We start from the raw sequence: 57,671 nt of genomic DNA, 5'->3' as shown, positions 1-57,671 counted from the left end.
ATCGGTTTCCCCTGTTCTACTCTTCCCTACCAAAAAGGTAGAGATGCTTTTTACGGCGAGAGCCAGAAGGATTAGGAAAAATCTATCTGGGGTCTACACCGTCTACGTAGGTAAAATTAAGGCCTAAGCCGCCTACGGTCTTGGACGGAAGCCCAATTTATCGCTTTGCCAGAGGCGCACCGAAATTATGGACTTCAACCCGAATTCTTTATTTTGCTAATTAATAAATTAATCAACAAAATGGCGCGAAATTATAGTACAAATTTCGTGCCATGTAAACACTAAATTAAGCAACTACTGTGTTTAAAGTAGCTTGGTCAACAGAAACACCTGCGCCCATTGTTGTAGAGATAGTTACTTTTTTCAAGTAAACACCTTTAGCTTGAGAAGGTTTAGCCTTCTTAAGTGCAACAATTAGAGCTTCAAGGTTTTGTTGAAGTTGCTCAGCTGTGAAATCAACCTTACCAATAGTAGTATGGATGATGCCGTTTTTGTCATTGCGGTAACGCACTTGACCAGCTTTAGCATTTTTAACTGCTTCTGCAACGTTAGGTGTTACAGTACCAGTTTTAGGGTTTGGCATTAGACCACGTGGACCTAAGATTTGACCTAGTTGACCAACAACACGCATAGCGTCTGGAGATGCAACAACAACGTCAAAATCCATCTCGCCTTTTTTAACTAGCTCAGCAAGATCTTCCATACCTACTAATTCAGCACCGGCTTCTTTCGCAGCTTCTGCGTTAGCGCCTTGTGTGAATACTGCAACGCGAACGTCACGACCAGTACCGTTAGGTAGTACAGTTGCACCACGAACGTTTTGGTCAGATTTACGAGCATCGATACCAAGGTTAACAGCAACGTCAACACTTTCTACGAATTTAGCTGTCGCTAACTCTTTTAAAAGAGCAACTGCTTCATTGATTTCGTAATCTTTAGTTACTTCCACTTTTTCGCGGATAGTACGCATACGTTTAGTTAATTTAGCCATTTCTTAGTCCTCTACGTTCAAGCCCATCGCACGCGCAGAACCTGCGATAGTGCGAACCGCTGCGTCCATATCGGCAGCTGTAAGGTCAGTTCGTTTTGTCTCAACAATCTCTTCAAGTTGAGCACGAGTTACTGTGCCTACTTTATCAGTGTTAGGACGGCCTGAGCCTGACTTGATACCAGCAGCTTTCTTAAGTAAGTAAGCAGCAGGTGGCGTTTTCATGTCGAACGTAAATGAACGGTCACCGTAAACAGAGATCACTACAGGAACTGGAGCGCCTTTTTCGATAGACTCTGTACGTGCGTTAAACGCTTTACAGAATTCCATGATGTTTACACCGTGTTGACCTAGTGCAGGACCTACTGGAGGACTAGGATTAGCCATACCAGCGGCAACTTGTAGCTTGATTAGAGCTTCAACTTTTTTAGCCATTATAAATACCTCATTTGGTGGGTCTTAGCCTTGTGCGCGCGAGGACGCGTACTCTAACGGCTTCCCAGTTTAAAAATTGGTTTCGTACTTTTTGTACTGTAAAAATAAATTTTTACCTTTATACAAAAAGGCCGCTGATTATAAGATAATCAGCGGCCTTTTTCAAGCTTCGTGCCAAAATTTAAAATTTCAGCATTGAAGCTTTTTTAATCAATTACTTATCTTGCTCAACTTGACCAAATTCAAGCTCAACTGGCGTAGAACGACCAAAAATAAGTACAGATACTTTTACGCGGCTTTTTTCGTAGTCAACTTCTTCAACTACACCACTGAAGTCTGCAAATGGACCGTCAGTTACGCGTACTACTTCACCTGGTTCGAATAATGTAGCAGGCTTAGGTGCTTCAGCATTTTCTTGTAAACGGTTAAGAATACGATCAGCTTCTTTAGAGCTAATTGGCGCTGGACGGTCAGATGTACCGCCAATGAAGCCCATTACACGCTCTGTGCTATTTACTAAGTGCCAGCTAGCGTCATTCATATCCATTTGTACTAGTACGTAGCCTGGAAAGAATTTACGCTCAGATTTACGCTTTTGACCTGCGCGCATCTCAACCACTTCTTCAGTTGGTACTAATATTTCACCAAAGCTCTCTTCAAGACCTTCGATTTTAATGTGTTCAGTTAACGTTTGAGCTACACGCTTTTCATAACCAGAAAATGCTTGTACTACGTACCAACGTAATTTAATTTCTTTGTTCTCATCCGACATGGGATCAGATCTCCAATCCAGTTAAAAAGCCAACAGCGCGGAATAAAATGCCATCTAATCCCCAAAGGATAAGTGCCATAATCACGGTTGCAACCATTACAATTAATGTCGTGTGGGTAGTTTCTTGACGCGTAGGCCAAATAACTTTGCGTACTTCAATTCGAGCTTCTTTAGCGAAAGCAAGAAAGGTACGTCCCTTAAAAGTTTGTGAGGCAATGGCTAATCCGGCCGCTATTGCAACAACAACGCCGATAGCACGTAGTAATACAGACTGATCTGCATACATATGATTACCAACAACTGCGCCTGCAAGTAGCGCGATTGCTACTAACCACTTCACTGACTCCATCCCGCTTGATGGTGTTTCTACATTCGTGCTCATAATATTATTACCTTAACTACAGACACAACAACCCTACACAATGGCAGGGTTAATCCATTAAAATCTAAACTTAAAAACAGACTTATTTAAACCGATTTTTAACCCCAGACTTACTCATATTAATGAGTAAATTGGCAGGGGCGGAGAGATTCGAACTCCCAACCGTCGGTTTTGGAGACCGCTGTTCTACCAATTGGAACTACGCCCCTGCAAAGTGGATGCCTATTATACTTACGCAAATCATTTACACAAGCCTAAAAGATACCCGTAATGCAAAATCTCTATAAACAATTAAGTACTTAATATTAAAAAGGCTTAATTCGCCCCTTTAACAAGTGGCACGCCATTATTACCCACAGGAATATAAACCGTTGTATGGTTTGGCGACTCGGCCATTTTTATTTGCGCATTTATGGCTTCATGTTGTAAATAATTAGCTGTAAGCGTGGCGTTAATAATTTTTTGTGCCTGCGCTATGCCTTTTGCTTCTTCAACACGTATTTCTGCATCTTTACGCGCAATTTCTTTTTGTGTTTCTTTTTCAGCAAGTAACTGCTGCGCAGCTAGTTTTTTCTCTACCGCATTAGCAACAATATCGGGGTAGTTAATATTACCTACAACCACATTGGCAAGCTTAAAGGGGGTGGTTGATAAATAGTTTTGCAAACGTTGGGTGACCTCTTGGGCTATTTTTTCGCGGTTTGTTTTAAGTTCACCACTGTCGTATTTCTGCACAGTATCTCTTACGTAAGTTCTGAACGTTTCACGCACAAAACGTTTGTACCAGTTCTCTGCTCCGTATTGTTCAACAACGGTTTGCACTGAACCACTTTGAATGGCAATCACAGCATGAAAATCAAATTTTATGTTTAAATCATCATTAGCTAATATTCTAAATGTTTCGGTATACGTATTGGGCCGCATATCTATGTTTACCACTTCATTACGCAGTAACGACATACCATAATTAGCAGGCCCTATCATGGTGCCTTGGTAACCACCTTCACCAAATACTCGTGGTTTTTCGTAAACATAGCCCTCTTCACCTGCCGGAGTACTTGGGTTAGTGCACGCGGTTAATCCAAACCCAATTACGCCAACAACAAAAGCACCTTTAACTAAATTATTAACCAAACTTTGCATCCCTGAATTTCTTGCTCTCATTATTTGTCCTTTATTTCTCTAATACTTTATATACATCGCTTAATAGGCTTGAAGCACCAAACCTAAATGTGGTGGCTTGTAGGTAGTCATCGCTCATTATTGAACGGGCTAGTGCTAAATATTCACTGGCATCAGCCACCGTTTTAACACCGCCGGCAGCTTTAAAACCAACACGTTTACCTGAATTTTTAATGGTTGTTAACATTACCTTAGTTGACTCAATCGTCGCATTTATAGCGACTTTGCCTGTACTCGTTTTTACAAAATCAGCGCCGCCTTTAATAGCCAGTTCGGTCGCTTGAGCAATCAACGACTCTGTTTTTAGCTCGCCGCTTTCTATAATTACTTTTAGCTGAGCTTGAGTGCCGCACGCTTTTTTACTTTCACTTACGTACTTAAGCGTGGCTTGCGTGTCACCTGCTGCTAGTTTTTTATAAGGAATAACGAGGTCTATTTCATCTGCGCCGCGTTCAATGGCTATGAGAGTTTCGTTAATTACATCGCTTAACGGGGCATCACCTGTTGGAAAGTTAGTCACCGTTGCTACTTTAATGTGGCTAAGCTCTCGTGCAGCAAGCGCTATTTTTGCATCGTCTACAAAATCACTATACACACACACCGCAGCTGGCGTGCCTAGTGCAGGCCTAATACTATTGATCAGAGCTTGAATGTCTTTTGTAGTGTCGCTTGTGTTTAAGCTAGTTAAATCCATAAGCTCTACTGCGAGTAATGCGTCTTGTTGTTTTGTCATACGGACTCCCTTGCCCTGCTTGGGTAAAATTAATATGCCTCATATTAACAAATTAAAAAAAACTCGCTATAGCTCATAACCAAACACTCTAAGCTTATTATTTTACTTGTAACTAGCCGCAATCCCTTGTTAACTCAGTCTTAGGCTTAAAACTGCCACCCAATATAACTTTTGGTTATATCAACTTGGTTTTAATTATTTTTTACTTACACATAGCCGCTATATTCTGCGCAACAGATTAAAGTGTTTTATAAAATTGTTTAGGGGTGTTACCAACGTGCAATATTTACCTATCTTTACCAAACTCGACAACAAACCTGTATTGGTTGTTGGCGGTGGAGAGGTCGCATTACGCAAGTGTCGCGCGTTTTTAAAAGCCCGTGCAGCAGTAACCTTAGTGGCACCTTGGTTTTGTGACGAATTAAAAGAACACGCACAACACAACGAAGTGACCCTAATAGACGCTTACTTTGACGAGTCACATCTAGACGGAAAAATGCTAGTTATTGCAGCAACCGATCGAGACGAAGTTAACAACACGGTGTTTGAGCTTGCCAATGCTCGCAATGTGTTTGTAAACGTGGTTGATGATCAACCTAAATGTACGTTTATATTTCCTTCTATTGTTGACCGTAACCCTATTACAATTGCTATTTCGAGTGCGGGAACAGCCCCTGTACTTGCGCGCCGTCTACGCGAAAAGTTAGAGACATTAATACCACAACACATTGGCCCACTTGCTACATTGGTGGGTGGCTTTAGAGATAAAGTAAAACAGCGCTTTAAGCACTTTTCTGACCGCCGCCAATTTTGGGAAGGCGTGTTCGACTCATCAGTTGTAAGTAAAGTACAAACCGGCGACACCCAAGGTGCTGAGCAACAACTTGAACAAATGCTAGACGCTAAAGCCGAGCCCGAGGGCGAAGTTTATGTGGTAGGGGCAGGTCCTGGCGACCCAGAACTTTTAACACTTAAAGCACTACAACTTATGCAACAGGCTGATGTTGTTGTTTATGACTTTTTAGTGTCTGACGAAATTATGGAGCTTGTTCGTCGTGATGCAGACCTAATTTGTGTTGGTAAACGCTTAGGCGACCATAGTGTTGTTCAAGAAGACACTAACCAAATGTTGGTTGACCTAGCTAAGCAAGGTAAAAAAGTATGCCGAATTAAAGGCGGTGACCCCTTTATTTATGGCCGAGGCGGTGAAGAAGTACAAGTATTGGCTGCCAACAAGGTAAATTACCAAATAGTACCGGGTATTACAGCTGCCGCAGGGTGTAGTGCGTATGCAGGTATTCCGCTTACGCATCGCGATCATGCCCAAGCTATTCAGTTTGTAACAGGGCATTGTAAAAAAGACGGCCAAGAACTTGATTGGCAATCACTGGCTAAACCAAACCAAACACTTGCTATATACATGGGCGTAATTAAGTCACCGCACATTCAAGCAGAACTATTACAGCATGGCCGTAAAAACGACACGCCAGTTGCCGTGATCGAAAATGGCACGCGCAAAAATCAACGTGTAGTAACAGGCCAATTAGGCGAGCTTGCCGATTTAATTGAACGCAACAGCATTGTATCGCCAGCATTACTTATTATTGGTGAAGTAGCCGCCCTACACTCGCAGCTTGCGTGGTTTGGGCAAAACAACCAAACAAGTAGCTATGCGCAACCGTTAACCGATATAGCACATTAGTAACCAAATTTAATTTTATAACTTTTAATCATTTTAGTAGGACGACTAACAATGGCTTTAACTCATCTTCAGCAACTTGAAGCTGAAAGTATCAAAATCATGCGCGAAGTCGCCGCTGAGTTTGAGAACCCAGTAATGCTTTACTCAATTGGTAAAGACTCGTCGGTACTTCTGCACTTAGCGCGTAAAGCGTTTTACCCTGCAAAAATTCCGTTTCCGTTATTACACGTAGACACCGACTGGAAGTTTCGTGAAATGATTGAATTTCGCGACCGCATAGCAAAAGAGTACGACTTTGACCTACTGGTACACAAAAACCCAGAAGGCTTAGCAATGGGCGTTGGCCCCTTTACGCATGGCTCGGGTAAGCATACCGATATAATGAAAACCCAAGGGTTAAAGCAAGCTCTTAACAAATACGGTTTTGATGCAGCCTTTGGTGGCGCTCGCCGCGACGAAGAAAAATCACGTGCAAAAGAACGTGTGTACTCGTTCCGCGACAAACACCATCGTTGGGATCCAAAAAACCAACGTCCAGAGCTTTGGAATACTTATAACAGCCAAGTAAACCCAGGCGAAAGCATTCGTGTATTCCCGTTATCTAACTGGACTGAGCTTGATATTTGGCAATACATTTATCAAGAAAACATCGAAATGGTTCCACTTTACCTAGCTAAAGAGCGCCCTGTAGTTGAACGTGACGGCACACTTATCATGGTTGATGACGAACGTATGCCACTTGAGGAAGGCGAAGTACCACAAATGAAATCGGTCCGTTTTCGTACATTAGGCTGTTACCCACTAACCGGCGCCGTTGAATCTACAGCCAGTACACTAACCGAAATTATTGAAGAAATGCTGCTATCTACATCATCAGAACGCGAAGGCCGCGTTATTGACCATGACTCAGCAGGCTCAATGGAGAAGAAAAAACGTGAGGGGTATTTCTAATGTCTAGCCAAAATAACGATACATTTAACGAAGTAAAAGAAATAGGCATAGACGCCTACCTAGCACGCCAACAAGACAAAAGCTTATTACGTATGCTTACCTGTGGCAGCGTAGACGATGGTAAATCAACACTGATTGGCCGCCTATTACACGACAGCCACCAAATTTATGAACATCAGCTAGCAGCGCTTCACAAAGACAACGAAAAAGTAGGTAATGCAGGCGAAGATCTTGACCTTGCATTACTAGTAGATGGCCTACAAGCTGAACGCGAACAAGGTATTACCATTGACGTAGCGTACCGATACTTTTCAACAGCTAAGCGTAAATTTATTATTGCCGACACACCAGGGCACGAGCAATATACACGCAACATGGTAACGGGTGCATCAACAAGCGATGTCGCCATTATTTTGGTTGATGCGCGTTACGGCGTGCAAGTACAAACTAAACGCCATAGCTTTATTTGTGACTCGCTAGGTATTAAACAGTTTGTTGTAGCCATTAATAAAATGGATATTGTTGATTTTGACGAAACCGTTTATGAAAAAATCAAAGCCGATTACCTTAAATTTGCTGAGCAACTAAATGTAACAAACATCAAGTTTGTGCCTATGTCGGCGCTTAAAGGCGACAACGTAGTAACGCGCTCTGCACATACACCGTATTACACCGACAAACCACTGCTTGAGCTTTTAGAAGACTCGCCAGCAGCTGAAACCGATACCGGTTTTGAAGCACGTTTACCCGTGCAATATGTAATACGCCCTAACTTAAACTTTCGTGGTTTTCAGGGCACATTAGCATCGGGCAAGCTACAAGTAGGCGACGCTGTAAAAGTATTACCGTCGGGTAAAACATCAAGCATTAAAGAAATTGTCACTTTTAATGGCAACCTAGACACAGCAGAAGCAGGCCAAGCAATTACTATTACGCTAAACAGTGAAATAGACATTAGCCGCGGCGACGTAATCGTACCGGCAAGTTCAACTGCGGCAGTTACTAATCAGCTTCAGGCTAAAATTGTATGGATGCACGAATCGCCATTAGTGCTAGGTAAAAACTACAACCTAAAACTGGGCAGCAAAAACACATCGGCTGTGGTTAAAAAGATTGACCACACTATTGATGTAAACACGCTTGAACACGGCTCTGCCGATTCATTACAGCTAAACGAAATTGCTATTGTAACGCTTGAACTAACCGAAACTATTTTGGCCGACGAGTACCACAATAACCACGAAACAGGCTCTTTCATTCTAATTGACCGTTTATCTAACTTAACGGTAGCAGCCGGTATGATTGAACACGTACTACAAAGCGAGAAAAGCAAAAGCGATTTCAGTGAGTTTGAAGTTGAGTTTAATAGCTTAGTACGCAAGCACTTCCCGCATTGGCAAGCGCTTGATATTTCGAAACTGTAAGTTTATTAATGTCTGTTAGGAATAATAAAGCATGGTAGAGCAGCTAGTTTTAACAGGCATAATGCTTACCTTAGTCGGGTGCCTTTTTGGCACCCGCATTAATCCAGCATGGTTATTTGTAAGCGCTATTGGCACCAGCTACTTAGCCGGGCTAATTGACCTTGAAAACATGCTAGTTAACTACGCCAATCCGTCACTTATTACCTTAGTACTCCTCGTATTAGTGTCGATTGCAATCGAAAAAACCACGTTAATTCAAAAGCTATCCATGTCGTTATCTAAAGGTAGCTTAGTTAAGTCGGTAACAAAGCTGGGGATTTCTACTGCATTTTTATCGTCGTTTACTAATAATACGGCGGTGGTTGCCTCACTCATTACCGCAATAAAAGATAACCCAAACCATTCACCCTCAAAGCTATTATTACCGCTGTCGTACACTGCTATTTTAGGTGGCACCATTACACTCATAGGTACTTCAACAAACCTCATTGTTAACGGCTTTGCGGTCGATGCAGGTATGCAGCCACTGGGCTTTTTCGACTTTACCTTAGTGGGTTTAGGCGCGCTTAGCGTTGGCCTTATTACTATTTTGGTAATGCTTAAATACTTGCCTGACAACGGCAAAAGCGATCAAGAAGTTGTTCCTTTTTACCTTGAAGGTAAAGTACAAACAGGCTCAAAATTAATAGGTCGCACAGTAGAAGAAAACGGCCTACGCGATTTAAAAGACTTGTTCCTAGCTGAAATAATTCGTAATAACGAACGCATATGCGCAGTAACGCCTCAGCAAATTATTCAACAAAACGACATTTTATTATTTGTAGGCGACATTAAATCAGTCCCCCTGTTAACCCGCTTTGATGGTTTAAAAGTAGTACACGATAACCACGAAAAAGACATAGAACACTTAGTTGAAGTGGTCGTAAGTCAGTCGTCTAAATTTATAGGCAAAACCGTAAAAGAAATACGTTTTCGCGAGCAGTTTCACGCTGCTGTTATTGCTATTCGCCGTGGGCACGACCGCCTTCAAGGCGGCCTTGGCCAAGTACAATTACAAGCGGGCGATTCACTTATTTTGGCACCCGGCAAAAACTTTTACAGCCTACCTAATTTAAAGCGTGAGTTTGTATATATTTCAGGCCTTGATTTACAAACCCACCTTGCGCCCAAACAATCTAATATTGTATTACTCAGCTTTGCGGGTGTATTGGGTTTAAGTATTTTTGGGGTAGTGCCGTTAGTAAAAGGCTTATTGGTATTACTTATTGGCTTAATGCTCAGCGGCACCATAAAGCTAAACGAAATAAAACGCCGATTTCCGCTTGAGTTACTTGTTGTAGTAGGTAGCGCTATTGGGCTTGCAAAATTAATGATAGGCACGGGGCTTGCTGGGCAAATATCAAGTGCGCTATTTATGGTGCTTGGCGACTTTGGCCCTTACGGCGCATTTATAGCCATATTTTTAATGACCGTACTATTTACCGAACTTATTACAAATAATGCGGCAGCGGCACTTTCGTTTCCGGTTGCTTACTCATTAGCTGTTGGCTTTAATGTAGACCCGCTACCCTTTATTATGGCGGTTGCTTTTGGCGCATCGGCAAGTTTTATATCGCCATTTGGGTATCAAACAAATTTAATGGTGTATAGCGCGGGTAATTATCGCTTAAAAGATTACATTGTTATGGGCTTGCCCCTTTCTATTATTTATTCAATCACGGTATTAACCCTGATCCCGCTGGTATTTCCTTTTTAATACTGGCGCAAACAGCATAAGAGACACATCACTATGGATGAAAATATAATTTGGCATAACTACGCAACGACTAAAGCACAACGTAGTGAGCAAAAAAAACATAAGCCGGCTATTTTATGGTTTACCGGTTTTTCAGGCTCCGGTAAAAGCACCGTAGCCAACGCACTCGAAGCGGCACTTAATCAGCAAGGTGTACACACTTACCTGCTTGATGGCGACAACGTACGCCACGGTTTATGTAAAGACCTAGGCTTTAGCGATGAAGACCGCATAGAAAACATTCGCCGTGTAGGCGAAACCGCAAAACTAATGACCGACGCAGGCTTGTTAGTACTTACTGCGTTTATATCTCCCTTTAGAGCTGAACGCAACATGGTGCGCAATTTAGTAGACGACGGAGAGTTTATTGAAGTATTTATAGATACTCCGCTTGATGTATGCGAAAGCCGCGATCCAAAAGGGCTATACAAAAAAGCACGCGCAGGAGAGATAAAACACTTTACTGGCATCGACTCAAACTACGAAGTACCCACAAAGCCTGAAATAATTTTAGATACAAGTAAAAACACCCTAGACCAATCGGTTGCCCAACTGATAACGTATCTAAAACAAACGCATATAATAGGTTAACCCCAATGAACCAAACCGAACTGCTAGAAGAAACCCTCATCCTTGCCCGCACCGCAGGCAAAGCCATTATGGGGATTTACGAAAAGGACTTTAACGTTGAATACAAAGCCGATGAAAGCCCAGTAACCGACGCCGACTTAGCAGCTCATAAGGTCATTGTAGCGGGGCTACTTCAGCTTACGCCCGACATCCCCATCCTTAGCGAAGAAAACGCCGACATAAGCTGGGCTATCCGCCAAACGTGGAAAAGCTACTGGTTAGTCGATCCAATCGACGGTACCAAAGAGTTCATTAAAAAGAACGGCGAATTTACCGTAAACATTGCCCTAATAGAAAACGGAAAACCGGTACTCGCGGTTGTTGATGCCCCTGCACTTGGCGTATCGTACCTAGCAAGCGACGCCATTGGCGCGTTTAAAGACACGGGCGATGAGCGTATAGAACTTAAAGTAACCACTAAGCCTAACAAAGGGTTAATACGTGTTGTAGGCAGCCGCTCGCACCCATCACCCGATTTAGCTGAATTTGTAAAACGCTTTGACGATGTAGAAATGGTCTCAAAAGGCAGCTCACTAAAACTGTGTTTAGTGGCTGAGGGCAGCGCCGATATTTACCCGCGTTTAGGCCCAACCTGTGAATGGGATACCGGCGCAGGCCATGCAATCGCCGAAATAGCCGGTGCAAAAGTCACTAAGCTTGATGGCAGCCCGCTTATTTATAACACCAAAGATGAGTACTTAAATCCGTATTTTGTAGTGAGTGCGATAGAAGAATAAAAGTTAAGAGCTATCAGTTGTCAGCAAGATAAGTGATAGCTTTTTCTATAAGAGTTGCTCAGTGAGCATAAAGTAAAATACCTAGTAACGCTTAAGCTATTTATTATGTAAAAGCTAACTTAATAAGCGCACTAAAGCACAGCATAGTTATCAACAAACCAAGCGATAAAATAACCTTTTCCTTCAGGGTTTGCTCAGGCTTTTGGGCAAATACAAAAACAGTTCGGTAAAGTGTACTAGGCACTATTAAAACCAAGCCAATAAACGCAGGGAACATACACAATATGAAGCTATATGCAAAACCTGAATTTTCCATTTGGCCGAACATAGCGCTAAACCCAAACCAAATAATAGCAACTGCAAAAAACGCAACGCCTACTGAAATTGATAAAATTGCCATATATTGATCTCCCAAACATAAAGGCTATGGGTAAATATATTTTTTTTAAGAAATAAAGAAAGTAAAATAGCTACACGCACCGATAGCTATAATCAGCATAAAAAGCCGCTTTACTAAATTACCTTCAGTAGGAGGTATTTCCTCACCGGTATATGGTGCATAAAGACTCCTTTTTAAAATAAATGCATATATATATCTATAACAAAAAGAAAATACAAACACGCAGAACAACAGCTTTTTTAATGACTCAAAACCTATAAAAAAAGCGGCTCCAAACACAAACCATATTATGCCGAAAAATATAACAATCACCTTCTTTTTATCCATGCGAACTCTCTTTACTGCCTTTGTTTTTATTTAAGTTCTGTACTTATAAACTTTAAATGCGTTTTAGTTAACTGATTTGGCGCTATTGTAGCCGGTGAAAATATAAGTAACGTTTTAGTCTTTATTAAATTGCAGTCTTAACGCTGGAATTCGTAGTCGGTAACCCTAACTTTTTGGCTATCGCCGCAAATTGAGCTTTTGTGTATGGCCCATAAACAAACTCATTGTGCTCAGCAAACTTGTTATCTTTGGTTTTATCAATATAGTAAAAAGCACAAATTTTATGCGGACAAGCATAAACCGAAATATATTGTTCGTTAGACTTAATATTTATTGGTTCATTGAGTCGCCCAATATATGTGCCCTGACCAAGGCTATAACCTAACCTTTTGGTACCGTCGATGTAATACACTTTATAAGGTTGCTCCTCCCAAACTGGAGAACACCCATTAAGAAGTAATAATATTAAAACTAAACATGTTCTCACACATTTCCCTGCATTCTTGTAACTTGCTCAAATTACACCCTTATAGTTAACATGAGTGCGTTCTTATTTTTGGAACATCTATTAGTAACAAACTGTGTAAGTGATTGCCAATTATAAAATTATATTTAATCTAGGTATTTTACTATGTGTAAAAGGGTGTGGCGTGAAACAAGGCAGTGCTTTTAACTTAAGGAGAGAGACAAAAGAATGACCGCTTCCAATCAACAAGTAATGGTTGTTATAAATTTTTGAGACTTGCCATTAATTGAACGCTTTTTAAAAGCGATATCCCTTAACGATTTTGCTGGGCGATAAAAGCAAGCGAGTGCTGGTTGAATAAGTCTGGGCGTTCCACATTACAAACATGGCCGCAATGGTGAATAGTTTGCAGTACGCTATTTTTATGGCGTTTAACCATTTCTTTAACAGGGCCAAGGAACATATGATCTTCTTTACCCATAATGTAAAGAATGGGAATATCGATGTCTTTTTCTTTGAAATACTGCATTAAGGGGTTTACATCCATGGCTAATTTAAACCATTTTATAAACTCCTTTTGGCACAAACGTTTTGCTTCACGAACAAACAAAAGCCGAGATTCTTTATGGCGCTTTTTGGGCATCATAATAAAAGCAAATAAACGGTATAGCCACATATACGGCAAGAAGTGCTTAAACGTATTACCTAAATAAACCAAGGTATTGCTGCGAGTATTAAAGCGGGTTACCGCGCCACCTAGCACCATGCTAGAAACATATTGCGGCGCAATTTCTGCAATATTGCGAATGAGTATTGTGCCCAATGAAATACCAACAAAGTGTGCGCTGGTGATATTGTTATGGTCTAACACATCAATAATATCTTTAGAGACGTTATTAAACGAATAATTATTATCAACAAAATTTTGTACTAAGTTATTTGATTTACCGTGACCACGAAGATCTAGCAACAATACATTGTATTCTTTTTTATAAGCTTTGAGCTGACGAAACCAAATTGCCGAACTTCCCCCAGCGCCATGGACAAATACAACCCATGTTTGACTGGTTTCGTGCGGAAAAATAGTATGAAAAAGAATGTCTGTGCTCATTGCTGTTAGCGGCCTATTTACTTCATTTGGCATATTCAATTGTAAGAAGTATAACGGAGTTTAATAAAAATCTCTCATTAAGTTCAGAACAATAGCGCCTACTTAACAACTTTTCGGAACATGTTTTAATTTTTAAATAAAAACAAATAAGAACAACCTTTACCAATACTCAACGTATTTGAGGCGCTTGCCCATGAAAATTTAAGTACAGCTTTTTTAATTTATCGGGAACAAGTGGCCAACCCATTTCAATTCCGATGGGAGTCGCTTTCCAAAACAAGTGCTCAACATAATAGGTATCTATGTATTCAAACTCGGCAGGGCTTGCAGTCTCAAGTTTTAGATTCATATATGACAAATACTTTAGGGCGTCGGCGTTTTTATTTTCGCTGAATGCAAACGTTGTTAAATTTGCGAACTCTTCCATACGAAAAGCGAATTCACATTCTTCGTGTTTATCCATTAGCGGTATGACATCTGGAAACTTAGATTGTATATCCTCAATAAATTGTCTTATTTCTTGGTCTGCCATATATTGCCTGTTAATACGTAGTCATTCACATGCCGGTGTAAAACTATAGACTTATTGTTTATCCTAATTCTAAATAAAAATAAAATCCGAGCTTATTATTTTACTTTTCTACTTCCTCTGCCCTTAAAGAATAAAACTGCTTCAAGTGCAAAAATACAGGCCATACCAATGGCTAATACTTTACCAATGTAAACAAACCCAGGAGCACCACAGGAGCCTGAATAAGGTGATACACCTGCTATTTCCAGCATATACAGATACATTGGAAAATACCCAAAAATAACCTGCAACAAAATTGGAATCCAAATTTTTTGTATATTATATGAAGCCCTAATAAATAAAGCTGCAGTCATTAGAACACCAGCATAAATTAAGTAATTAATTAATTGAGTTTCATGTTGTTCTGTTAAACCTTCTGGTTGAACAAAACAAGCGAAGGAATTAAAAGAGGTTATTAAACATATTAATACAATAATAATTTTCAAATTTGATTCCAACTTAAGTCTAGCCAACCAGTTAGTGAAGCACCGCATTGATGATTGTTGCCTATAAACATTATAAAACCTCTAAATAAATTGCACAGCTGCCCTTCATGTATGCACAAAAGTGAGTTAATTTATTAAGTTGTTAGGTTTATGCCTTATCGCAAAAAGAAAGTACAATTTCGTTGTGCCCACTCGATTTAAGCTTTTTTAGTTGGTCCCTAGCATTCGGTGCTAAATTTGAATATTCAAAATTTAGATAATCAAAAACCTCACACTCTGTCCAAGGACCAAGTGACGCTTTGAAGTCACAAAAATCATTTTGTATTTCCCTGAATGATTTATATTCGACCTTCGTTAATATTACTGCTGTTTCAGTAAAAACTATATGAATTAACACGATGAAAAACCTGACAATTTAACAAAAGAACAATTTCACCATTTTTGTATGAAACATCCTTATTTTATGAACGCCTATTAATAACAAACCGTGTAAGTGTTTGCCAATTATAAATATTATATTTTAGCGAGTTACTTTACTGTGTAGAGAATAGTAAAGCGTGTCATTACTACATTTTTAAACACCTTGTGATGGCTTTGTTTACTTTTACACCGCTGTTTCGTATTCATGACACTTGGGGACTATTTTAACGCAGTTAATTGCGGCTCTAAGGCGCTAAAAACATGAAAAAGTGGGTCAAAAACTATATCCTTCGGCGCGGTTATTATTATAAATAATGGACGGCACACACACATGACAACACCTTTAGATGCAACGCATTCAAATGCATCAACACACACGCATTCAAGTGCAAATTCAAACGCAAAATCTAAATGGAACCTGCACGATACGCAGTGGACCTTAAGCCTTTTTGGTACCGCCGTTGGTGCGGGTATTTTATTTTTACCTATTAACATTGGTATTGGCGGTTTTTGGCCGCTGATTATTATGGCGTGTTTAGCGTTTCCGATGACCTTTTTAGCCCACCGTGGTTTAGCACGCTTTGTATTATCGTCTAAAAATAAGCATGCCGATTTTACCGATGTAGTTGAAGAACACTTTGGCGTTAATGCTGGGCGATTAATTTCGTTGTTGTACTTTTTATCTATATTCCCTATTTTGCTTATTTACGGTGTGGGCTTAACCAACACGGTAGACAGCTTTATGGTAAACCAGCTGGGTATGGAGTCGCCGCCTCGCGTAGTGCTTTCGGGTGTTTTGGTAGCCGGTATGATAAGCCTAATGATGGGTGGCGAGCGCCTAATGCTGCGCGCGTTTTCTATTTTGGTGTATCCGCTTGTGGGTATTTTGTTTTTTTTATCCTTGTATTTAATCCCTAGCTGGCAAATGCCCAACATGAGCCTACCTGAAGTGGGCAGCTTTGGTAAAACGCTGTGGTTATCTATTCCTATTATTGTGTTTTCGTTTAGCCATGCAGCGGCTATTTCAAGCTTTGTGCATGTACAACGCGAACACTATGACGACCTTGCTACACGCAAATCAGAAGCCATTTTAAAGCGCACAAGCTTACTGTTAATTGTGTTTGTATTGCTGTTTGTATTTTCGTGCGTGCTGTCGCTTACAGGTGAGCAGATGGCACAAGCAAAAGCCGATAATGTCTCGGTTTTATCGTACCTTGCTAACATTACCCATAACTCGTTTATTGCGACGCTTGGACCTTTAGTTGCCTTTATTGCCATTACGTCGTCGTTTTTAGGTCACTTTTTAGGAGCCCGCGAAAGCTTTACAGGTTTGGTGACTAAGCAAACACAGCTTGGTGCTAAAACGGTAGATAAAATTGGCGTAGTTATTATGTTTTTTGCAATTTGGTTTTGTGCAGTTAAAAACCCAAGCATACTCGATATGATGGATCAGCTGTCGGGCCCTATTATTGCAATGATATTATTTATCATGCCTATGATTGCAGTTTATAAAGTACCGGCTCTGCATAAGTATCGTAACCGTTTAAGTACTTTGTTTGTGTTAGCGGTAGGTGCGCTTGCGGTATTTGCACTTATTTACAGCATGATTAAATAATATCCCTATTCATGCTAAAGCCCAGCGAGTTAGCTGGGCTTTTTTGTGTGCTGTTTATCTCAAAATGTTTTTTTATGGCTGCCATTAAGGCATGTTATAAATTAACTAGCCTAAAAATAAAACAATTATGCACCTTACAAAACAACTCCTACTTTGCGTAAGCTTACTTACTACGCTTGTTTTAAGTCCCTTAGCTAAAGCCGATGGCGTGCCTGCTATTTTATCGATGAAAGAACGCGCTGCGTTTATAGATAATATAACCGAGCTTAGGGTAAACACATTAATGCCCAGCTTAATGAAGCAACACAACATTGATATGTGGCTGCTTATTAGCCGCGAATACAACGAAGATCCCATATTAAAAACAATGCTGCCAGCAACCTGGTTATCGGCAAGGCGTACCACCATTTTGCTCTTTGCCTTAAATGAACAAGGCAATGTGGATGCTTACGCTATTGCGCCCTATAAAATAGGTAACGTATTTACAAAAGGCTGGGACAAAAAGGCGCAGCCAAACCAGTGGCAAGCACTGAACGATATTATTGAACGCTACAACCCAGATAACATTGCACTCAATACGTCTACCGATTGGGGTCATGCCGACGGCTTAGTGCTAGGCGATTACAATACCTTAATGGCCAACTTACCTAGCGCTTATAAAAATAAAATAATATCGGCCGAGCCGCTGGCAGTTGCCTGGTTAGAACAGCGTATTCCCCAAGAAATAGACATGTATAAACACATTGTTGCTATTGCGCACGCTATTATTGCCGAGGGTTTTTCAAGCAAAGTAATAACGGTGGGCAAAACAACCAGCGACGATTTAGTGTGGTGGTTTAGAGAGCGCGTAAAAGAGCTAAAACTGCAAACATGGTTTCACCCAAGTATTGCAATACAACGCGCCGACAGCCAATCGTTCGATCACGAAGACAGCTTTACGAATGGTTACGCCGATAACGTTATTCAAGCGGGTGACTTACTGCATGTCGATTTTGGTATTACGTACTTACGCTTAAATACAGACACCCAACAACATGCCTATGTTTTAAAGCCTGGCGAAACCAATGCGCCCGCTTACCTTGTTGATGCGCTTAAAAAAGGTAATAAACTACAAGACATTTTTACCGCTGAATTTAGCGAAGGTAAAACGGGTAATCAGGTATTAAAAGCCGCTCGCGAAAAAGCCATTGCTCAAGGTTTAAAACCCACTATTTATACGCACCCGCTTGGCTATCATGGTCATGCTGCGGGTACCACACTGGGTATGTGGGATTCACAACAGGGTGTACCCGGCGATGGCGACTACCCACTGCATTTAAATACCGCTTACTCTATTGAGCTTAACAATGCGGTGTTTATAAAACCATGGAATAAAGAAATACGCATAATGCTAGAAGAAGACGCTATTTTTGATAAAACCGGCGTGTGGTACTTAAACGGCCGACAAACCGAGTTGTTACTTGTTAAATAACCTAAACTCTGATGTAAGTGATTTATAGGTATATTTATTAACGCATACAAAAACGGCGCTCAATGAGCGCCGTTTTTATTTAACTAACGTGATTATTATTCTGTTTCTGGCAGGTTACGACCATAGAATATTTCTTGCATTTCACGGTTTAGCTTAGAGCGAATTTCTTCTTCTTCATCATCCGATAAATCAGTTGTAGAAAGACCAAACAAGTATGTGTTCAGGTCGGTTTCTTTTAACATCATTTTGGTATGGAACAGGTTTTCTTGATACACGTTTACGTCCATCATTTGGTACGCTTCTTTGGTATCGTCTGTCATGAAGTTTTGAATTGAGTTAATAGCGTGGTCAATATAATGCTTAACGCCGTTTACGTCGCGAGTAAAACCACGTACACGGTAGTCAATTGTTACCACGTCAGACTCTAAACTATGAATTAAAAAGTTTAATGCTTTAAGCGGCGAAATAATACCACACGTAGATACTTCAATATCAGCACGGAATGTACAAATACCATCATCAGGGTGAGCTTCTGGGTATGTGTGTACACAAATATGGCTTTTATCTAGGTGCGCAACCACTGAGTCAGGTAGTGGGCCTGGTGCTTCGTCAGCATCGTAATTTTGCTGCTCTTCTACTGGCTCTTCCGAAACCAAAATAGTTACACTGGCGCCCTGTGGTTCATAATCTTGGCGTGCAACATTTAAAATATTGGCACCAATAATATCAACAACTTCACCTAAAATGTCGGTTAGTCTATCTGCACTGTACTGCTCATCGATATATTCAATATATTCTTTACGTTGTTGCTCGGTTTTTGCGTAGCAAATATCGTAAATACTAAAGCTTAAACTTTTGGTTAAATTGTTAAAGCCATGAAGTTTAAGTTTATCGAAGGGTTTGTTCATAATAAACCAACCTATAAATTAGTGAAATCTGCACCTGCAGAATGAAAAGTTCGCGGATTTTATACGAATTTTCCTTATGGAAAAAGCGTTATTTTACCTGTTCTTGCACAACTTCATGGCTATGAGTAATTTCTACTGTTTTATCAAGCATTAATGCTACTGAGCAATACTTTTCAGCAGACAAAGAAACAGCGCGTGCAAGGTGCTTTTCAGACACATTTTTGCCTGTAACAACAAAATGTAAATTGATTTTAGTAAATACGCGAGGAGCAGTTTCGGCGCGTTCGGCACTTAATTGTACTTGAACGTCTGAAAAGTCTTGTTTGGCTTTTTTTAAAATACCCACAACATCAACCGATGAACAACAGCCAACCGACATCAATACCATTTCCATTGGGCTAGGTGCAGCACTGTCGCTACCGGTATCAAATACAACGTTGTGATTAGAATTAGAACGACCTACGAATGTGTCGCCATCAACCCATTTTACATTTGCTTGCATGTTTTTATCTCAAAAATATTTTTCTTGATTGTAAGCAAGTTGGCCGCAGTTGCAAACGAAATGCGATACGCGGCGCTATAAATTGGGGATTAATACTGCTGCGAAACAGCGCTGTCGAAGAGGTTTTTAATTAAGCTTGCAAATTCGTCAATAAACTCATGTTGTTCAACCGTAACTGGCTGTGACGTAATGCTGCTAAGCACCTCTTGTAAGTCGTAAACAATGCCATCAACCTCACGCACAATTAAGCTGCGTTGCTCTGTGTTAAGGTTTGTGTGCTGTTCACAAATTAGCATGACGTTTTCGGCAATAACATCTTCTATGAGTTCCATTACCGTTGGAGCGCCTGGTTTTATCACACCTGGCTTCTCAAACAATGCTAAATTTTGAGTTAGATACATGATTAAATCATCGTACCCTTGCCTATCTAAAACCATGATATTTACCACCTAATAATATTACTTACGCTGATTTAAGCAGAAAGCGCGGTTGATTGCTAGCTTTGTGATTTAAGCATACAAAAAAAGCAGCCGAAGCTGCTTTTATACTAATTAAGTATTATTAACTTAATCTATTTTTAAGCCTGGGCTTAATGTTGCTGGCATGGCTACTTTTTCAAGCTCTACTGAAGCTACAGGGTATGCACAGTAGTCAGCTGCGTAGTACGCGCTTGCTCTGTGATTGCCTGATGCGCCAATACCACCAAATGGTGCAGCGCTAGATGCCCCCGTAATTGGGCGGTTCCAATTAACAATTCCGGCACGAATACGACGTAAAAAGTGGTCGTAATCGGCTTCATTATCGCTAAGTAAACCGGCAGATAAACCAAAGCTTGTGTCGTTTGCTTTATCAATTGCGCTGTCAAAGTCGTCAAAGCGGAACACTTTTAAAAGTGGGCCAAAATGCTCTTCGTCTGGGAAGTCGCCAATTGCTGAACATTCAATAATACCTGGTGTTACAAAGCCTGTATTTGCTGTGTGCTCTAGTTCTACAAGGACCTTACCGCCAAGCTCAACAAGCTCGCTTTGTGCTTTAACCATACCTGCTGCTGCCGCTGATGAGATCATAGAGCCCATAAATGGCTGATCTTCATCGTCGTAGTTGCCTACTTTAATGGCTTTAGTTGCAGTAATTAGGCGCTCTAATATTGCATCGCCTTTACTACCTGTTGGTAAAAATAACTTACGAGCACAGGTACAACGCTGACCGCTAGAGATAAATGCTGATTGCACAATATCGTGTACAACGGCTTTAGTATCTTCAACGTCAGTAATAATAAGCGGATTATTACCGCCCATTTCGAGAGCTAAAATTTTACCCGGCTGGCCTGCAAACTGTTCATGTAAAATATGACCTGTGCGCGATGAACCAGTAAAGAACAAGCCATCAATGCCTTTATGAGCAGCAAGGGCTTTACCCGTTTCAACTTCACCTTGAACAAGGTTAATAACGCCTGCTGGTAAACCCGCTTTTTCCCACAATTTAAGGGTAAGCTCAGCCACTTTTGGTGTTAGTTCAGACGGTTTAAATACAACCGTATTACCCGCTAGTAATGCTGGCACAATATGGCCGTTTGGTAAGTGGCCCGGAAAATTATACGGGCCAAATACTGCTACAACACCGTGTGGCTTGTGGCGAATCATCGCGCGGCCCAATGGCATTGCATTTTCAACATCGCCCGTGCGCTCTAAAAATGCTTTTTCTGAAATGGCAATTTTACCAACCATCGCACCCGCTTCAGTGCGTGTTTCCCATAGTGGCTTACCTGTTTCTTGTGCAATAGTGATTGCAAGCTCTTCACTGTTTTCTTTTAATTGTGCTGCGAATGCTTTTACTATTTCTAAACGCTCAGTAAAGCTTTTATCAGCCCATGCGTAAAACGCTTCACGCGCAGCGCCAACAGCTGCATCAACTTGCTCTGCAGTGGCTGATGATGCTTGCCAAATAACATCGTTATTTGCTGGGTTTACTGAATTAAATTCTGAGCCTTGGCCTTGTGACCATTGACCATTAATAAATTGTGCAGGATGAGTCATATACTTTCTCCTAAATTAAACTGGGGTTGCGCTAACAGTATCGCCCGTTTGTAATTGCAGGGCGTCGGCTACTTGCTGTGATAACACAACGGTTTTAGCGCGTTCGTCGAAACTCATTGATGCAACGGTCGCTCTAAAGTTTTCGAGCTTGTCGTTTGCTAATAACACCATGGTGTCGCCCGTTTGCTCACCAATCTCAACAATAAAGTCGTGTGAGTTACGTACTGTAGCAATATTATCTACTTTTGCTTCAACTGTTGGACCTGCGTCAAAAATATCAACGTAGCCGTTAAACGTGAAGCCTTCGCTTTTTAATAATTCAATCGCTGGACGAGTATTGTTGTGAACTTGACCGATTACCGCTTGCGCATCTTTACTCAATAAATTGACGTAAATTGGGTATTTAGGCATCAGTTCAGCAATAAATACTTTTTGGCCAATACCAGTTAAGTAATCTGCTGTTGGGAAGTCCATTGAGAAAAAGTGTTCTTCTAACCACTTCCAAAACGGGCTATTGCCGTTTTCATCAGACACACCGCGCATTTCTGCAATAACGGTTTCTGCAAAGCGTGCTTGGTGTTGTTTAATAAACATAAAGCGTGCTTTAGACAGCAGTTTGCCGTTACAGTTTTTGCGATAGCCGTCTTTCAAAAACAAGGTGCACAGCTCTGTTGCGCCAGTGTAGTCGTTACATAGCGTTAAAATATCAACCGCTTTGTAAACATCTAGTGTGCGCGAAGAGTGAATCACTTTACTTAAATGGTAATGATAAAACGCATCATCTAGGCCCACAGCTGCTTCTATAGCCGAGGTACCTACTACTTCACCTGTTTCGCTATCTTCAAGAACAAACAAGTAGCCTTCGTCACCGGGTTGTGACGTTTGTTTAGCAAATGAGCTTACTGAATGGTCAATCTTCTTTTGTAATAGCTCTTCGTTTAAAGGCAAAGATGTAAAACCATGGCCCGATTCGTGGGCGATTGTCAGTAATGCTGAATAATCATTTTGCTGGATTGGGCGAAGGATCATCATGAGTCCGCTTGCTCCCTTATAAATAACGGTAAATAAAATTCGTAGGGCAAACAATGTTTGCCCTCGGTAGATTGGCTAAAACAGTTTATGCGTTTACTACGCTTGCAACTGCTTTTTCAAAACGTGCCATACCTTCGCGAATATCCGCTTCTGGGATAACAAGAGACGGTGTAAAACGAACAACGTCAGCACCTGCCACTAATGACATTAGACCTTGTTCAGTACCGGCTACTAAAAATTCTTTAGCGCGGCCTTTGTATTGCTCATTCACAACAGCACCAATTAACAAACCTTTACCGCGAATTTCGCTAAATACGTTGTATTTTTCGTTTACCGCTGCAAGAAGTTCGTTAAATAAAGCTGCTTTTTCTTTTACGCCGGCAAGTACGTCGGGTGTGTTAACAGTATCAAATGCGGCTTCGGCAACAGCACATGCAAGCGGGTTACCGCCGTAAGTAGAACCATGAGTACCTACTTTTAGATGCTGTGCAATATCTGTTGTAGTCAACATTGCGCCAATTGGGAAACCGCCGCCTAATGCTTTTGCTGAAGTTAAAATATCAGGTACTACATTTAAACCTTGGTATGCGTACAAGTCACCTGTACGGCCAACACCTGTTTGCACTTCATCAAAAATAAGTAGCGCATTGTGTTTAGTACATAAATCGCGAACTTGCTGAGCAAACTCGTCAGTTGGTGAAACAATACCGCCCTCGCCTTGCAGTGGTTCCATCATTACGGCACATGTTTGGTCGCTAATTAGCGCTTCAAATGCGGCTAGATCGTTGTAATCACAATGTACGATGTCACCCGGCTTAGGACCAAAACCATCTGAGTATGCCGCTTGGCCACCAACAGTTACAGTAAAGAATGTGCGACCGTGGAAACCTTTGTTGAATGCGATGATTTGTGATTTTTCTGGGCCAAACTTATCAAGTGCAAAACGACGCGCTAATTTAAGTGCGGCTTCGTTTGCTTCTGCGCCAGAGTTAGCAAAGTAAACTTTTTCACCAAAAGTGGCATCAACCATTTTTTTAGCTAGGCGAAGCGCCGGCTCATTAGTCATAACATTTGATAAATGCCAAATTTTTTCGCCCTGTTCTTTTAATGCACCTACTAAAGCAGGGTGACAGTGGCCAAGACAGTTAACAGCAATACCACCAGCAAAGTCGATAAACTCTTTGCCTTGTTGATCCCATACGCGAGAGCCTTCGCCTCGAACAGGAATTACGCTTGAAGGTGCGTAGTTAGGAACCATTACGTGATCAAATAATTCGCGATTGACTGTCATTTTATTTCCTCTTAATTGTGATCTACACAAAGCATAAATAAGTGTTTGATTAAAAATATTAACCAAGCTTTTAAGTACGTTCAGGTGTCTGTTGGGTACAAAAAATTGCTTTGTGGTTCAATTTTCAGACGCCCATTATTTCAGAATTAGTGGTAGCTGTCTCGTTAAAAACTTTCATGTAACCCTTGAAAATAAAGGGCTTAAGATATTATTTCATAGATAGTGAATAACTATTTGCATACCTAAACACACTTATTTTTTATCAACTAACCGCATCAGTAGTGACCTGCATAGGCTTTTACCACTAAATAACTTTACGGATGAATCAGTAGGAATGAATGAATAGTCGTAAAAAAATTAACAAAAAATTTAATTTTTTAGTCAATTTGAATAGCAAGATTGGTAAAATTGCTTGTTTGAAGGGTTTTTAGTTCCGTTTTAGTGAACTGAAAATACGAAAACCACGCTGCGGTTTCGTCGGGCTCAATTAGTTGGTGTTCTTTTAAAATTAAGTACTGGGAGTAACACCGCGCTTTTAACATGACCTGCGTTAACGGTAAGGCACTATCGCCTTTATTTACGCCATTTTGTAGCTGTTCCATCACGCCTTTAAATGGCAAATATTTAAAGGCCATTTTGTCGATGACTCGCGCACTGACCTGAATTGACTTATTGCACAGCAGTGTAGTTAAAAATAAAGGGTCGGGCTTTAGCTCTAATAATGCGGTGTGGAGGTCTTTTTGGTTTTCTTGACGTGCTATTTGTACTTTTCGTTGCCAAACCTGCTCAAAGGTTTTTAAGTACAAACGTACTAACGTAATACGCCCTACATCTAATAACATACCCAAGGTAAATGCGTGTATCTCGTTTACGTCGTTTATTTCTGCAATTTTTTGCGCGGCAATGGCGTTGGCCATTGCGCTGTCTCTTAGCCTACGTTTTAGTAACGAAAAAGGCTCGGTACTATGGGGCATCCAATGGCGAACTGCAAATGTGGGAATCACTAACTGTAAGTTATCAAGCCCTATGTAACGCAGAGCAAGTGCGGGGCTGTCTACTTTTACCGCAGTATTTTTTTTACTACGCTGGTTTCGGTAATAAGGGAGGTTAACCAACGTGACCAATTCGCGCCCTAGCCAGCTTAAATCGTTTACTAACGGCTCTAAACGGCCAACTGAGGCCGACTTTACAGCTAATATATCTAAAATAGTGGCAACGCTGTCTTCAATCCCTATTGTTGTTTGAATCACTGCGTCCATATCTTCGAGCTGTTTAAATATAGCTGTTTCAATTACTTTATGAAGCTGTTCGCTGGCTTGTGCACGGTACTTATGATGAGCGGTACTTGTTTGCTTACGCTTTTGTTGCGCTGACACTTCAACCTGCAACAAGGTACGCTGCTTCATAGGCTCGCCGTAATCAATATCTAAGGTATGAATAAACCCAATTTGCTGATGCGCAAAACTATGACCCAACAGCAAATCGTGTGCCCGTTGATCAAGTATTTTTGCTGTACGCTGTTGTTGTGCAAGTTCAGTCATAGTGCTCGTTAAATAGTAAGTATTGAATACGTTCAGTGTTATTAGACTAGAAGCGAGTTAAAAAGTTATCAAGCAGCGTTAATCCCTGCTCGGTTAAAATAGCTTCCGGGTGAAACTGCACCCCTTCAATTGCTAACTCTTTGTGCTGCATGCCCATTATTTCGTCAAACTCACCTTGCGGTGTTTGTGTCCACGCTGTTATTTCAAGTTCGTTGGGCAACGACTGCGCTTTAACCACCAGCGAGTGGTAACGACAAACCGTTAACGGATTAGCTAATCCTTTAAAAACACCTTTATTGATGTGTGTTATGGGAGATGTTTTACCATGCATTACTTTTTTAGCGCGCACTACATCCCCGCCTAAAGCTTGGGCAATCGTTTGATGTCCCAAGCAAATCCCTAATATAGGAAATTGGCCTTTTAAGTGTTCAACTACACTTAACGATATACCAGCTTCATTCGGTGAGCAAGGACCCGGAGAGATAACTATATGCTCCGGATTAAGTTGTTTAATTTGCGCAATGCTCAACTCGTCATTACGTTTTACTAATACGTCTTGATCCAATCGCTGAAAGTACTGCACTAAGTTATAGGTAAACGAATCGTAGTTATCGATCATTAATAGCATGTAAATAAGTACTCAATAAAGATAGTTATCGGGAGTATTTAGGCGTGCTGCATTCTAACCCAAGCCGTTATGAGTGTCAGTGATTTGCAGCTAGATAAATAGTAATTCCCTCTTTAGCATGACGTAACACTTACTTACCCTATTAAATTTTTGGTGCGAGTGGTTGAATTCCCCTTATTTAAACCCAAGCTCATTAAGTGACAGCTTATTTTGTGTAAGCTTATTTTTTACTAAGGAGCGACTATGTTAGGCGAAGACCATTCATTAACAAACGACTTTCCTGAGCACATAAACACGATAAATACGTTGAACAAAAGTGATGCTGACTTTGCAGAAAAAGCAGAGCAGTACAATAAACTAGATAAAGAAATAAGAATATTAGAATTGGACGGTGCGCCTATTAGCGATGAGCAAATGCACCAACTAAAACACGACCGTTCTGAATTAAAAGATTCGTTGTATCAGCGTTTAATAAGCGCACAATAAATATAAAATTCCAAAAACAAAAAAGAGTTCGCCATTTTAAAGTGGTGAACTCTTTGTTTGTCTTCAATGAAACTTTATACGGTGTATAACTAGGTAATACACTCTATAACCAGCGCTCAAATTGCGTTAGCTATATTGCTAGCTGTAATAACTTTAAATCGAGTGCATCTATTAGCTGTTGATTTTTAGCGTCATTCAATGCATCTGCATGAGGGGCTGAAAAGCACTCAGCGTCATTATCAAAGTAAAGCCCTGTTGAATTACTAAACTCATCGCTTAGTGCAGCGCGGCAAAATATATCGGCACCTAACTTTAAATCGCCGCCATTAAGGCCATATGCGTCTTTAACCATTTTGCTGCCTAGTAGCGACTTAGGGTTAACCGATACCACCAATGGACCATTACCCTTAAGTTTTAAACCCATATGACGCGACCACATTGTAATTGCCAATTTGCTTTGTGCGTATGCTGCGTTATCTGACAAAAAGCTTTGCCCAATCAGTGCATCTAGGTTGACTGTTGCTTGCGCCGCTGACGACACATTTACAATTCGCCCTTGGGTATCAAAAAGCGGTAATAGTAAAGTTGTTAATAAATAAGGCGCTAATGTGTTTACTGCAAATCGTGCATCAAGACCATCTGCAGTTTCAGGGTTGTCGAGCTTAAACACACCTGCATTATTAATAAGTACATCTAGGTGTTTATGCTCGGCTGTAATTTGTTTAGCCAGATTACGCACCTGCGCCATTTCACTCAAATCGGCCACGTAAGTTTGTGTGCTTGCTTGCGGATAATCGTTACTGAGTAAAGTGTGTACTTTATTGAGCTTTTGCGCATTACGCCCGTGAAGAAGAACGGTATGACCTTGTGCTAGCAGCATTTTAGCTGTTTCAAACCCAATGCCGTCTGTTGCACCTGTGATTAAAATTTTTTTGTTCATACCTAGCTCCATGTTATGTAATACAGCACTTACACATTTAACGAATTACGATTGTGAAATAATAGCATTGCCATCTTTGAATGATAATTAGACCGTTGTTGAATCAGTTTATAGAAAATATTAATAAAGTGACGGCGATAGCAGTGAATGTTTTTTAATCATTTATTTGAATTTTGAACAATTCATAACTATTGTTTTTAAACTTCCTTAATAGTAGTATTTATCATATAAATATATTTTCGAGAAAACACATGAAAGTTTTAGTGACTGGCGGCATGGGTTACATAGGTAGCCACACATGTATTGCATTACATGAAGCAGGCATTACACCTGTAATTTACGATAACTTATCTAATGCGAGCCCTCGTGTACTTGATCAACTCGAAAAAATTACAGGTACACGTTTTGAATTTATTTTAGGTGATATTCAAGACGAGCAGCAGTTTAAACTTGCGCTTAAGCATACTCAGGCTGAGGCTGTATTTCATTTTGCAGCGTTAAAAGCAGTAGGTGAATCGACCGAGCAACCACTACGTTACTACCAAAACAATGTATCGGGCACATTAAGCATGCTACAAAACATGCAAGATGAAGGTGTTAATCATATAATTTTCAGCTCATCGGCCACTGTTTATGGCGAGCCAGACTACCTGCCTATTGATGAAAAGCACCCAATACGCGCAACCAATCCTTATGGTTGGACTAAAGTCATGGTAGAACAAGCCATGCAAGATGTATGTAATGCCAACAGCAACTTTATGGGCATAGCACTGCGTTACTTTAACCCAGTAGGCGCACACCCAAGTGGTTTATTGGGCGAAAGCCCAAATGGTATTCCAAATAATTTAATGCCATTTATTGCTCAAACTGCGGTAGGTAAACGTGAGGTCGTTAATATTTTTGGTGACGACTACGACACCGAAGATGGTACTGGCGTGCGCGATTACATTCACGTTTTAGATTTAGCTAAAGGCCATGTAGCGGCATTTATGCAACATAAATCAGACACCGCCTTTCATGCATACAACTTAGGCACAGGCCAAGGTTATTCAGTGCTTGATATGATCAACGCATTTAGCGCATCAGCAGGTAAAGCTATTCCGTATAAAAGTGCACCGCGCCGTGCAGGCGATATTGCCTGTAATTACGCTGATGCCACAAAAGCGCAAACTACCCTTAACTGGCACGCAGAACTAACACTGAGCGACATGACCACCGATACATGGCGCTGGCAAACTAATTACCCAAGTGGGTTGGAGAGTTAATATGGCTTTATTAGAAAGTACTCACAGACGTAAAAACCCGCTAACGGGGCGCTGGGTATTAGTTTCACCGCATCGTAATAACCGCCCATGGTTAGGCGCAACCGAAGCCGTTAACGAAACAGTATTGCCAAAGCATGACGAAAGCTGCCCACTTTGCCCAGGTAACACCCGTGCAAATGGCGACAGCAACCCTGATTACAAATACACCCATGTTTTTAAAAATGACTTTGGCGCACTAACGCCCAATGCCAGCGAACAATCACAAAGCGTAGAGTCAGATAGCGATTTATTTATTGCTGATGAAGCAAGCGGCGAATGCCGCGTGATTTGCTTTTCGCCAGAACATAACAAAACATTACCAGAGCTTGAGCACGATGCCCTGCATGCCGTAGTAAAAACGTGGAAAGACAACTATACCGAGCTTGCACAGCAATACGAGTGTGTTCAGGTATTTGAAAATAAAGGCGAGATCATGGGGTGCTCGCAGCCCCATCCGCATGGCCAAGTATGGGCGCATTCGCACCTATCTACCGAAATAGAAGCCGAAGATACTCAGCAGCGTGCTTATTTTGATAAACACGGCACTGCTATGCTTGCCGACTATGTAAAAAAAGAACAAGTCGATAAAACCCGTGTCGTATTTGAGAATGAACACTGGCTTGTTGTGGTGCCTTTTTGGGCAGCATGGCCGTTTGAAACACTGCTTGTAACTAAAGACAACATTCAAAACTTTAGTCAGCTTAGTGATGTACAAACCGATTCACTCGCTCAGGCATTAAAAGTATTAACCACTAAATACGACAACGTATTTAACTGCAGCTTCCCTTACTCTATGGGGTGGCATAATGCTCCAGCAAATCGTGGCTCTGATGAGCAACACTGGCGCCTACATGCACACTTTTACCCGCCACTACTTCGCTCTGCCACCGTTAAAAAACACATGGTTGGCTACGAAATGTTAGGCGAAAGTCAGCGCGATTTAAGCGCAGAAACAGCCGCGTCTATTTTAAAAGCAGCAAGCACTACACACTATAAAAATACAGCAGGACACACAGATGAAGCTTAATGAATTTCAACACCACTTTTTATCACTGTACGGTGCCCCTGCTCAGGGTATTGCAGCTGCACCAGGACGTGTAAATCTAATCGGTGAGTTTACTGACTACAACGACGGCTTTGTATTTCCGTGCTCATTAGAATTTCGTACCCAAGTGATGTTTAAAGAGCGCGACGATAATACGATTACCGTGCAGTCACTCAATTACCCAGGCGAGCAAGACAGCTTTAACGTTGACGAACCGATTAGCGAAGGTCAATCGCAATGGGGAAATTATATTCGCGCCGTTGCATTCGTATTAAAACGCGCAGGCCACACCTTACGCGGTGCTGATTTACTTATTGATAGTAACTTACCGCAAGGTAGTGGTTTATCATCATCGGCAGCATTAGAAGTGGCTGTGGGTGGTATGTTTAACCATATTGCACAGCTTGGTTTAAGCGAAGAAAAAATTGCACTACTAGGCCAAGAAGCTGAAAACGACTTTATGCATTGCCAGTGTGGCATTATGGATCAGCTCATTTCGGCAAAAGGCGAAAACGGCCACGCATTACTAATAGATTGCGAAAATTTGGCAACTAAGTCTGTGAAAGTGCCTGATGACTTAAACATTGTTATTGTAAACTCTAACTACCCACGTAAATTAGTAGACAGCGAATACAATCAACGCCGTATTGATTGCGAACAAGCGGCTGAAAAAATGGGAGTTAAAACACTTCGCCAAGCAACTATGGCTAAGCTAGATGCTGTTAAAGCACAACTTAGCAATAACGAGTACAAACGTGCGCACCATGTAATTAGCGAAAACGACCGCGTTATCGCCGCAACTACAGCATTGCAAGCCAATGATATGGAACAACTTCGTGAATTGATGGCTGCATCGCACCAATCACTTAAACACGACTTTGAAGTAACGGTACCCGCAACGGATGGCTTAGTAGAAATATGTAAAGAAGCGATGGGTGAGCGTGGCGCAGTGCGCATGACCGGTGGTGGTTTTGGGGGAGCAATAGTGTGTTTATGCCGCGATGCAGAAGTACCGCTAATTAAAGCCGCCGTTGAAAAACATTACTTTGAACGCTTTAACTTATACGCAGATATTTATGTGTGCTCAGCAGGCTCAGGGTTACAAATAACGTCTTTTTAAAAGTAGGTATTAATATGGCAAAGGTTAACTGGGGTATTATTGGGTGTGGCAATATTGCTCACACCTTTGCTAAAAGCATTGCGCATTGCGCTGATGCTCAGCTTATTGGCGCAGCCTCAACTAGTGAGCAGCGCGCAAGCGAGTTTGCCACACATTATTCAATTAAAGGCTATGAGAGCTACCAAGCCCTTATGCAATGCCCAAAAATTGATGCTATTTACATTGCAAACACTCACGACCAACACTTTCAAAGCATCGCCCAATGCTTGATGCATAATAAGCACGTACTAAGTGAAAAACCTATTACCGTTAATGCACAGCAATTAAAAAACTTAACCGCACTGGCCAAGCAAAAAAATTGTTTTTTAATGGAAGGAGTGTGGATGCGCTTTTTACCCGCCATTATAAAATTAGAGCAGCTACTAAGCAAAGCAGCTATTGGTAAAGTACATACCGTGCAGGCCAACTTTAGTTTACCCGGCACCTTTGCCAACACCCACCGCTTAATGAACCCAAATACAGCCGGTGGCGCTTTGCTTGATTTAGGGATTTACCCGCTATCGATTGCTGATGTGGTTTTTAATAAAGCCCCAGAAAAAATCAGCTCATTTGTACATAAGGCAGATACAGGTGTAGATGCGCGAAATATTACCATGCTCGATTATGGCAATGGTCAGTTCGCACAACTTAGCAGCGCACTTGAGCAAAGCGGTCCAACCGAAGCATGTATTACCGGTGAACATGGTTTTATACGCATACCTTGGTTTGTAGGTGCAAAAGGTCTTGAGCTTCATATTAATGGGCAAGCTATTCAACATTTTGACTACCCATTTAGTGATGATGAAAACTTTAAATTTGAAATTGATCACGTTACTGAGTGCATACTAAATAAACAAATACAAAGCTCTGTATTACCACTGAACACAAGCTTACGGGTTATGGCGATGATGGATACCCTAAGAGCCCAATGGCAGATTGAATATAGCGCGACTGTCGAATCTCATGACATAAATTAATAAAAATACACGCAACAAGGATACACAATGACAACGACACACCGTTTAAAAACGCTTTCAAAAGCAATGTTATTAGCCACGGCCAGTTTAACTACCGGTGCGGTATTTGCCGAATCAAATAAGCCTGAGCAACTTTATCCGCCAATAACTAGCGAAGTGCTCCCTGAATTAGCAGCTAAAGGCACCTATAAAGTAGGTGTAAAAACCCTAGACTTAGTTAATCCAGCGCAGTTTGATCCCGCAACGCAAAGCCAAAAAGATCGCCCTTTAAAAGTTGAAGTGTGGTATCCAGCAGATAGTAAAGCAAGCAAACCACTAACCAGCTACACAGACATAACACGCTCAGGCAAACAATTTACCTTACAAGCCGATGCACAGCGTGATGTTGATATAAGTAACGCCGATAACTACCCAGTTGTAGTGCTTTCGCACGGTTATACCGGCTACCGCACAATTATGTACTACCTTGGCGAGCACTTAGCCTCGCATGGCTACATAGTTGTTGCACTTGATCACACAGACTCCACAAACGCTCATGTAGATTTTAAAAACGCGCCCTTTGCGGGCTTTTTTAGCACCTTGATTAATCGCTCACGCGATCAGCAATTTGTGATTAATTACTTTAACGAGCAAAGCAACTTTGCAAGCGAGCAAGTAGATCAAACTAGCGCAGGTGTTATTGGTTACTCTATGGGTGGATTTGGTGCAGTTAATACAATTGGTGGTTGTTATGCCTTTAACGAGCAAACTACAGCCATGTTTACGGGAATGACTGACCCTGCTCAAATTAAACAAATACAGCAACTACTTAATAGCTGTGCAGGCGGGCAATATCAAAACCCGCAAGTAGACCCTCGTATAAAAACAATGGTGGCTATCGCACCTTGGGGTGGACAACATAACTTATTTGACGCTAAAGCAATGAAAAACATTAAAGTGCCTTCACTTTATATTGCAGGTGACTTAGATGATATTTCTGGTTTTGAAGGCATTAAAAATCTTTACAACCAAACTGGCAGTGCCGACAAGTACATGCTTACTTATAAAAATGCCCGCCATAATATTGCGCCGCACCCAGCCCCTGCTATTGCTCAAAGCAGTAGTGAATTAGATTTAGGTCATTACTACGAGCCATCGTGGTCATTGCGTACCATTAACGAAATAAATAAACACTTTGTACTTGCCATGATGGATTGCCATGTGAAAGACATAAGCAGCCAGTGTAAGTACTTAGATTTACCTCAAAATGGCGACCAAGCCATATTTGATGGTAAACCACTACCACAATGGTATGGCTTTGATAACCGATTCTCTTCAGGTATGGATTGGCAACAAAGTAAACCACGCGGTAAGTAATACTTAATTTAAGCGGCTATAAAACTTGATAGCCGCCTTCGCCTTAAAACCAGACTGAAATAAAAAACCTTTTATATAAATGAGTTAACACACAATATAAAAATGTTTGTTTTTTAATCGGCTATTTTAAGAAAAAACCATTGCCATTAACCTTTGTTAAAGGCAATCTAGTCATATATAAGATAAGATAAATAACACAAATATCATGTCAAAATACATACTCTCAATTGATCAAGGAACCACAAGCTCTCGGGCCATCTTGTTTACAAAAGATGCAGACGTTTTTGGGTCAGCACAACAAGAATTTTCACAGCATTTTCCAAAAAACGGTTGGGTTGAACATGACCCAAACGATATTTGGCAAACCGTGCTTAGCACAAGCCGTGAAGTGTTATCTAAAAACGACGTAAAGCCTGATGAAATTATTGCTATTGGTATCACCAACCAACGCGAAACAACCTTGGTATGGAACAAAAAAACCGGTAAGCCAGTGTATAACGCCATTGTTTGGCAAGACCGCCGTACCAGTGATTATTGCGAAAGCCTAAGCACTGACGAACTTTGCCAAACTATTAGCGACAAAACAGGCTTATTGCTCGACCCTTATTTTTCTGCCACTAAAGTACGCTGGATTTTAGACAACGTAGAGGGCGCACGTGCACAAGCCGATGCTGGCGAACTGGCCTTTGGTACCGTTGATACTTATTTATTATGGCACCTAACAGGTGGACAAGAGCATCGCACCGATGCCACTAATGCCTCGCGCACCATGTTATTTAATATTCATACACAGCAATGGGATCAAGAGTTACTCGACTTATTTGGTATTCCTGAATCTATGCTTCCACAAGTAATGGATTCAGCAGACGAGTTTGGCTCAACCAGCGAAGATATTTTTGGCGCGCCAATACGCGTATGTGGTATTGCAGGCGATCAGCAAGCTGCGCTTGTTGGTCATGCTTGCTTTGAACAAGGTATGGCTAAAAGCACCTATGGTACGGGCTGTTTTTTAATGCTGAATACGGGCGAAAAAGCCCTTACATCTGAGAACCGCTTACTGACTACGGTTGCTTATAGATTAAATGGCAAACCCACTTACGCCATTGAAGGCAGCATTTTTATGGCGGGTGCCACTATGCAGTGGATTGTTGAAGGCTTAAAACTGTTGAGTCATGCAGGCGAAAGTGAATCGCTAGTAAAAGATGTACCACTTGATCATGGGGTATTTTTAGTGCCTTCGTTTACAGGTTTAGGCGCACCCTATTGGGACCCTAACGCACGTGGTGCAATTTTAGGCTTAACCCGCGACTCTGGTATTAGCACTATTGTTGCCGCAGCTTTGCAATCGGTGGGTTATCAAACCAAAGATTTACAAAAAGCAATGGAACGTGATGGACTTCGCCCAAGTGTACTGCGCGTAGATGGCGGTATGGTTAAAAATAACTGGGTACTGACCTTTTTATCTAACATTTTAGGTGCAACCGTAGAGCGCCCAACAGTCACCGAAACCACCTCATTAGGCGTTGCTTATTTAGCCGGCTTACAAGCAGGTATTTACGAATCAACTGAGCAACTCGCTAAAATGTGGACCTGTGACCGACGTTTTGAGCCAACAATGAGTGCTGATGAACGTAATGATTTATACGCAAAATGGCAGCACTGTGTAGCGCAAGTTCGCCTATCTAGCGACGATTGCCAACAACAGTAATGTATGCAGTCGCTAATAAAATTTAGCGGCTTTTAAACCAGCTCAAACGCTATTTAAAGACGCGTTTTACGCAGTTTGATTTTAAAAAGATCAGGCTAAAAAATTTAAAATCAAAAAGCACGGTTAGCTATTGTCAAACACTGACGGTCGCTTTATGATGGCATATGTCTTATTTATATTACAAATAAAAAGGTTAGCTCACAGTGGAATTAGCAGATAACGAATACGACCTACTCGTCGTCGGTGGTGGTGTAAACGGCACTGGAATAGCAGCTGATGCAGCTGGCAGAGGTTTAAAAGTACTTTTGTGCGAACAATCGGACCTAGCTTGTGCGACATCATCAAATAGTTCTAAGTTAATCCACGGTGGTTTACGTTACCTTGAGCATTATGAATTTAGATTAGTAAAAGAAGCTTTAGCTGAACGAGAAGTGCTGCTTAAAAATGCCCCTCATATTATGTGGCCACTTACTTTTAGATTACCGCATCAGTCGCATTTACGCCCTGCATGGATGATCCGCATTGGCTTGTTTATGTACGACAACCTAGCCAAGCGCGAAACACTGGCCGGTTCTCGAGGTATAAAATTTGGCGAAAATAGCGTGCTAGAGCCGTCTATTGTGAAAGGTTTTGAATACTCAGATGGATGGGTTGATGACTCTCGTTTAGTTATTTTAAATGCCCTTTCTGCACAAGAAAAAGGCGCTACCATTGCTACACAAACCAAATGTGTAAACGCTAAACGTGAGCAAAATAAATGGCAGGTAACGCTTGAGCAACAAAATACTAAAAGTAAATACACTGTATCGGCTAAAGGCATTGTTAATGCAGCAGGTCCGTGGGTTGCAAAATTATTTGATGAAGCGCTAATTGAAAAATCACCACAAAATATTCGCCTTGTAAAAGGCAGCCACATTGTAGTGCCTCGCATTCACAATGAAAAAGAAGCCTATATTTTACAAAATAAAGATCAAAGAATTGTATTTGTTATTCCATTTGAAGATGACTATTCGTTAGTTGGCACCACCGATGTAGAGCATAACGGCGCAGCACAAGATGTTAAAATTAGTGATGAAGAAATCGATTACTTAATCGATATTACTAACAGCTACTTTAAAAACCACATTAAACGCGAAGACATAGTTCATACTTTTTCGGGTGTACGCCCGCTATTAGATGACGAATCTATTAATGCGCAAGCCGTAACACGAGACTACAAGCTAGAGCTTTCAAGTGAGAGTAAACACACTCCATTATTAAGCGTATTTGGTGGAAAAATTACCACTTACCGTAAACTGGCAGAAGCCGCTGTTGATAAGTTAGAAGACTTTTATCCGCAAATGGGTAAAGCATGGACTAAACACAGCGCATTACCTGGTGGCGACTTTGATAATGTTGAAGTACTGACTCAAGAGCTTAAATCTTTATACAACTGGCTACCAGAAGTGACGTTGAAGCGTTTTGTGCGTACGTATGGCACACGTACAAAAATTATTTTAGGTAATGCCACACAACTCAGTGATTTAGGACATGACTTTGGCCATGGCTTATTTGCTGCTGAAGTTGATTACCTACTAAAACAAGAGTGGGCTGGTAATGCTTACAACATTTTATGGCGTCGCAGTAAACTGGGTTTACGTTTTAGCGATGAGCAGATTACAGTTTTAAATAATTATATTGAAACACGCTGATTAATAAGCTGTTTCATTATCACTATTTCCCGTTTTCCCCTTTATAGTTAACAAGCTATAAAGGGGTTTTTATTATTAGCTATTCAGCCGATTGGTATAAATAGTTAAACCCACTAAGCGTTGCCGATCTAATATCAAACTCACTACACTGTACCCCTATTTTTGTAAGCGCCTTGGTAAAACACGTGTTAAGTTGCTTAGTACCAATAACCACAACCTGTGTGTTGCTAAGTAGTTGCCATTCACTTGCATAACGTGCTGCGCGTACATCACTGCCTATTAGCACGCCCGATAGGTATGCTTTAGCTTGAACTGGGGTTAGTTCTTTGGACAATTGGCGTGTTCTTACACTAAAAATGCCATGCGCTAAGTTACCGCTATCACTGCCCAAAGTTAAATCGCAGCCTTGCTCAAACGCTTGCCAATCAAATTCACCTTCAGCGCAATCATCAGGAATTAATACGCTTTGATGACATAACAGGTCGTATAACTCACCGGTCATAGCGGTTTTAAAACATATTATTTTACCATTGTTAATTAGTACCCACTTGGTATGTGTGCCAGGTAAACACAGTAAAATTTTGCCCGTTTGATACTGCTCGTTTTGTTTTAAAAAACCCAGTATTTGTAATTCTTCACCACGCATAACATCTATTAACGTGTTTTGTAACGTGCATTTTGTGCCTGGTAAGGCATTAATGGTGTGCCCTTCACATTCAAAGCTAACAGCAGCATCAAGCAAGCCTTCAGGGTTAATTGGGCACTCTAGATAAGGGGTTTCATGCCAACCAATCGTTGACGTAATTTGGCCTGCAATATAAATAGGTAGTGCACCATATTGCGCTGTCCAAGGTGTAATTGCGTGAATGAGTGTTTGTTGAAAATGTTGATTTACTTTTACAACACCAGGACCGTCACATTGATCAATTAACGTTAACTCACTGCCCTCACCTACTTTACACAAGTAAGCACGTAAATGACTTGTGCCCCAGTCAACGGCTATAAACAAAGTTGAAGTAGTCAAACTTTAAAGTCTCCCACCGTCAATTTTAATGCCTTGCCCGGTGATCATACTGCTTTCATCGGCGGCTAAAAAAAGCGCTAAATTAGCGACGTCGTCTGGCGTTACTAATTTTTTAAGCGCCATAGCTTCCATCCATTTTACTTGCTCTTCTTCAGTGAACCAGCTTGCTAATTGACGCTCGGTTGCAACCCAGCCTGGTAATATGGCATTAACGCGAATACCAAATTCACCATAGTCACGAGCGAGTGCTTTGGTCATACCTATTAAACCCGCTTTGGCGGTTACATAACCTGCCATTTGCGGTTGACCCATAATGGCATTAATAGAACTAAAATTAATAATACTGCCAGCACCTTCTTGTTGCATAAACGACATAGCCACTTGAGAGGCAAAAAAAGCAGGATTTAAATTAATTTGTAAACACTGGTCCCAATCTTTAACCGTCACGTCTTCACTGGCTTGACGACGGTCGTTTGCCACATTATTTACAAGTACATTTACGCTACCAAGGGCAGCACACGCATCGACCAGTGACTTTTGCAAAGCGTTCGAATCAGTGACATCAACTTGCCTGTACCATAAATTAGCATCGGGTAAATCGCTAATGAGTGCTTGCGCCGCTTCATCATCTATATCAATAAATGCTACTTTGGCTTGCTGTTTAACAAACGACTCAACCATGGCTCTGCCAATGCCTGACGCACCACCAGTGATAAAAATAACCTTGCCAGAAAGACTGTGATATTGAGCTTGAGTGTTCAAAATTAAATTTCCTTGCAGCATGTTTTCAGTTCAACTTAAACCCTTTAAAAACGATTACTTAGAGAAAAAGAGCCAAACCAAGTTGTTATTGCTGTGTTAAAATAATTAGCGATTTAAAAGTTTATACCATATCCTTACGTACATTAATATGATATATGATATATAATTAAGCAATAATGAACTCGGAAATTCGCACGATGAAAACTCAACCTCGCCAAAACTTAACTCACCAACTAACCCATGATTTAGGGTTTGCAATAGTGCGGGGCGTGTATCCTGTAAGCGAAGGGTTACCATCGGAAGCTGATTTATGCGTTAAGTACGATGTAAGCCGCAGTGCAACGCGCGAGGCAGTAAAAATGCTCTCTGCTAAAGGGCTTATCTCATCGCGCCCAAAGCAAGGTATTCGTGTATTACCAGAAAGCAGTTGGAATATGTTTGATACCGACGTGCTTCGTTGGATTTTAAGCAGCAAACCGTCACTATCATTATTAAAAGAATTTACCCAAGTACGTGTTGCACTTGAACCACAAGCAGCCGCGTTAGCCGCAATAAGCGCTACGCCAGAGCAGCTTGCAGAAATTGATAACGCACTTGCGCGCATGGCTGATGCCGATGAAGGGTTAGACGATCCGTTAGAAGCCGACATCGCCTTCCATACCAGTATTTTAGTAGCCAGTAACAACCGATTTTTTGTACAGCTGACTGAATTTATTAGTACGGCTCTCAGAGTGAGTATTCGTTACACTAACCATATTAAAGGTGTACCAGGCGCTGACGTAACTAAACACGCTGATATTTTAGACACAATTAAATCTGGTAATCCCGAGCGCGCTAAAAAAGCAGTCGAAACAATTCTAGAAGAAGCGCTAGAGCTCATCGAATCTAAACTCGATTGATGACTAAAAAAATACCATTAAAAAAGGGAGCTACTTAGCTCCCTTTTTACTGCTTAATATTTTAAGCTTTAGTAAGCTCAAAAATAAGTGATGTTTGCGGGAATGAAATTGGCATTTGTAGGCCAAATTCCATTAACGCTTCACCGGTAAATGTTTGCCCGTTGACGGCGGCAATAGACGAAGGGCGGTATTCTTCAAACTTAACAGGCCACACTAAATTAAGTGTGTACTGTGTATCTGCATCCAAACCAACAAAACGAAGCTTATTAGGCGCAGTACGCGGTGTTTCGTGCACGCTGTTATACGCAAATAACGCTTTTGATTTTTGCTCGTCGATTAAACCAAAGTTAATTGATAAATCGTCGCTATCGAGGCGGTACAAATCGGCAGCATGAATAAATTCACGGTGCTCTTTATGCAGCGCAATAGCCGCTTTAAGCGCATTGTATTCGTGATCGGTCAGCTCACGTGGATCCATCTCAATTCCCATGTGGCCAAACATAGATACCGCAGCACGCATTTCAATGCTCACATTACGCCCTGTAATATGACAATCACGTGGGCCTACGTGTGCACCCATAACCGACGATGGGAAGAAGAACGAACAACCACGTTGAATTTCAAGACGGTCAAGCGCATCGTTAGAATCTGATGTCCATACACGGTCTGTGTGTGCAAGCACACCATAATCTACACGTGCACCACCTGACGAACAGCTTTCTATTTCAAGGCCTGGATGCGCCGCTTTAATGCGATCGATTAAGCGATACAGCGCCAGTGTTTGCTGATGTACCGCAGGCTTACCATCAAAATTACCCGCATGGTTAATATCGCGGTTCATATCCCATTTAATATACTTAATTGTTGGGTACTCAACCAAAATATCGTCAATGGCTTTGTATAAATATTCAACCACCTCAGTGCGCGTTAAATCAAGCACAAGTTGGTTTCTAAAGCTCAGTTGCTCGTTATTTTCTGAGCCTAAGACCCAATCAGGGTGAGCGCGGTATAAGTCGCTATCTGGGTTAACCATTTCTGGTTCAAACCAAATACCAAATTCCATACCTAAGCTATTTACATGATCGATGACTGGCGATAGACCATCTGGGTAAATTTCGTAATCAACTGTCCAATCACCTAAGCCTGCAAAATCACCGCGGCGACCTTTAAACCAACCATCGTCCAGAACAAAACGCTCAATACCTAATGGTGCGACTTTATCGGCTAACTGCTTAAGCGTATCTACATCGTGGTCAAAATAAATACCTTCCCACGTGTTGTAATGCACCGGGCGTGTTTTTTTGCGCTGTGCTTGGCTAAGTAAATTAGCCTTAACAAACTGATGAAAATTACGCGAAAGCGCGCTAAAGCCGTCGCTCGAAAACGAGCCATAAATACGTGGGCTTTGATACGTTTGGCCTTTAGCAAGGGTTAGCTCGCCCGGTAATAATAACTCACCCATTTGCACATAACGGCGCCCTTCTGGTAGTAGCTCAGCGCGTAGCTTGTTGTTACCACTCCAGCCTAAATGAAAGCCATAACACTCGCCTTGTTGCTCGCCTGCGCCTTCGCTATGAACTAATAAACCAGGGAATACATCGTGCGATGTTTTACCTTTACGGTTTTCACGTACAAAGCTGCCTAGTATTAAATCGACAGATTGACGTTGAAACTCGTTTGACCAACGTCCTTCAAAACTTATAATTTTGTTCACGCTATCGGGTAGCTGGAATGTGGGTGCTGCACAAAAATTAACGCTGAGTGGTGAATCACTTAAATTAGTTAATACCGTATGCGCGCTTAAGACATTAGTGTTGTTATCAAGCGTAATACTATGAACGACTTCAATTCCACGTAATGTATCTTCACTTACAAACTCAAGCGTTGATGATGATAGCTGACGAACGTCTTTTAACTTTGGCCCTACAGACCAAGCAATAGAGTCGTTTACAAGCTCAAGCCCAGGCGCACCTGTAAAGCCCTCACCTAATAATGGAGAAAGAGAAATAGGTGCTTCTTCAACTACGGCACATTTTACTTCTTGACGAGTAGCAAGCTGAGTAAGCATTAGCTCAGTTGTTTGCTCTGATAGGCGTTTCCCAAAATAAAGTAACGCAGGTGTTTTACTTTGACAGTTGAAAATAACGGTGCTGTTTACACTGTCTAATCGATAAAATGATTTAGTGTTGGCCATGATTTTCCTATCCTCTTATTCATTGTGTGAGTGATTAATATACCGAGATGATGTTAGCGATAGGCGTTAACGCGATCTCTAAAGTGTTCAGGCACAATCTATCAGACAGCGACCATCAATAATAGTATATATCATATAAATTGAGTTTTAATAGTTTTTCTATCGCAAATACTGAGATAAAACTACTGGATATACCACTTAGGTTTCACTTAATGATTAACTATAGTGGTAATCACATTGTTTAAAATAAAAAATCGGCCAAAGCTATACTTTGGCCGATTGTATTAACGTCGGTTAGTTAACGTTTATTCTTTAACTGCGTTATCAATCGCTGGTGATTTACCCGCCCATTGTGCGGTTAACCCAAACACAACTTTATTCACTATTAACGCAAAGGCTACACATACAATAAGTGTAATTGGCATTAGGTGAATGTAATGAATGGTTGTATGCAGCGGTGAATTTTCGAATGTCAGCATGCCATACATAACAACACCTAAAATAACCGCAGCGATACCTGCGCGCGCATCCACATTTTTAAATAATAAGCCCACTACAAAAATTGAGAATATAGGCATACTCAACAAGCCGTTTAACTGTTGTAGTAAGTTAATAATGCTGTCGGCTTGCTGATAAATTGGGACAAGCACAAGCGTTAAACTGGTAAGTAATAACGTAACATAGCCACTTAGCTTTACTACACTTGGCTCTTTATTAAAGTACGCTTCGTGAATATCACAGACATAAAGTGCAGTGGCAGAATTTAATAAGCTGTTGTAAGTAGAGAGTACTGCCGCTGCCATTGCTGCGGCAAACACACCTGTTAACCATGCTGGCATTACATCGCCAACAATACGGCCGTATGCAGCATCACCAATATCGCCATATAACTTGTAAGAAATAATACCTGGTAGTACAACAATTGCCGGTACGATTAAAAAACGAATACCCGCTGCTGCAAATATACCTTTTTGCGCTTCTTTAACATTAGGTGCCGCCATAGCACGTTGTGTAATAGTTTGGTTAGTACCCCAATAGTACATTTGAATAAATAACATACCTGTTAATAAGGTTGGCCAAGGTATAGGTGAATCAGGCCCGCCAATTAGTGTTAAACGCTCCTGTGGAATACCGCTAAAGTCGTAATCAATTGCGTTAAGCGCTAAGAACACGACAAGTATTGCCATACCTAACACCAGTAGCCCGTTGTATGTATCTGACACCGCAACTGCGCGTAACCCACCAAAAAAGGCATAAATAGCGCCTACAATGGCAAAAGCGGTTGCTATATACATTAATGGAATATCAACTTTAAACATGGTTTGCATAAATAGCGCACCGGAATAAATGACCGCTGGCATATAAATTAATGCATTTCCTAAAAAGAACAAGCCACCAATAACGGCGCGAATATGCTTATTGTTGTAGCGCTTTTCTAATAACTCAGTGGTTGTTGTGCAGTTATATTTGTAATAAACAGGAATAAATACTTTAGCTAAAATAATCAGGCCAATAATGGCCGCTAATTCCCACCAAACCAATAAAGCCATTTGGTTACCATTCATTCCAACAAGTTGGTCGGTACTTAAATTAGTGAGGGTGATTGAACCTGCGACAAACATCCACGTTAAGCCCCCACCTGCTAAAAAGTATTCTTTAGTTTGGCTTTCCCCATTATTTCTGTTTTGTCCACGGCACTTCCAATAGGTAAGCCCGCCAATTAAGGCGGTTACAAATATAAAAACCACCAGCTGCAAAATGTTGTCTGACATGTGTGTCTCCTGCGTGCTATACGCAATGTCTTAATAATATAAATGTGCACTTTATAGCGCGTGTGTGTCGCGACTAAGCTCTAATTTTACTTGTGCTAGCGCCATTAAATCTTCGCGCTGATTATGTAGCTTAACGAGTGCATTTAATTGAAACAAAGAAATAAGCATGCTGTTAATAGCACTTAAATACCCTTGTTTTTGTAGCTGTGCGATTGTTGTACTATCTAGAGCTTGTAACTTGTCTTCATCAATCGTGCTTAAACCCTGAATTGTTTGGGTTTCACCCTGTTTAAACTGCAAAACAATATTAATGTCTTTTATTAGCCCTAAACGCACTAACTCTTGAGTAAACTGATAAGTTAAATAATCATTTTTTAAATCATTTTCTAACAGCTTTTGCTGCGAGCTTAGGTATAAACTTGGGTTACCCTTTGCATCAAATAATGCTTCACCGGAGTCTGTACTGATCGCAGTGTTTTGCTCGTCAATAGCAACAAAGTATTCGCTACTGTTTGCTTCTCGGGTCATTAAATATAATGGCTGAGTTTGCATACATACAGGCGTATAAAGTGCTAGCCATTGATCATTGTTTACTAACAAACTTTGCTGAGCGCTAAAGCTCGTTAGAGCCGATATGGTATAACTACCGTTTTGTGTATTACGCGCTAAAAAAACAGGTAAATCACAGGCGGCTTTTGCTACTTCACTGGCTCTTAAATTAATCAAATGCTGTGTTTTAGCGTATTCAAGCCCTGCGTTTGGGCAAATTTTTACTGCTTGGTGCTTTGTATTTAATAGCTCGCTAATGGCCATAATTACACATCCTTAAACTGGGTTAGCTGCTAACCACTGCTCTATGTAAGCACGGTGTGGCGGCAAAGTTTGCAACATCTGCTGTGTAAGCTGGCTGTTACGTTCAATTATTTGTTTAGCTTGTGCATCTTGTGAGTACAAATATGCTTGCTTGGTAAAATCTGGCTTAAAGCCCATGCCGTATAAAACATACTGGTAGCTCGCTGCTGGAAAAAGCTCAAGCGCCCCATGAAAATCTTGGATAAGCGGGCCTCGGCTTTCCCATAACAGTAAATCATCTTTAAGACTTTGCGGTATAGTGTCTGGGTCAACATGTGCCTGCCAATATGGCTCAGGACGCTTGGTCAGCATGTAATGCAATTTTAAAAAGTCGATAATACGCTGCCAACGATAATCCATTTGTTCGTTGAATCGTTTAGCAACAATCGGCATTACTTTTGTGTCTGCTGGCATATGTTCTGCAACAAAGCGTGATGAAATTTCAACAAGCATAATAGCGGTTGCTTCCAGTGGCTCGACAAACCCAGCTGACATACCCACAGCAACACAGTTTTTATGCCAAAACTTTTCTCGGTAACCTGATTCAAAACTAATTTTACGCGCGGTTAGGCCTTCAGCAGCATCACCTAAATAATTGCGTAGGTTTTGCTCGGCTTCATCGTCTGATAAGAACTTGCTTGAATATACATGCCCTACGCCTCGTCGATGCGTTAGACCAATATCCCAAATCCAGCCTGCGTTTTGTGCAGTGGCAATCGTATGACTCGCAAGTGACTCATCCCCCTCTGCGTAAGGGACTTGCATTGCAAGTGCACTGTCGTTAAATAACACATGGTCCATTTTTTTAAATGGGATATTAAGCGCTTGACCTAATAATAATGAAGAAAAGCCAGTGCAATCGACATATAAATCGGCGTTTATAGTGCGGGTTTGATCTTTTAAGGTCAGGGTATCTATTGCCCCGTCATTATCTAGTTTTACTTCATTGACAGTGCCAATAACATGCTCAACGCCTAACTTGCTTTTACTATGCTGTTTAAGCATTTCAGCAAAGGCGCCCGCATCTAAATGGTAGGCGTAATTGCAATTACCTTGATATTCACCTTGCGCAATGCCACGAGGTGCTAAACTAGCCTCACAAATATCGTGTTGAAAATTAGTTTGCTGTGCATAGTCAACAACATTATCTAAATAGGGCGCTAAATCAATGCGGCCATAACCCAGTGGCACTGTAAATGGGTGATAGTAAAAGTCATTATTACCATGCGTCCAATTTACAAATTTTCCACCTTGTTTAAAGGTTGCGTTACACGTTTTAAATACATCGACTTCGCGTAAACCAATTTGTTGAAGTGTGTTTTTCATGGTGGGCCATGTACCCTCGCCGACACCAATGGTTGGAATATCTGATGATTCCACCAACATTACTTTTAAGCCGTCTCCATTTTGGCTTTGATGATACGACGCAATAAGTGCAGCACTGAGCCACCCGGCTGTGCCACCACCAATTACCGCTACTGTTTTTACTGCTTTATTCATAATGGACTACTCTTTGAGTATTTTTGATAACGTTTTAGACAACAAATGCCCGTTAGGGCATTTGTATTTAACGTGGTCTCATTTTAATCAATGTGGTTATCTAATATACATTACCGATAAAATAACCCAATTGGTATTAGTGCCTTTAGCACTGCAATGAAAACAAAGAGGCGATTAATCGCCCCTTTATCAATTAAAACGATCCGCGAATACCAAACGCGTAACGTGAACCATTGTCTTCAACTGAGTAAACCTGGTTAGCAAAACGACCTGTTTGTACTAACTCTTCCTCAGTAATATTGATACCTTCAGCAAATATAGTGAAGTTTTCGTTAATATCGTAGCTTGCACTGATATCCCACTGACCGTAAGTTTCTACGTTCACTGGCTCACCATTGAAGCCATTATCAACTAAGCGTAAAAAGCCTTCACGGTTGTTGTACGCAACACGTGCTTGCCAGTTATCTTGCTCATAAAACAATACTAAGTTTTGTGAGTCACCTAAACCTTCAAGTGCAAATGTTTGTGATGTATCAGAACCAATGCTGATATCGCTATCTACTACTGTAGCATTAGCAATAAAGCCAAAGCCATTCTCAAACATATGAGTTACACCAATTTCGTAACCCGTAACTGTTGCTGACTCACCATTTTGTGGACGCGTTACAGTGTAAACTTCTGAGCTACCAACAAGTTCTTCATCTGTTTGGTCTGTACATGTAGTACACGCAAAATCAGGGCCGTTACGGTCAGACATGGTATAAGTTTCTGCACCTGTTAACGTAACAATAAAGTCGTCAACTTCTTTACTGAATACCGCAAAGCTAAATAAGTTAGCATCGTTGTAGTACCACTCGTAAGAAATATCCCAGTTTTCAGATTGGAATGGCTTAAGTGCTGGGTTACCGCCACTTGCCGTTAAGTTTTGACGACGAGGTTCGTTAAACGTTGTTGCAGGCGATAACTGCGACATTGTTGGACGAGTAATACTGTCGTACGCTGCAAAACGTAATACCATATTTTCTTGAAGCTCAAGCTTCACATTCAAAGAAGGTAATAAGTTTGAGTAACTTGTACCTTGTGTAATGTTTGTTGCAGGACCAAATACGTTAGCAAATAACGTTGCATCAGATGTAGGTACTACGTCTGTTACAAAACTTTGAACTGCAGACACATCAATATCTGTCTCTGAGTAACGCGCACCCATGTTAACCGTTACAGGCATATCAGCTAGGTCAAAACCTATAGTGAAGTCCATGTATAAGCTAGTGATATCTTCGTTAATTGTGTAACGGTTATTTTGCAGTGTAGGTGTAACAGGGAAACCCTGATCCGCTAGGTAATCAAGCATTTTATCACCGTCGTAGGTGTAGAATGTGTCAATTAAGCCAGGGAAGTAGTTATTTGCTTGGTATGCTTCAAAATCAATTACGTCAGTAGGCGCTTCAGTGCCGTAACCACAAAACTGACATTGGCTACCAAAAATTTGGAAGCTAGATTTTTCGCGCTCTTGACGATAAGCCCCAAAGTTAATGCGCTCTACCGGCCCTTTATCTGGTACATATTCAAAATCGGCTTTCGCTTCTGTAATTTCGTCTTCGTTGGTAAACTGGTTACCCATTTCGTTGTAATGAAGGCGAGCAAGGCTTGGATCTGGAAGAGAGCCATTATCAAAACCATCATGCTGAACAGTTGGAACACTGCCTGTGCCATCAAAGCTGTAGCTGTTAATAATACCCACTACGTTAAAACGATCTCGACCAGCACGATCATTTTCAGCTGTTGAGCGAGATACATCAAATTTCGCTTTTAATGACTCGTTTACTTGCCAATCAACATTAATACCAAATGCTTTGTTAGTTACATCACGAGAGTTACGTGTATGAGATACAAAGTCACTTGCAGGGTTACCACTTGGCGCACCTAAACCTACATCTTGGCTAAACGTTAATAGTGTACCTGTTGCTTCATCAATTGTTGCACTGCCTACACGATCTGGTTCAAACCAAGATGCAAGGTCGCGAACTGTTGAATCAACTTCAAATTTCGAAATTAAACCATCAACCGTTACTGTAATGTCATCCGATGGTGCATATTGAAGCACTAGACTTGCGTTAGTACGCTCACGGTCTTGCTCATCAACAACTTGGTCCCAGTTACGTGGAATGTATGCATTATCAAATAACACACCGTCTTGTGGGTTAGAAATTGTTTGGCCACCGCGCCAACCGGCTGTCAAAATTTGGTTATTTTGAAGTTTACGCTGCTGATTAGTAATAGCGAAAAGTACACCCAACTTATCGTCGTTAAATGTATTACTTACTAAAAATGATGCCGAAGGAGATACTTCTTCAGATAGGCTTTCGTACATGCCTTTAACTGAACCAATTACATGCAAGCCGCCAAAGTCAAAAGGACGTGCAGTTGTTACGTTAACCGTACCACCAATACCGCCTTCCTGAAGTAAAGCGCTATTACTTTTATAAATATCAGCACCTGTAATTTGGTCAGCCGCTAACACATCAAAGTTGAATTCTCGCCCTGCACTATCAGTCGCAATTTGGCGACCGTTTACAAGAACCGTATTAAACTGTGGACCGAAACCACGAATTGTTACGGCTTGACCTTCACCGCCACTTCGGTCGATAGCTACACCTGTAATACGTTGCAGAGACTCTGCCACGTTTAAATCAGGGAATTTACCAAGATCTTCTGCTTTAATTCCGTCTGTAACAACATTAGATGCTTTTTTATCTAACATTGATGAACGTAAGCTGCTGCGTATACCCGTTACTGCGATAACTTCAACATCTTCATTTACTTTAGGTGTATCACCTTCCGCGCCTTGAGCTGCAACGCTACCGCTTGCCAAGATGCCTGTTATAGCAATACTAAGCGCGGTTTTCTTGTTGAACGATAACTTATTGTTAATTATCATTTTTTAAAAACTCCTGATTGTGTGTAGTCATTTTGTCGTTGTGATGGTTGAATAGCTTTAAAATTATTTCAAATACTATTTATATTATAAATACTTTAAACTAAGTAAAAGTGCAACCCTTTCCTTAGTTGTAGGCATTATTTTATTACTATGGGTTTTCTTTTTATTTTCTTTTTTTTAACATAAAACATCATGTTAACGTATTGAGTTTACTTACGAAAACGCGTAAATAATAACCTGACTATATTCTTCATCAGGCAATAAATTAGCTTTAGGATAATTTTCGCGATTTGGCGCATCAGGCCAATTTTGCGCTTCAAGGCACAGTGCTTGTCGTGCCTTAAAAGGAGCACCAACAAAGTTTGCTGTGTATAACTGCATGCCTGGCTGAGTGCTTTTGAGTGTTAAATTAATACCGGTTTGCTGCGACGTTAAAGTAGCCATGGTATGAAGGCTGTCGTCGTTTTCAAATACATAGCAGTGATCTAAACCATTAGCTGCATCTAATTGGGTGTGACTTTGCGTTAATGCATCTTTAACTAATTTTGGCTTAATGAAATCAAAGCAACTATTTGCAACGGGGGCAGGCTCGCCCAATGGGATGCTGTGCTCATCAATGGGTAAATAGTGGGTCGCATTTACCTGAAGTAAATGGTTCTCAATAGTATCACTGCCCTCAAGATTAAAATAGCAATGGTTAGTGAAGTTAACGAGAGTTTCTTTATTGCAAGTCGCTTTAAACTTAAGTAGAAGCTGTCCATTTTCTGCCGTAATAGTCTGCCATACTTTTAACTCTCCAGGAAAACCCTCTTCGCCATCCGCTGAGCAATAATAAAGCTCAACCTCACTGTCGGTTTGTTTGGTTACTTGCCAAAGTACTTTATTAAAGCCTTTAACGCCGCCGTGTAGGCTATTAGGGCCGTTATTTGCTTTCAGTTGATACTGCGAGCCAGATAAGTGAAAACGACCTTCAGCGATACGATTAGCGTATCGACCTACTGTAGCGCCTAAATAAAATGGGTTTTCAAGATAGTACTGAGGATCGTCGACGCTAAGCGTCATTTCTTGGTTTTTAAATTTAATGCTTTTAATTATTGCACCAAATGGCAATATTTCGACTGTTAGATTCTTAGAGTCACTAAGCTGTATAACCTGCATTGGTTCATCAATGGTTGTCATCGTCACGCACATTCCTCAAAAGTTACCTAGAAAACTATATTAGTTAGATAAGGCAGCTATATATATTATAAATAGTATATAACTCATATTGGTAACTCAATTAAAAAACGTTAAATTTTTTAATAAAATTTACAATTGCGCTATTTATTTAACGTTAATACTGAGTACCTTTTTAATTATTGGCACTCAGTTACTTATAATGGGCTAAGTTGAAATGTGCGTAACACTACAGTCTCGGTTTGTTAATTAAGCCATATGCTTCTCAAGTGCTGTTTTTTCTTCAGTGCTCAAAGCTTGCTTAGCTCTTTCAGCAAAGTTATATCTGACCATTACAACCTTTCCAATTGCACAGCATTTATCATGCTGAAATGCCTCTTGCTTGAGTACAAAAGAGCTTGTGCCGATGTGATCTACAGACGTTTTAATCGTGATCTCGTGGCCATAAAATAACTCCCCCACAAACGACACTTCTATTTTGGCAATGATTAGTTTCCAGTCATGTGGGTTTAAGTCTGGCGTAAAAAATTTAAAAATAGGGACGCGAGCGGCTTCAAACCACACGGGGAGTACGGTATTGTTGATGTGTCCGAGTGCATCTGTTTCGCTAAAGCGCGGTATCACTTTTTCAATAAACATATTAATCCAAAAATAATTATACAAAGGTAAACCATGACGGACTTTATTCGCGTTTATGAAAACGCATTGAGCGATGATTTTTGCGATAACTTTATTAATACGTTCACGCAAAGCCCGCATGTAAAACAAGGGGTTACTTCAGGCGGTGTTGATTTAAAGAAAAAAGATAGCCACGACCTACACCTAAATAGTCACCCCGAATACGCAGAGCAATTAAAACATATACAACAAACGACTGCACAACATGTTTTTAACTATATTGAAGAACATATTTTTATGATGATTGGCGCATTTGGCTTAAAGGTTTATCATCCAAAAACGGGGGAAGTAGTAGATTTAACTCAAGAAAATTTTGATGAAGTGGGTAAGCCACAGCTCCCTGTCCTTGTGCAGCAAATATTTAGATTAGGTAATATCCAAGCGCAGAAATACGAGGTAAATAAAGGGGGTTATCCTTACTGGCACAGCGAAGTGTATCCTCAGTTACAACACAATGAAGCCCTGCATCGTGTACTTTTATTTATGTTTTACTTAAACGATGTCGAGGAAGGTGGAGAAACGGAGTTTTATTATCAAAACCGTAAAATAGCCCCTAAAAAAGGCACCATGGTGATAGCGCCTGGCTACTTTACGCATACACATAGGGGTAATAAGCCAGTATCAAACGATAAGTATATTTTAACCTCGTGGGTGCTATTTAACCGTGCAGAGCAAATATATGGTGCACCTAAAAGCTAAACCAATAAATAAGCCATAAGTAACACTTATGGCTTATTTATATATTTAGTAGACGACCTATTTAACCAAGTAGCTCGTCAAACATATCAAACAGCTTATCAAGCTCTTCGACTGTGTTGTAATGCATACAACCAATACGAACTACACCGCCTGTATCAAGCACGTTTAATTGCTTACACAAACCTTGCGCGTAAAAATGTCCATCCCACACACATATATGCTGTTTGCCTAAAAACTCTGAAACGGCGCGTGGCTCTAAACCTTCAAACGTTAAAGCAAACGTAGGGGTACGTTCGTTTAATCGATCAAAGTCATCAATACCGTACAATTTTATACGAGGGTAATTAACCAAACGCGTTAAAAAGTGCTCACTGAGCGCCATCTCGTGCTGTTTAGTTTTAGCAAACGCAGCTGTTAGCTTTTCACGGCGCGTATGGCTATCATCAAGCTCGCTAATTGCAGCAATGTAATCAACAGCGGCAACAAAGCCTGCCATTGCTTCAAAGCTTTGGGTACCTGTTTCCCAACGTCCCGGCGCTACATCTTTAGCAGGCTCTACTTTGTAAGGCGTAAAACCTTCAAGATGCTCTTTTTTACCGTACACCATCCCTAAGTGTGGGCCAAAAAACTTATACGCTGAGCAGGCTAAAAAGTCGCAATCAAGGGCTTGTACATCAATAAGCTCGTGCGGCGCATAATGTACCGCATCAACATACACAAGAGCGCCCACAGCATGAGCTAGCTCTATAATACGTTTAATGTCGTTAATTGAACCTGTAGTATTTGAAGCATAGGTAACAGCCACCAACTTAGTCTTGCTGTTTAATAAGCTTTCAAACTGCGTCATATCTAGGCTGCAATCGGCTTCATTAATCAAGGCAGTATTAACCTTAACGCCTTTATCTTCTGCGGCTTGCTGCCATGATGACACGTTTGAGAAGTGATCGGCGTTAGTCACAATGATCTCATCACCGGCTTGCCAGTCGCGCGAAATAGCTCGGCTAAAGCTAAAGGTAAGGCTTGTCATGTTAGGGCCAAACACAATATTTTGAGCACTTGGCGCATTAAGTAAATCTGCTGCGGCTTGGCGAGCATTTGCCATTAGCTCAACAGTTTTATCGCTTGAAAAAAACGCGCCACCGAGGTTTGAATTATAGTGTCCTAAATAAGCAGACATTGCATTAAGCACTGACTGCGGCACTTGAGAGCCACCAGGGCCGTCTAAAAATATCGGCGATTTACCATCAACGCTTTGCATTAATGCCGGAAACTGCTCACGTAATTGCGCTATATTCATGCTCATCCCTTAAGACGTAAGTACAAAGCAATCCAGGTAACCTGGTTTGCTGGCATCAACTTTGTTCATTGGTGTGGCGTTATGCCACACTTGACGGTCGTTTATAAGCGCAAACATGCCGTCTTTAATTTCCATTTTAAAACATGGCTCAGCTTGTTTGTTTTCGTATACAAGTAACTCGCCACCTTCTAAGTTTTCGTGCGAAACACCGCATATACAGACATGATCAAAACCGTCTTGATGCACGCCTTCAGGCGCTGCTGGCGTATCGCTATCAATAGCTAACATTCTAAATTGATGTATTTCAATATCGCGATTTTCATCAATACCGGTAAGCTGGCAAAACTCACTGACAATACTTTTCATGCCATCTGATTCAAGTAGGCTTTGCTCTAAATTTTCGTAAGTACGTTCAACGTTACCTTGAAACGTATTAATCGAATCATCTTGAACAAATGCTTTGGCAGCTTGCAATTTTAGCTCACCATTTTGAAATTTAATTACTGAATAACGACGCTTACGAAATTCGCCATCTGCATATGGATTTGCAGGTAGGTTATCAAAAGAAGGCTTAACCAAATCAATATTTGCTTGGTTAATAAAACGAAGTTGCAGTAAATTCTGGTTGTTTAATGCAGTCATGAAATCTCGCCTAAAATAATGAGAATATTAAAAGAGATTTTAATGCATGTAGCGAGGAATTATTGCTTTATTATCCAACTTAAATGTGAAAAATACTTAATTTTAATTCAGTATAAGGCTATTAAAGCATGAATAATCTAAATTATATTTAAACAATAAAAAACCCGCCGAAGCGGGTTTTTTATTCAAACTCTATAAATTAAACAGCTTGCTGAATAATTACGTTGTCTGCTTTTTTAGTGTACTGAGGCATACGGTGGAAGTTCAAGTAACGGTAAGTATCTGCTGCCGTTGCATTGATTTTCGCTGCATATTCCTGGTACTCAGCCGGAGTAGGTAATTTACCTAAAATTGCCGCCACTGCAGCAAGTTCTGCTGATGCTAAGAATACGTTTGCGCCTGTACCTAAACGGTTAGGGAAGTTACGTGTTGAGGTAGAAACAACCGTTGCTTTATCTGCAACGCGTGCTTGGTTACCCATACACAGTGAACACCCTGGAGTTTCAATACGTGCACCAACACGACCAAAGATACCGTAGTAACCTTCGTCTGTAAGTTGGTCTTTATCCATCTTCGTTGGTGGAGCAACCCAAAGCTGTGTTGGAATACGACCAGTAAAGCCATCTAATAATTTACCTGCGGCACGGAAGTGACCAATATTAGTCATACAAGAACCGATAAATACTTCATCGATTTTCTCGCCTGTAACGTCAGATAGTAAACGCGCATCATCTGGGTCATTCGGTGCACAAAGTACCGGCTCTTTAATATCAGCTAGGTCGATTTCAAGTACGTGCTTGTATTCTGCATCCGCGTCAGCTTCCATAAGTTCTGGGTTAGCTAACCAATCTTGCATTGCAGTAATACGACGCTCGATTGTACGAACATCGCCGTAACCTTCAGAGATCATCCACTTAAGCATAACAATGTTAGACTCAAGGTACTCAGAGATAGACTCTTTAGAAAGCTTAACAGTACAACCTGCAGCTGAACGTTCTGCTGATGCATCTGATAGTTCAAATGCTTGCTCAACAGTTAAGTGCTCAACACCTTCAATTTCTAGTACACGGCCAGAGAATTCGTTGATTTTACCTTTCTTCTCAACCGTTAATAAGCCTTCTTTGATACCGTAGTAAGGAATTGCATGAACAAGATCACGTAATGTGATACCTGGCTGCATTTCACCTTTAAAGCGAACCAAAATAGACTCAGGCATATCAAGTGGCATAACACCTGTTGCTGCTGCGAATGCTACTGCACCTGAACCCGCTGGGAACGAAATACCTAATGGGAAACGAGTATGTGAATCACCACCAGTACCTACGGTATCTGGTAATAACATACGGTTTAACCACGAGTGAATTACACCGTCACCAGGGCGAAGTGAAACACCGCCACGGTTCATGATGAAATCAGGAAGCGTATGGTGCGTGTTTACGTCAATTGGTTTAGGGTAAGCAGAGGTATGACAGAATGACTGCATTGTTAAATCTGCAGAGAAACCTAAACATGCTAAGTCTTTAAGTTCATCACGTGTCATAGGACCAGTAGTATCTTGCGAACCTACAGTAGTCATTTTAGGCTCACAGTATTGGCCTGGGCGAATACCGGCTACGTTACATGCTTTACCAACCATTTTTTGCGCTAGTGTAAAGCCTTTGTCTGACTCTTCAGTCACTGCTGGTACTTTAAATACATCAGTAGCACCTAAACCTAAAGATGTACGTGCTTTGTCTGTTAAACCACGACCAATGATAAGTGGAATACGACCACCAGCACGAACTTCATCAAGGATTACATCTGATTTAAGTTCGAAAGTAGAGATAACATCATCAGTACCATGGCGTTTAACAACACCTTCGTATGGGTAAATATCAATTTGATCACCCATGTTGAACTCGTCAACATTTAATTCGATTGGTAATGCGCCAGAATCTTCCATTGTGTTAAAGAAGATAGGTGCTATTTTGTTACCTAAACATACACCACCAACACGTTTGTTTGGTACAAATGGGATATCATCACCCATAAACCAAAGCACAGAGTTAGTAGCAGACTTACGAGAAGAACCAGTACCTACAACGTCACCTACATAAGCAAGTGGTAAGCCTTTAGTTTTTAATTCTTCAAGCTGTACGATAGGACCTACTTCACCTGCTTTATCTGGGTTTATGCCATCACGCTCATTTTTTAGCATTGCCAAAGCATGAAGTGGGATATCAGGACGTGACCATGCATCTGGTGCAGGTGATAAGTCATCGGTGTTTGTTTCACCCGTTACTTTAAATACAGTAACAGAGATTTTTTCAGCTACTGCTGGCTTATTTGTAAACCATTCAGCTGCAGCCCAAGATTCGATAATTTGCTTAGCAAACGCATTGCCTGCTTTGGCTTTTTCTTCTACGTCGTAGAAAGCATCAAACATAAGTAATGTGTTTGAAAGGCCTTTTACTACGATTGGCGCTAATGATTCGTCATCAAGTAGGTCAATCATTGGCGCGATATTGTATCCGCCTAGCATTGTTCCTAATAATTCAGCTGCTTTTTCTTTAGAGATAAGAGAAGTAGTCGCTTCACCTTTAGCAACAGCGGCTAGGAAGCCTGCTTTGATGTAAGCAGCGTCATCAACACCTGGTGGTACACGATTGATTAATAAATCTAAAATGAATTCTTCTTCACCTGCCGGTGGGTTTTTTATTAATTCAATAAGATCAGCAGTTTGCTGAGCATCTAATGGCGCTGGTACGATACCTAACGCGGCACGTTCTTCTACGTGTTTACGATATTCTTGTAGCACAATATTGCCCTCTTGGTGACGTGAAAGTATTCGGTAGCGCTTCATGCGCACTTGTTACCCAATACTTATAGTATTCTAACGCGTAATTATAAAGCTTTTATAGATAGATGAAAATCCATCCAGTTACACAACTGATTATACCGACTATAAACACCATGAATAGTAGTTACGGGAAATTCTATTTCCATGAATACTTGTTAAGTAATAATCATTACTATTTAGGTAGACAAGCATAAATAGCGGCCATAAAAAAACCCAGCATAAGCTGGGTTTTATAATCAAAATAATCTATTAACGTAAAACTTTTACTGTTTTGATTGTTTTGATGTGCGCTTCAACACGACGATTCTCTGCGTGTGCAGCGGCTGTGTTAGCTTCATTTTTAAGGCGCTCTTCACCTAAACCTACCGTAGTAATGCGGTCAGATGCAATACCGTCAGCTATTAATTGCTTAGCTACCGAATCAGCACGCTTTTTAGATAGCATTTTGTTGTAAGTCGCTTTACCTACTGCTGAAGTATGACCTTCTAAAAGCACTGTTGTATCTGGGTAATCTTTTAAGAAAGATGCAACTTGATCGATGTCGTCTAAGTAACGCTGTGATACAGCAGCTTTGTCGTTAGGGAACGTTACTAATAAGCTCACAGTTACTTCTTTATCTTCATATAAAGTACAACCAGTACCATCAACAGCATCTGTCATTGGTGTATTAGGACACTTGTCATCAGCATCTAAAATATTGTCATTGTCGCTGTCTACTGGCTCAACCATAACTTCAACAACCTCTGGCGCAGGCTGTACCGGCTCAGCAGGCATAGTGTTTTGTCCAAAGAAATAGTTAATACCTAATTTAGCGCCAACATCTGTGTAACCTTTATCAATACCTTGATATACAGCAGTTTCAACGTTAGCGAATAAGTTATCAGTAATGAAGTGTCTGTAACCAACACCTGCATTTAAGAACGTGTTGTCATCAACAACGTCCATTGATTTAATACCAACTAAACCGTAGAAAGGACCGCCATCTAAATGGTAAAGCGCATCAATACCAAAACGGCTACCGTCGATGTTGTTACGGTTACCAGCGGCTTTGTCGAATGCATTGAAATCAAGATCTGCATACTCTAAACGAGCACTCCAAAAATCGCTGAAGCGGTAACCCGCTTCAAGACCAAAGCCAGTCGACTCGTTTACGTCAAGACCAGCCTGTGCGCTCATATTTTCCCAAGACGCATCGTAGTAGTCGCCAAATGCGCCAATATAGAAACCTTCTTGCTTG

Annotated in this window: 52 protein-coding genes and 1 tRNA gene (1 of these 53 only partly in view); 18 read left to right on the top strand and 35 right to left on the bottom strand. The window is 40.9% G+C overall.

The features are described 5' to 3' along the window. Window positions 1-286: 286 nt before the first annotated feature. The 7 genes from rplA to deoC form a co-directional block, all read right to left on the bottom strand. On the bottom strand, window positions 287-991 hold the full coding sequence (rplA, locus tag RF53_RS16750) for a 50S ribosomal protein L1 (RefSeq protein ID WP_006791263.1): 705 nt from the start codon (window positions 989-991) through the stop codon (window positions 287-289). A 3-nt stretch (window positions 992-994) separates the two neighbouring features. After that, complete coding sequence (rplK, locus tag RF53_RS16745; protein ID WP_002958879.1) at window positions 995-1,423, bottom strand: 50S ribosomal protein L11; 429 nt, start codon at window positions 1,421-1,423, stop codon at window positions 995-997. Between the two features lie 214 nt (window positions 1,424-1,637). Continuing rightward, complete coding sequence (gene nusG, locus RF53_RS16740; RefSeq protein WP_006791264.1) at window positions 1,638-2,195, bottom strand: transcription termination/antitermination protein NusG; 558 nt, start codon at window positions 2,193-2,195, stop codon at window positions 1,638-1,640. A gap of 4 nt (window positions 2,196-2,199) precedes the next feature. Beyond that, complete coding sequence (gene secE, locus RF53_RS16735) at window positions 2,200-2,577, bottom strand: preprotein translocase subunit SecE (protein ID WP_006791265.1); 378 nt, start codon at window positions 2,575-2,577, stop codon at window positions 2,200-2,202. A 132-nt stretch (window positions 2,578-2,709) separates the two neighbouring features. Continuing rightward, window positions 2,710-2,786, bottom strand: a tRNA-Trp gene (locus tag RF53_RS16730). Window positions 2,787-2,892: 106 nt separating this feature from the next. Next, a complete protein-coding gene (locus RF53_RS16725) occupies window positions 2,893-3,741 on the bottom strand; it encodes an SPFH domain-containing protein (protein ID WP_039038343.1) in 849 nt (282 codons plus the stop codon). Window positions 3,742-3,751: 10 nt separating this feature from the next. Beyond that, window positions 3,752-4,492 carry a deoxyribose-phosphate aldolase gene (gene deoC / locus RF53_RS16720; RefSeq protein ID WP_039038342.1) on the bottom strand — a complete coding sequence of 247 codons (741 nt, stop codon included), beginning with the start codon at window positions 4,490-4,492 and terminating at the stop codon, window positions 3,752-3,754. 277 nt (window positions 4,493-4,769) lie between these two features. Between deoC and cysG the strand changes: the two genes are divergently transcribed. The 6 genes from cysG to cysQ are packed head-to-tail and all read left to right on the top strand — an operon-like array spanning window position 4,770 to window position 11,731. Continuing rightward, window positions 4,770-6,194: a siroheme synthase CysG gene (gene cysG, locus RF53_RS16715; RefSeq protein ID WP_039038341.1), complete on the top strand. Its 1,425-nt coding sequence runs from the start codon at window positions 4,770-4,772 to the stop codon at window positions 6,192-6,194. A gap of 51 nt (window positions 6,195-6,245) precedes the next feature. After that, on the top strand, window positions 6,246-7,145 hold the full coding sequence (cysD, locus tag RF53_RS16710) for a sulfate adenylyltransferase subunit CysD (RefSeq protein ID WP_006791269.1): 900 nt from the start codon (window positions 6,246-6,248) through the stop codon (window positions 7,143-7,145). Further along, a complete protein-coding gene (cysN, locus tag RF53_RS16705; protein WP_039038340.1) occupies window positions 7,145-8,569 on the top strand; it encodes a sulfate adenylyltransferase subunit CysN in 1,425 nt (474 codons plus the stop codon). The genes cysD and cysN overlap by 1 nt, the downstream gene beginning before the upstream one ends. Before the next feature lie 31 nt (window positions 8,570-8,600). After that, complete coding sequence (locus RF53_RS16700) at window positions 8,601-10,325, top strand: SLC13 family permease (RefSeq protein ID WP_008127183.1); 1,725 nt, start codon at window positions 8,601-8,603, stop codon at window positions 10,323-10,325. A gap of 33 nt (window positions 10,326-10,358) precedes the next feature. After that, entirely contained in the window at window positions 10,359-10,955 is a 597-nt protein-coding gene (gene cysC, locus RF53_RS16695) for an adenylyl-sulfate kinase (RefSeq protein WP_039038339.1), read from the top strand. Window positions 10,956-10,960: 5 nt separating this feature from the next. Beyond that, complete coding sequence (gene cysQ, locus RF53_RS16690; RefSeq protein WP_039038338.1) at window positions 10,961-11,731, top strand: 3'(2'),5'-bisphosphate nucleotidase CysQ; 771 nt, start codon at window positions 10,961-10,963, stop codon at window positions 11,729-11,731. Between the two features lie 103 nt (window positions 11,732-11,834). Here the strand turns inward: cysQ and RF53_RS16685 are convergent, their stop codons facing one another. From RF53_RS16685 to RF53_RS16660, 6 genes are all read right to left on the bottom strand, one after another. Next, window positions 11,835-12,131 carry a hypothetical protein gene (locus RF53_RS16685; protein WP_039038337.1) on the bottom strand — a complete coding sequence of 99 codons (297 nt, stop codon included), beginning with the start codon at window positions 12,129-12,131 and terminating at the stop codon, window positions 11,835-11,837. Window positions 12,132-12,176: 45 nt separating this feature from the next. Next, window positions 12,177-12,458, bottom strand: coding sequence for a hypothetical protein (locus RF53_RS16680; RefSeq protein WP_006791275.1), 282 nt, complete (start codon window positions 12,456-12,458; stop codon window positions 12,177-12,179). 124 nt (window positions 12,459-12,582) lie between these two features. Next, on the bottom strand, window positions 12,583-12,945 hold the full coding sequence (locus tag RF53_RS16675; RefSeq protein WP_039038336.1) for a hypothetical protein: 363 nt from the start codon (window positions 12,943-12,945) through the stop codon (window positions 12,583-12,585). 292 nt (window positions 12,946-13,237) lie between these two features. Next, window positions 13,238-14,035, bottom strand: a complete 798-nt coding sequence (locus RF53_RS16670) for an alpha/beta fold hydrolase (protein ID WP_006791277.1) — start codon at window positions 14,033-14,035, stop codon at window positions 13,238-13,240. Between the two features lie 169 nt (window positions 14,036-14,204). Continuing rightward, window positions 14,205-14,567 carry a DUF7674 family protein gene (locus RF53_RS16665; RefSeq protein WP_039038335.1) on the bottom strand — a complete coding sequence of 121 codons (363 nt, stop codon included), beginning with the start codon at window positions 14,565-14,567 and terminating at the stop codon, window positions 14,205-14,207. Window positions 14,568-14,662: 95 nt separating this feature from the next. After that, window positions 14,663-15,052: a hypothetical protein gene (locus RF53_RS16660; protein ID WP_138740564.1), complete on the bottom strand. Its 390-nt coding sequence runs from the start codon at window positions 15,050-15,052 to the stop codon at window positions 14,663-14,665. Between the two features lie 751 nt (window positions 15,053-15,803). On the opposite strand from RF53_RS16660, the gene RF53_RS16650 reads away from it, so the two are divergent. Both RF53_RS16650 and RF53_RS16645 read left to right on the top strand, forming a co-directional pair. After that, window positions 15,804-17,087, top strand: a complete 1,284-nt coding sequence (locus tag RF53_RS16650) for an aromatic amino acid transport family protein (protein WP_039038333.1) — start codon at window positions 15,804-15,806, stop codon at window positions 17,085-17,087. A gap of 127 nt (window positions 17,088-17,214) precedes the next feature. Then, window positions 17,215-18,558 (top strand): M24 family metallopeptidase, encoded by a 1,344-nt coding sequence (locus RF53_RS16645; protein ID WP_039038332.1) that lies wholly within the window; start codon window positions 17,215-17,217, stop codon window positions 18,556-18,558. 95 nt (window positions 18,559-18,653) lie between these two features. On the opposite strand, the gene speD is transcribed toward RF53_RS16645, so the two are convergent. The 8 genes from speD to RF53_RS16605 form a co-directional block, all read right to left on the bottom strand. Next, window positions 18,654-19,466: an adenosylmethionine decarboxylase gene (gene speD, locus RF53_RS16640; protein WP_006791283.1), complete on the bottom strand. Its 813-nt coding sequence runs from the start codon at window positions 19,464-19,466 to the stop codon at window positions 18,654-18,656. Between the two features lie 88 nt (window positions 19,467-19,554). After that, entirely contained in the window at window positions 19,555-19,968 is a 414-nt protein-coding gene (locus RF53_RS16635; protein ID WP_006791284.1) for an OsmC family protein, read from the bottom strand. An 89-nt stretch (window positions 19,969-20,057) separates the two neighbouring features. Beyond that, window positions 20,058-20,405: a DUF3802 family protein gene (locus RF53_RS16630; protein ID WP_006791285.1), complete on the bottom strand. Its 348-nt coding sequence runs from the start codon at window positions 20,403-20,405 to the stop codon at window positions 20,058-20,060. Window positions 20,406-20,534: 129 nt separating this feature from the next. Next, window positions 20,535-22,004, bottom strand: coding sequence for a succinylglutamate-semialdehyde dehydrogenase (astD, locus tag RF53_RS16625; RefSeq protein ID WP_039038331.1), 1,470 nt, complete (start codon window positions 22,002-22,004; stop codon window positions 20,535-20,537). Between the two features lie 15 nt (window positions 22,005-22,019). After that, window positions 22,020-23,036, bottom strand: coding sequence for an arginine N-succinyltransferase (gene astA / locus RF53_RS16620; protein ID WP_010557689.1), 1,017 nt, complete (start codon window positions 23,034-23,036; stop codon window positions 22,020-22,022). Between the two features lie 85 nt (window positions 23,037-23,121). Further along, complete coding sequence (locus RF53_RS16615; RefSeq protein ID WP_006791288.1) at window positions 23,122-24,327, bottom strand: aspartate aminotransferase family protein; 1,206 nt, start codon at window positions 24,325-24,327, stop codon at window positions 23,122-23,124. A gap of 377 nt (window positions 24,328-24,704) precedes the next feature. After that, the gene (locus RF53_RS16610; protein WP_006791289.1) at window positions 24,705-25,868 is read right to left on the bottom strand and encodes an HDOD domain-containing protein; all 1,164 of its coding nucleotides are present in this window, start codon (window positions 25,866-25,868) and stop codon (window positions 24,705-24,707) included. Between the two features lie 46 nt (window positions 25,869-25,914). Further along, window positions 25,915-26,496 carry an anthranilate synthase component II gene (locus RF53_RS16605; protein ID WP_039038330.1) on the bottom strand — a complete coding sequence of 194 codons (582 nt, stop codon included), beginning with the start codon at window positions 26,494-26,496 and terminating at the stop codon, window positions 25,915-25,917. 243 nt (window positions 26,497-26,739) lie between these two features. Between RF53_RS16605 and RF53_RS16600 the strand changes: the two genes are divergently transcribed. After that, entirely contained in the window at window positions 26,740-26,982 is a 243-nt protein-coding gene (locus RF53_RS16600; protein ID WP_039038329.1) for a YdcH family protein, read from the top strand. A 130-nt stretch (window positions 26,983-27,112) separates the two neighbouring features. Here the strand turns inward: RF53_RS16600 and RF53_RS16595 are convergent, their stop codons facing one another. Next, a complete protein-coding gene (locus RF53_RS16595; RefSeq protein ID WP_039038328.1) occupies window positions 27,113-27,922 on the bottom strand; it encodes an SDR family NAD(P)-dependent oxidoreductase in 810 nt (269 codons plus the stop codon). A 251-nt stretch (window positions 27,923-28,173) separates the two neighbouring features. Here RF53_RS16595 and galE point away from each other — a divergent pair, with 251 nt between their 5' ends. The 7 genes from galE to glpD all read left to right on the top strand — a co-directional run bounded on the left by galE (window position 28,174) and on the right by glpD (window position 37,162). Further along, window positions 28,174-29,187 carry a UDP-glucose 4-epimerase GalE gene (gene galE, locus RF53_RS16590; protein ID WP_039038327.1) on the top strand — a complete coding sequence of 338 codons (1,014 nt, stop codon included), beginning with the start codon at window positions 28,174-28,176 and terminating at the stop codon, window positions 29,185-29,187. 1 nt (window position 29,188) lies between these two features. Then, window positions 29,189-30,253, top strand: a complete 1,065-nt coding sequence (locus tag RF53_RS16585) for a UDP-glucose--hexose-1-phosphate uridylyltransferase (protein WP_039038326.1) — start codon at window positions 29,189-29,191, stop codon at window positions 30,251-30,253. Next, window positions 30,243-31,391: a galactokinase gene (gene galK, locus RF53_RS16580; RefSeq protein WP_006791295.1), complete on the top strand. Its 1,149-nt coding sequence runs from the start codon at window positions 30,243-30,245 to the stop codon at window positions 31,389-31,391. The genes RF53_RS16585 and galK overlap by 11 nt, the downstream gene beginning before the upstream one ends. 14 nt (window positions 31,392-31,405) lie before the next feature. Beyond that, on the top strand, window positions 31,406-32,407 hold the full coding sequence (locus tag RF53_RS16575) for a Gfo/Idh/MocA family protein (protein WP_039038325.1): 1,002 nt from the start codon (window positions 31,406-31,408) through the stop codon (window positions 32,405-32,407). A 27-nt stretch (window positions 32,408-32,434) separates the two neighbouring features. After that, entirely contained in the window at window positions 32,435-33,763 is a 1,329-nt protein-coding gene (locus tag RF53_RS16570; protein WP_039038324.1) for an alpha/beta hydrolase family protein, read from the top strand. 205 nt (window positions 33,764-33,968) lie between these two features. Next, complete coding sequence (gene glpK / locus RF53_RS16565; protein ID WP_039038323.1) at window positions 33,969-35,471, top strand: glycerol kinase GlpK; 1,503 nt, start codon at window positions 33,969-33,971, stop codon at window positions 35,469-35,471. 203 nt (window positions 35,472-35,674) lie between these two features. After that, window positions 35,675-37,162, top strand: a complete 1,488-nt coding sequence (gene glpD / locus RF53_RS16560; protein ID WP_039038322.1) for a glycerol-3-phosphate dehydrogenase — start codon at window positions 35,675-35,677, stop codon at window positions 37,160-37,162. Window positions 37,163-37,241: 79 nt separating this feature from the next. Here the strand turns inward: glpD and RF53_RS16555 are convergent, their stop codons facing one another. Both RF53_RS16555 and RF53_RS16550 read right to left on the bottom strand, forming a co-directional pair. After that, window positions 37,242-38,186, bottom strand: a complete 945-nt coding sequence (locus tag RF53_RS16555; protein WP_039038321.1) for a 2-dehydro-3-deoxygalactonokinase — start codon at window positions 38,184-38,186, stop codon at window positions 37,242-37,244. A 3-nt stretch (window positions 38,187-38,189) separates the two neighbouring features. Continuing rightward, window positions 38,190-38,948, bottom strand: coding sequence for an SDR family NAD(P)-dependent oxidoreductase (locus RF53_RS16550; RefSeq protein ID WP_008127054.1), 759 nt, complete (start codon window positions 38,946-38,948; stop codon window positions 38,190-38,192). A 197-nt stretch (window positions 38,949-39,145) separates the two neighbouring features. Here RF53_RS16550 and RF53_RS16545 point away from each other — a divergent pair, with 197 nt between their 5' ends. Then, window positions 39,146-39,847 (top strand): FadR/GntR family transcriptional regulator, encoded by a 702-nt coding sequence (locus RF53_RS16545; RefSeq protein WP_006791302.1) that lies wholly within the window; start codon window positions 39,146-39,148, stop codon window positions 39,845-39,847. 61 nt (window positions 39,848-39,908) lie between these two features. On the opposite strand, the gene RF53_RS16540 is transcribed toward RF53_RS16545, so the two are convergent. The 7 genes from RF53_RS16540 to RF53_RS16510 form a co-directional block, all read right to left on the bottom strand. After that, window positions 39,909-42,041, bottom strand: coding sequence for an alpha-galactosidase (locus tag RF53_RS16540; RefSeq protein WP_039038319.1), 2,133 nt, complete (start codon window positions 42,039-42,041; stop codon window positions 39,909-39,911). Between the two features lie 305 nt (window positions 42,042-42,346). After that, window positions 42,347-43,813 (bottom strand): SLC5 family protein, encoded by a 1,467-nt coding sequence (locus RF53_RS16535; RefSeq protein ID WP_006791304.1) that lies wholly within the window; start codon window positions 43,811-43,813, stop codon window positions 42,347-42,349. Between the two features lie 51 nt (window positions 43,814-43,864). Next, window positions 43,865-44,626 (bottom strand): SapC family protein, encoded by a 762-nt coding sequence (locus RF53_RS16530; protein ID WP_039038318.1) that lies wholly within the window; start codon window positions 44,624-44,626, stop codon window positions 43,865-43,867. A gap of 12 nt (window positions 44,627-44,638) precedes the next feature. Beyond that, a complete protein-coding gene (locus tag RF53_RS16525) occupies window positions 44,639-46,165 on the bottom strand; it encodes a tryptophan halogenase family protein (RefSeq protein ID WP_039038317.1) in 1,527 nt (508 codons plus the stop codon). 193 nt (window positions 46,166-46,358) lie between these two features. Beyond that, on the bottom strand, window positions 46,359-49,103 hold the full coding sequence (locus tag RF53_RS16520) for a TonB-dependent receptor (protein WP_039038316.1): 2,745 nt from the start codon (window positions 49,101-49,103) through the stop codon (window positions 46,359-46,361). A gap of 213 nt (window positions 49,104-49,316) precedes the next feature. Beyond that, window positions 49,317-50,282 (bottom strand): aldose epimerase family protein, encoded by a 966-nt coding sequence (locus tag RF53_RS16515; RefSeq protein ID WP_039038315.1) that lies wholly within the window; start codon window positions 50,280-50,282, stop codon window positions 49,317-49,319. Between the two features lie 246 nt (window positions 50,283-50,528). Further along, entirely contained in the window at window positions 50,529-50,918 is a 390-nt protein-coding gene (locus tag RF53_RS16510) for an acyl-CoA thioesterase (RefSeq protein WP_039038314.1), read from the bottom strand. A 33-nt stretch (window positions 50,919-50,951) separates the two neighbouring features. Between RF53_RS16510 and RF53_RS16505 the strand changes: the two genes are divergently transcribed. Then, a complete protein-coding gene (locus tag RF53_RS16505; protein ID WP_006791311.1) occupies window positions 50,952-51,656 on the top strand; it encodes a 2OG-Fe(II) oxygenase in 705 nt (234 codons plus the stop codon). Window positions 51,657-51,717: 61 nt separating this feature from the next. Here RF53_RS16505 and RF53_RS16500 read toward each other — a convergent pair whose 3' ends face one another. The 4 genes from RF53_RS16500 to RF53_RS16485 all read right to left on the bottom strand — a co-directional run. Continuing rightward, window positions 51,718-52,953: a cysteine desulfurase-like protein gene (locus RF53_RS16500; protein ID WP_039038313.1), complete on the bottom strand. Its 1,236-nt coding sequence runs from the start codon at window positions 52,951-52,953 to the stop codon at window positions 51,718-51,720. A 9-nt stretch (window positions 52,954-52,962) separates the two neighbouring features. Continuing rightward, window positions 52,963-53,595: a 2OG-Fe dioxygenase family protein gene (locus RF53_RS16495; RefSeq protein ID WP_039038312.1), complete on the bottom strand. Its 633-nt coding sequence runs from the start codon at window positions 53,593-53,595 to the stop codon at window positions 52,963-52,965. A 199-nt stretch (window positions 53,596-53,794) separates the two neighbouring features. After that, window positions 53,795-56,392 carry a bifunctional aconitate hydratase 2/2-methylisocitrate dehydratase gene (acnB, locus tag RF53_RS16490; protein WP_006791315.1) on the bottom strand — a complete coding sequence of 866 codons (2,598 nt, stop codon included), beginning with the start codon at window positions 56,390-56,392 and terminating at the stop codon, window positions 53,795-53,797. Window positions 56,393-56,683: 291 nt separating this feature from the next. Continuing rightward, window positions 56,684-57,671: the 3' portion of an OmpA family protein gene (locus tag RF53_RS16485; RefSeq protein ID WP_006791316.1), read on the bottom strand. 68 nt of this gene lie beyond the right edge of the window; the window shows 988 of its 1,056 coding nt (coding positions 69-1,056); its start codon lies off the right edge, out of view; it ends in the stop codon at window positions 56,684-56,686.

The sequence above is a fragment of the Pseudoalteromonas sp. ECSMB14103 genome, assembly GCF_000813065.1.
Classification (GTDB): Bacteria; Pseudomonadota; Gammaproteobacteria; order Enterobacterales; family Alteromonadaceae; genus Pseudoalteromonas; species Pseudoalteromonas marina.
The sequence above is the reverse complement of the archived record's forward strand: the minus strand, read 5'-3'. Positions and strand labels throughout refer to the sequence as shown.

What these genes read in the sequence shown, in the direction of transcription:
- rplA (WP_006791263.1), bottom strand. Translation starts at nt 991, where the DNA reads ATGGCTAAATTAACTAAACGTATGCGTACTATCCGCGAAAAAGTGGAA.
- rplK (WP_002958879.1), bottom strand. Translation starts at nt 1,423, where the DNA reads ATGGCTAAAAAAGTTGAAGCTCTAATCAAGCTACAAGTTGCCGCTGGT.
- nusG (WP_006791264.1), bottom strand. Translation starts at nt 2,195, where the DNA reads ATGTCGGATGAGAACAAAGAAATTAAATTACGTTGGTACGTAGTACAA.
- secE (WP_006791265.1), bottom strand. Translation starts at nt 2,577, where the DNA reads ATGAGCACGAATGTAGAAACACCATCAAGCGGGATGGAGTCAGTGAAG.
- RF53_RS16725 (WP_039038343.1), bottom strand. Translation starts at nt 3,741, where the DNA reads ATGAGAGCAAGAAATTCAGGGATGCAAAGTTTGGTTAATAATTTAGTT.
- deoC (WP_039038342.1), bottom strand. Translation starts at nt 4,492, where the DNA reads ATGACAAAACAACAAGACGCATTACTCGCAGTAGAGCTTATGGATTTA.
- cysD (WP_006791269.1), top strand. Translation starts at nt 6,246, where the DNA reads ATGGCTTTAACTCATCTTCAGCAACTTGAAGCTGAAAGTATCAAAATC.
- cysN (WP_039038340.1), top strand. Translation starts at nt 7,145, where the DNA reads ATGTCTAGCCAAAATAACGATACATTTAACGAAGTAAAAGAAATAGGC.
- RF53_RS16700 (WP_008127183.1), top strand. Translation starts at nt 8,601, where the DNA reads ATGGTAGAGCAGCTAGTTTTAACAGGCATAATGCTTACCTTAGTCGGG.
- cysC (WP_039038339.1), top strand. Translation starts at nt 10,359, where the DNA reads ATGGATGAAAATATAATTTGGCATAACTACGCAACGACTAAAGCACAA.
- cysQ (WP_039038338.1), top strand. Translation starts at nt 10,961, where the DNA reads ATGAACCAAACCGAACTGCTAGAAGAAACCCTCATCCTTGCCCGCACC.
- RF53_RS16685 (WP_039038337.1), bottom strand. Translation starts at nt 12,131, where the DNA reads ATGGCAATTTTATCAATTTCAGTAGGCGTTGCGTTTTTTGCAGTTGCT.
- RF53_RS16680 (WP_006791275.1), bottom strand. Translation starts at nt 12,458, where the DNA reads ATGGATAAAAAGAAGGTGATTGTTATATTTTTCGGCATAATATGGTTT.
- RF53_RS16670 (WP_006791277.1), bottom strand. Translation starts at nt 14,035, where the DNA reads ATGAGCACAGACATTCTTTTTCATACTATTTTTCCGCACGAAACCAGT.
- RF53_RS16665 (WP_039038335.1), bottom strand. Translation starts at nt 14,567, where the DNA reads ATGGCAGACCAAGAAATAAGACAATTTATTGAGGATATACAATCTAAG.
- RF53_RS16650 (WP_039038333.1), top strand. Translation starts at nt 15,804, where the DNA reads ATGACAACACCTTTAGATGCAACGCATTCAAATGCATCAACACACACG.
- RF53_RS16645 (WP_039038332.1), top strand. Translation starts at nt 17,215, where the DNA reads ATGCACCTTACAAAACAACTCCTACTTTGCGTAAGCTTACTTACTACG.
- speD (WP_006791283.1), bottom strand. Translation starts at nt 19,466, where the DNA reads ATGAACAAACCCTTCGATAAACTTAAACTTCATGGCTTTAACAATTTA.
- RF53_RS16635 (WP_006791284.1), bottom strand. Translation starts at nt 19,968, where the DNA reads ATGCAAGCAAATGTAAAATGGGTTGATGGCGACACATTCGTAGGTCGT.
- RF53_RS16630 (WP_006791285.1), bottom strand. Translation starts at nt 20,405, where the DNA reads ATGGTTTTAGATAGGCAAGGGTACGATGATTTAATCATGTATCTAACT.
- astD (WP_039038331.1), bottom strand. Translation starts at nt 22,004, where the DNA reads ATGACTCATCCTGCACAATTTATTAATGGTCAATGGTCACAAGGCCAA.
- astA (WP_010557689.1), bottom strand. Translation starts at nt 23,036, where the DNA reads ATGATGATCCTTCGCCCAATCCAGCAAAATGATTATTCAGCATTACTG.
- RF53_RS16615 (WP_006791288.1), bottom strand. Translation starts at nt 24,327, where the DNA reads ATGACAGTCAATCGCGAATTATTTGATCACGTAATGGTTCCTAACTAC.
- RF53_RS16610 (WP_006791289.1), bottom strand. Translation starts at nt 25,868, where the DNA reads ATGACTGAACTTGCACAACAACAGCGTACAGCAAAAATACTTGATCAA.
- RF53_RS16605 (WP_039038330.1), bottom strand. Translation starts at nt 26,496, where the DNA reads ATGCTATTAATGATCGATAACTACGATTCGTTTACCTATAACTTAGTG.
- RF53_RS16600 (WP_039038329.1), top strand. Translation starts at nt 26,740, where the DNA reads ATGTTAGGCGAAGACCATTCATTAACAAACGACTTTCCTGAGCACATA.
- RF53_RS16595 (WP_039038328.1), bottom strand. Translation starts at nt 27,922, where the DNA reads ATGAACAAAAAAATTTTAATCACAGGTGCAACAGACGGCATTGGGTTT.
- galE (WP_039038327.1), top strand. Translation starts at nt 28,174, where the DNA reads ATGAAAGTTTTAGTGACTGGCGGCATGGGTTACATAGGTAGCCACACA.
- RF53_RS16585 (WP_039038326.1), top strand. Translation starts at nt 29,189, where the DNA reads ATGGCTTTATTAGAAAGTACTCACAGACGTAAAAACCCGCTAACGGGG.
- galK (WP_006791295.1), top strand. Translation starts at nt 30,243, where the DNA reads ATGAAGCTTAATGAATTTCAACACCACTTTTTATCACTGTACGGTGCC.
- RF53_RS16575 (WP_039038325.1), top strand. Translation starts at nt 31,406, where the DNA reads ATGGCAAAGGTTAACTGGGGTATTATTGGGTGTGGCAATATTGCTCAC.
- RF53_RS16570 (WP_039038324.1), top strand. Translation starts at nt 32,435, where the DNA reads ATGACAACGACACACCGTTTAAAAACGCTTTCAAAAGCAATGTTATTA.
- glpK (WP_039038323.1), top strand. Translation starts at nt 33,969, where the DNA reads ATGTCAAAATACATACTCTCAATTGATCAAGGAACCACAAGCTCTCGG.
- RF53_RS16545 (WP_006791302.1), top strand. Translation starts at nt 39,146, where the DNA reads ATGAAAACTCAACCTCGCCAAAACTTAACTCACCAACTAACCCATGAT.
- RF53_RS16540 (WP_039038319.1), bottom strand. Translation starts at nt 42,041, where the DNA reads ATGGCCAACACTAAATCATTTTATCGATTAGACAGTGTAAACAGCACC.
- RF53_RS16535 (WP_006791304.1), bottom strand. Translation starts at nt 43,813, where the DNA reads ATGTCAGACAACATTTTGCAGCTGGTGGTTTTTATATTTGTAACCGCC.
- RF53_RS16530 (WP_039038318.1), bottom strand. Translation starts at nt 44,626, where the DNA reads ATGGCCATTAGCGAGCTATTAAATACAAAGCACCAAGCAGTAAAAATT.
- RF53_RS16525 (WP_039038317.1), bottom strand. Translation starts at nt 46,165, where the DNA reads ATGAATAAAGCAGTAAAAACAGTAGCGGTAATTGGTGGTGGCACAGCC.
- RF53_RS16520 (WP_039038316.1), bottom strand. Translation starts at nt 49,103, where the DNA reads ATGATAATTAACAATAAGTTATCGTTCAACAAGAAAACCGCGCTTAGT.
- RF53_RS16515 (WP_039038315.1), bottom strand. Translation starts at nt 50,282, where the DNA reads ATGACAACCATTGATGAACCAATGCAGGTTATACAGCTTAGTGACTCT.
- RF53_RS16510 (WP_039038314.1), bottom strand. Translation starts at nt 50,918, where the DNA reads ATGTTTATTGAAAAAGTGATACCGCGCTTTAGCGAAACAGATGCACTC.
- RF53_RS16505 (WP_006791311.1), top strand. Translation starts at nt 50,952, where the DNA reads ATGACGGACTTTATTCGCGTTTATGAAAACGCATTGAGCGATGATTTT.
- RF53_RS16500 (WP_039038313.1), bottom strand. Translation starts at nt 52,953, where the DNA reads ATGAATATAGCGCAATTACGTGAGCAGTTTCCGGCATTAATGCAAAGC.
- RF53_RS16495 (WP_039038312.1), bottom strand. Translation starts at nt 53,595, where the DNA reads ATGACTGCATTAAACAACCAGAATTTACTGCAACTTCGTTTTATTAAC.